The 57,671-nt window shown below is 53.7% G+C and carries 44 protein-coding genes and 2 pseudogenes (1 of these 46 running past the window's edge); 18 read left to right on the forward strand and 28 right to left on the reverse strand.

The window, feature by feature from the left end:
- On the reverse strand, positions 1–891 hold an 891-nt coding region (locus M1136_08125), incomplete at its 3' end, for a cache domain-containing protein (GenBank protein ID MCL5075600.1).
- 220 nt (positions 892–1,111) lie between these two features.
- On the opposite strand from M1136_08125, the gene M1136_08130 reads away from it, so the two are divergent.
- Together M1136_08130 and M1136_08135 are read left to right on the forward strand one after the other, a co-directional pair.
- Positions 1,112–1,477, forward strand: coding sequence for a response regulator (locus M1136_08130; protein ID MCL5075601.1), 366 nt, complete (start codon positions 1,112–1,114; stop codon positions 1,475–1,477).
- Positions 1,478–1,499: 22 nt separating this feature from the next.
- Positions 1,500–3,029, forward strand: a complete 1,530-nt coding sequence (locus M1136_08135) for a HAMP domain-containing histidine kinase (GenBank protein ID MCL5075602.1) — start codon at positions 1,500–1,502, stop codon at positions 3,027–3,029.
- Positions 3,030–3,126: 97 nt separating this feature from the next.
- Here the strand turns inward: M1136_08135 and M1136_08140 are convergent.
- Positions 3,127–4,845, reverse strand: a pseudogene (locus M1136_08140) (adenosylcobalamin-dependent ribonucleoside-diphosphate reductase).
- Between the two features lie 233 nt (positions 4,846–5,078).
- Between M1136_08140 and M1136_08145 the strand changes: the two are divergent.
- The 3 genes and pseudogenes from M1136_08145 to recO all read left to right on the forward strand — a co-directional run bounded on the left by M1136_08145 (position 5,079) and on the right by recO (position 11,226).
- Positions 5,079–6,455: pseudogene (locus tag M1136_08145) on the forward strand (RtcB family protein).
- Between the two features lie 187 nt (positions 6,456–6,642).
- On the forward strand, positions 6,643–10,389 hold the full coding sequence (gene gcvT, locus M1136_08150) for a glycine cleavage system aminomethyltransferase GcvT (GenBank protein MCL5075603.1): 3,747 nt from the start codon (positions 6,643–6,645) through the stop codon (positions 10,387–10,389).
- 18 nt (positions 10,390–10,407) lie between these two features.
- Entirely contained in the window at positions 10,408–11,226 is an 819-nt protein-coding gene (gene recO, locus M1136_08155; GenBank protein MCL5075604.1) for a DNA repair protein RecO, read from the forward strand.
- On the opposite strand, the gene M1136_08160 is transcribed toward recO, so the two are convergent.
- The 12 genes from M1136_08160 to M1136_08215 form a co-directional block, all read right to left on the reverse strand.
- A complete protein-coding gene (locus M1136_08160) occupies positions 11,223–12,569 on the reverse strand; it encodes an MFS transporter (GenBank protein ID MCL5075605.1) in 1,347 nt (448 codons plus the stop codon). The genes recO and M1136_08160 overlap by 4 nt on opposite strands.
- Before the next feature lie 10 nt (positions 12,570–12,579).
- Positions 12,580–12,768, reverse strand: a complete 189-nt coding sequence (locus tag M1136_08165) for a DUF951 domain-containing protein (protein MCL5075606.1) — start codon at positions 12,766–12,768, stop codon at positions 12,580–12,582.
- An 82-nt stretch (positions 12,769–12,850) separates the two neighbouring features.
- The gene (gene pyrF, locus M1136_08170) at positions 12,851–13,705 is read right to left on the reverse strand and encodes an orotidine-5'-phosphate decarboxylase (protein MCL5075607.1); all 855 of its coding nucleotides are present in this window, start codon (positions 13,703–13,705) and stop codon (positions 12,851–12,853) included.
- Positions 13,706–14,157: 452 nt separating this feature from the next.
- Positions 14,158–15,288, reverse strand: coding sequence for a polysulfide reductase NrfD (nrfD, locus tag M1136_08175; protein ID MCL5075608.1), 1,131 nt, complete (start codon positions 15,286–15,288; stop codon positions 14,158–14,160).
- The gene (locus M1136_08180; GenBank protein ID MCL5075609.1) at positions 15,285–15,947 is read right to left on the reverse strand and encodes a molecular chaperone TorD family protein; all 663 of its coding nucleotides are present in this window, start codon (positions 15,945–15,947) and stop codon (positions 15,285–15,287) included. The genes nrfD and M1136_08180 overlap by 4 nt, the downstream gene beginning before the upstream one ends.
- Positions 15,948–15,990: 43 nt before the next feature.
- Positions 15,991–18,795: a molybdopterin-dependent oxidoreductase gene (locus M1136_08185; GenBank protein MCL5075610.1), complete on the reverse strand. Its 2,805-nt coding sequence runs from the start codon at positions 18,793–18,795 to the stop codon at positions 15,991–15,993.
- A gap of 12 nt (positions 18,796–18,807) precedes the next feature.
- Complete coding sequence (locus tag M1136_08190; protein MCL5075611.1) at positions 18,808–19,716, reverse strand: 4Fe-4S dicluster domain-containing protein; 909 nt, start codon at positions 19,714–19,716, stop codon at positions 18,808–18,810.
- 289 nt (positions 19,717–20,005) lie between these two features.
- On the reverse strand, positions 20,006–20,650 hold the full coding sequence (locus M1136_08195; protein ID MCL5075612.1) for a response regulator transcription factor: 645 nt from the start codon (positions 20,648–20,650) through the stop codon (positions 20,006–20,008).
- Positions 20,651–20,652: 2 nt separating this feature from the next.
- A complete protein-coding gene (locus tag M1136_08200; GenBank protein ID MCL5075613.1) occupies positions 20,653–22,542 on the reverse strand; it encodes a HAMP domain-containing protein in 1,890 nt (629 codons plus the stop codon).
- Entirely contained in the window at positions 22,539–23,489 is a 951-nt protein-coding gene (locus M1136_08205) for a PhnD/SsuA/transferrin family substrate-binding protein (protein ID MCL5075614.1), read from the reverse strand. The genes M1136_08200 and M1136_08205 overlap by 4 nt, the downstream gene beginning before the upstream one ends.
- A gap of 3 nt (positions 23,490–23,492) precedes the next feature.
- Positions 23,493–25,124, reverse strand: coding sequence for a murein biosynthesis integral membrane protein MurJ (locus M1136_08210; protein ID MCL5075615.1), 1,632 nt, complete (start codon positions 25,122–25,124; stop codon positions 23,493–23,495).
- A gap of 2 nt (positions 25,125–25,126) precedes the next feature.
- Positions 25,127–26,362, reverse strand: a complete 1,236-nt coding sequence (locus M1136_08215) for a DNA replication/repair protein RecF (GenBank protein MCL5075616.1) — start codon at positions 26,360–26,362, stop codon at positions 25,127–25,129.
- 257 nt (positions 26,363–26,619) lie between these two features.
- On the opposite strand from M1136_08215, the gene M1136_08220 reads away from it, so the two are divergent.
- The 8 genes from M1136_08220 to M1136_08255 are packed head-to-tail and all read left to right on the forward strand — an operon-like array spanning position 26,620 to position 35,801.
- Positions 26,620–27,636 (forward strand): glycosyltransferase family 2 protein, encoded by a 1,017-nt coding sequence (locus M1136_08220; protein ID MCL5075617.1) that lies wholly within the window; start codon positions 26,620–26,622, stop codon positions 27,634–27,636.
- Positions 27,633–30,146, forward strand: coding sequence for a hypothetical protein (locus tag M1136_08225; GenBank protein MCL5075618.1), 2,514 nt, complete (start codon positions 27,633–27,635; stop codon positions 30,144–30,146). Before M1136_08220 ends, M1136_08225 begins: the two co-directional genes overlap by 4 nt.
- Before the next feature lie 41 nt (positions 30,147–30,187).
- Positions 30,188–31,240, forward strand: a complete 1,053-nt coding sequence (locus M1136_08230; GenBank protein MCL5075619.1) for a glycosyltransferase family 4 protein — start codon at positions 30,188–30,190, stop codon at positions 31,238–31,240.
- Entirely contained in the window at positions 31,230–32,114 is an 885-nt protein-coding gene (locus tag M1136_08235) for a glycosyltransferase (protein ID MCL5075620.1), read from the forward strand. Before M1136_08230 ends, M1136_08235 begins: the two co-directional genes overlap by 11 nt.
- Positions 32,115–32,122: 8 nt before the next feature.
- A complete protein-coding gene (locus M1136_08240; GenBank protein ID MCL5075621.1) occupies positions 32,123–33,058 on the forward strand; it encodes a glycosyltransferase family 2 protein in 936 nt (311 codons plus the stop codon).
- Positions 33,059–33,080: 22 nt separating this feature from the next.
- Positions 33,081–34,013, forward strand: coding sequence for a class I SAM-dependent methyltransferase (locus tag M1136_08245; GenBank protein MCL5075622.1), 933 nt, complete (start codon positions 33,081–33,083; stop codon positions 34,011–34,013).
- Positions 34,014–34,033: 20 nt separating this feature from the next.
- Positions 34,034–35,002, forward strand: a complete 969-nt coding sequence (locus M1136_08250) for a lysylphosphatidylglycerol synthase domain-containing protein (GenBank protein MCL5075623.1) — start codon at positions 34,034–34,036, stop codon at positions 35,000–35,002.
- A 25-nt stretch (positions 35,003–35,027) separates the two neighbouring features.
- The gene (locus M1136_08255; protein ID MCL5075624.1) at positions 35,028–35,801 is read left to right on the forward strand and encodes a sugar phosphate nucleotidyltransferase; all 774 of its coding nucleotides are present in this window, start codon (positions 35,028–35,030) and stop codon (positions 35,799–35,801) included.
- 236 nt (positions 35,802–36,037) lie between these two features.
- Here M1136_08255 and M1136_08260 read toward each other — a convergent pair whose 3' ends face one another.
- A complete protein-coding gene (locus tag M1136_08260) occupies positions 36,038–36,772 on the reverse strand; it encodes a metallophosphatase family protein (protein MCL5075625.1) in 735 nt (244 codons plus the stop codon).
- Between the two features lie 662 nt (positions 36,773–37,434).
- Between M1136_08260 and M1136_08265 the strand changes: the two genes are divergently transcribed.
- Together M1136_08265 and hemW are read left to right on the forward strand one after the other, a co-directional pair.
- On the forward strand, positions 37,435–41,388 hold the full coding sequence (locus tag M1136_08265; protein MCL5075626.1) for a hypothetical protein: 3,954 nt from the start codon (positions 37,435–37,437) through the stop codon (positions 41,386–41,388).
- A 45-nt stretch (positions 41,389–41,433) separates the two neighbouring features.
- On the forward strand, positions 41,434–42,606 hold the full coding sequence (gene hemW, locus M1136_08270; protein MCL5075627.1) for a radical SAM family heme chaperone HemW: 1,173 nt from the start codon (positions 41,434–41,436) through the stop codon (positions 42,604–42,606).
- Positions 42,607–42,637: 31 nt separating this feature from the next.
- Here hemW and M1136_08275 read toward each other — a convergent pair whose 3' ends face one another.
- The 4 genes from M1136_08275 to M1136_08290 form a co-directional block, all read right to left on the reverse strand.
- Positions 42,638–43,672, reverse strand: a complete 1,035-nt coding sequence (locus M1136_08275) for a polyprenyl synthetase family protein (protein MCL5075628.1) — start codon at positions 43,670–43,672, stop codon at positions 42,638–42,640.
- A 12-nt stretch (positions 43,673–43,684) separates the two neighbouring features.
- Complete coding sequence (dxs, locus tag M1136_08280) at positions 43,685–45,583, reverse strand: 1-deoxy-D-xylulose-5-phosphate synthase (protein MCL5075629.1); 1,899 nt, start codon at positions 45,581–45,583, stop codon at positions 43,685–43,687.
- 74 nt (positions 45,584–45,657) lie between these two features.
- Positions 45,658–45,981 carry a hypothetical protein gene (locus tag M1136_08285; GenBank protein ID MCL5075630.1) on the reverse strand — a complete coding sequence of 108 codons (324 nt, stop codon included), beginning with the start codon at positions 45,979–45,981 and terminating at the stop codon, positions 45,658–45,660.
- A 225-nt stretch (positions 45,982–46,206) separates the two neighbouring features.
- Positions 46,207–46,536, reverse strand: a complete 330-nt coding sequence (locus M1136_08290; GenBank protein MCL5075631.1) for a cyclic-di-AMP receptor — start codon at positions 46,534–46,536, stop codon at positions 46,207–46,209.
- Between the two features lie 184 nt (positions 46,537–46,720).
- Between M1136_08290 and M1136_08295 the strand changes: the two genes are divergently transcribed.
- The 3 genes from M1136_08295 to M1136_08305 all read left to right on the forward strand — a co-directional run bounded on the left by M1136_08295 (position 46,721) and on the right by M1136_08305 (position 48,786).
- A complete protein-coding gene (locus M1136_08295; GenBank protein MCL5075632.1) occupies positions 46,721–47,437 on the forward strand; it encodes a cytochrome c biogenesis protein CcdA in 717 nt (238 codons plus the stop codon).
- Between the two features lie 415 nt (positions 47,438–47,852).
- The gene (locus M1136_08300) at positions 47,853–48,461 is read left to right on the forward strand and encodes a polysaccharide deacetylase family protein (protein MCL5075633.1); all 609 of its coding nucleotides are present in this window, start codon (positions 47,853–47,855) and stop codon (positions 48,459–48,461) included.
- Positions 48,462–48,480: 19 nt separating this feature from the next.
- Complete coding sequence (locus M1136_08305; GenBank protein MCL5075634.1) at positions 48,481–48,786, forward strand: DUF167 domain-containing protein; 306 nt, start codon at positions 48,481–48,483, stop codon at positions 48,784–48,786.
- On the opposite strand, the gene M1136_08310 is transcribed toward M1136_08305, so the two are convergent.
- The 9 genes from M1136_08310 to ftsA all read right to left on the reverse strand — a co-directional run.
- Positions 48,730–48,993, reverse strand: coding sequence for a YggT family protein (locus M1136_08310; protein MCL5075635.1), 264 nt, complete (start codon positions 48,991–48,993; stop codon positions 48,730–48,732). The genes M1136_08305 and M1136_08310 overlap by 57 nt on opposite strands.
- 237 nt (positions 48,994–49,230) lie before the next feature.
- The gene (locus tag M1136_08315) at positions 49,231–49,947 is read right to left on the reverse strand and encodes a YggS family pyridoxal phosphate-dependent enzyme (protein ID MCL5075636.1); all 717 of its coding nucleotides are present in this window, start codon (positions 49,945–49,947) and stop codon (positions 49,231–49,233) included.
- A 29-nt stretch (positions 49,948–49,976) separates the two neighbouring features.
- Positions 49,977–50,786 (reverse strand): peptidoglycan editing factor PgeF, encoded by an 810-nt coding sequence (gene pgeF / locus M1136_08320; GenBank protein MCL5075637.1) that lies wholly within the window; start codon positions 50,784–50,786, stop codon positions 49,977–49,979.
- An 18-nt stretch (positions 50,787–50,804) separates the two neighbouring features.
- On the reverse strand, positions 50,805–52,550 hold the full coding sequence (locus tag M1136_08325) for a radical SAM protein (GenBank protein MCL5075638.1): 1,746 nt from the start codon (positions 52,548–52,550) through the stop codon (positions 50,805–50,807).
- A 55-nt stretch (positions 52,551–52,605) separates the two neighbouring features.
- Positions 52,606–53,175, reverse strand: a complete 570-nt coding sequence (gene dcd, locus M1136_08330) for a dCTP deaminase (protein ID MCL5075639.1) — start codon at positions 53,173–53,175, stop codon at positions 52,606–52,608.
- Positions 53,176–53,196: 21 nt separating this feature from the next.
- Complete coding sequence (locus M1136_08335; GenBank protein MCL5075640.1) at positions 53,197–55,434, reverse strand: vitamin B12-dependent ribonucleotide reductase; 2,238 nt, start codon at positions 55,432–55,434, stop codon at positions 53,197–53,199.
- Positions 55,435–55,455: 21 nt separating this feature from the next.
- Positions 55,456–55,947, reverse strand: coding sequence for a transcriptional regulator NrdR (nrdR, locus tag M1136_08340; GenBank protein ID MCL5075641.1), 492 nt, complete (start codon positions 55,945–55,947; stop codon positions 55,456–55,458).
- A 325-nt stretch (positions 55,948–56,272) separates the two neighbouring features.
- Positions 56,273–57,367, reverse strand: coding sequence for a cell division protein FtsZ (ftsZ, locus tag M1136_08345; GenBank protein MCL5075642.1), 1,095 nt, complete (start codon positions 57,365–57,367; stop codon positions 56,273–56,275).
- A 48-nt stretch (positions 57,368–57,415) separates the two neighbouring features.
- Positions 57,416–57,671, reverse strand: the 3' portion of a protein-coding gene (gene ftsA, locus M1136_08350) for a cell division protein FtsA (protein MCL5075643.1). 1,019 nt of this gene lie beyond the right edge of the window; the window shows 256 of its 1,275 coding nt (coding positions 1,020–1,275); the start codon falls outside the window, past its right edge; the stop codon is at positions 57,416–57,418.

The raw sequence follows: 57,671 nt of genomic DNA on the forward strand, positions 1-57,671 counted from the left end.
TAATAAGAGCACCCTCTGTTGCAGAGCGTCACTATAAGCAAATGCCTCCTCCCTTGATTGTCGTACGGCGACGCCCCATGGGGCAGAGGTGAGTGGAGCGAAGGCCAGTACCTCCTCTCGCCTTTCCGTAGCGGCGCCATTGCTATGGCAATTATGGCACATGCCCACGGCGGATCTGCTCTCTCCGACGAGGGTGGCGAAATACTGGCCGTGATCGTCAGTTTGGAAGAGGCGCTCCGGGCGGGTTGTACCCAGCACAACGCCGTTCTTATCTACAATCTCCGTGTACCCTGTCTGTCCAATCCCCAGTGGACTTAGGAGCTCTTTGAAGCCAGAGTCACTCAGATTAAGGGTGGCTAAGACCAAGCCACTGATCAAACCATTTCTATCTTTGGTGGGAACCAAGATAGCTATAGTTGGTGTCGGCGTATCGAGGACGAATGCCCTGGTAGTCACTGTAGTCCCCATCTGGAGCACCTTCGTGACACAATTAGAGGTGGAAAGGTCATAACCGATGAGGTTGGTGATATGGGGTTCGGTGCGAACGATTCGGCCGCTGTGGTTCAACATTGCCATATAGTAAGCGAAGCCACCCAGATGCTCATTCATCGCTCGCAGGGTATGCATAGTAAGCTGAGGATCATCCTCATCCGGGTTGATAGGTGCTTGTTCGGTCATAACTTGCAACATGCGGGCAGTCTGTTGCAAGCGGTCGTCTACCCGGCCGGCTGTCACCTGGGCTATCAGCAGACGCTCTTGCAAGGTTCTGGCCGTGCTTTCTCTGACAGCCTGCAATCCGAGCACGGTATAGCCGCTAAAGACCAACGCCAGGCCGATGGCCACAAGTAGCAAAATGCGCCCTAGCAAGCTGGTGGGAAGGGGAAATCGCATCGCTAATGCCTCTTGCCTAATGATACCACGTTGCTCTTGTTTACTCAATTATTCTAAACTCGTCATCCCTTGACCTGATGATGAGCGAACGGGCTATTGCCTAGACGTGGTATAATGATTATAGGACATGCCCCAGCAGAGAAGTGACCTGATAAGAGGCGAACGACGAGAGCCCTCAAATAGTCCTCTTTTCTATTATGCGCAAGGAGGTATGTGGCAGGTGAAAAAGGTCCTGATAGCCGATGATGAGCAACCTCTAAGGCTGCTTCTGCGCGCTACCCTGAGCAGCGATGCCTATCAGATCCTGGAGGCGGAGGACGGCAAAGAGACGCTAGCCCTGGCCCAAAAGGAACAACCGGATATCTTGTTATTAGATGTGTTGATGCCTGGGCTGGACGGCTTCGAGGTCTGTGAGAGGCTCAAGAAGGACCCGGCTACCGCTGGCATCACCGTCGTTATGCTTACGGCGAAGGGGCAAGAGACGGATAAGGAGCGGGGCAAACGGGTTGGTGCCGATTATTATCTGACCAAGCCATTCAGTCCCATACAGCTATTGCAATTGATGAACGATATCCTGGGAATCTAAAGAAGAGAGGCGAAAATAGGCTGTGCGGACGAGCATCCATACGAAGCTGGTCAGCGGTTTTCTGGTCATGGTGCTACCCCTTCTAGGGCTAGGCCTGGTAGCCTACATCGAAACGCAACGTCTCTATAAGGTAGCCAGCTACGTCACGGAGGAATACGTTACGGAGATACACCCGGTGATGACCCTCCAGGTTCTTCTGGGGCGTCTAGCCCTGCTCTCCCACGATTATGTACTTGATCGGGAGCCTGCTGTCAAAGAGGAATTTCGCCGCACTGCAGCTCAGGCAGAGATGCATTACAGCGATCTGGAGAAGGTAGAGATGGGCTACGCGGAGGAACGGATGCTGGTAGCAGGGAGTCGGGAATCATTTGTTGAGCTTACGCGCCGGTTCGATGACCTCACTGCTCTAAGCGACCCGATTCGAGACAGCCGCAGCCTGGCCTTGCTGAAGGAGATCGGTGCTCTGGCTGACACAGCGATAGCTGATCTGGCTCGATTCCATGAGATTGCCGGTAAAGAGATCAATGAGGCTATCGAGCAGGCCCAGGCGACGAAAACCTTAGCCGAAGGGGTTATCATCCTGAGCGTCCTGCTGTCCATCCTCGCGGCCACAGCTCTGGGGCATCTCCTGGCTGGTCGCATTGCCCGGCCCATTCGGCAGTTGAAACTTGGAGCTGAAGCCTTTCGCAGCGGCAATTTTGACTACAGGCTGCAGGTGCGGACTGGAGATGAGATAGGGGACTTGGCTGAAGCCTTCAAGGCTATGGCCGTTGAACTGAAAAATTCACACCAGGACTTGGAACAGAAAGTAGCGGAGAAGACGCGGGAGTTAACGGAGACGAGAGAGCGGCTACGGGCTCTTGGGCAACTGAAGTCCAGCTTCATAGACAACGTCTCACACGAGCTGCGTACGCCATTGACCATCCTCAGGGGCTACATAGAGCTGCTCCAGGCCCGCTTGCATCGCCTGAATAAAGAGGAGATACAAGCCTATGTGGCTGTTATGGCCGTAGGGGAGGCACGGCTCCGTCGCCAGGTAGAGTCTCTGCTCGATTTCACCTTACTGGATGAGGGGGTCAAGCTAGCCCTGGACCTACAGCCGCACGACCTGGCCACGCTGGTGAAAGAAGTTGTGGGAGACTACTCCGATCAGATAGAAACAAAGAAGATGGCTCTTACACTCGACATCCCGCCTCAGCTCTCTCTTCTGGCCGATGGGCGAAGATTGAGCACCGCTATAGGTTATCTCCTGGACAACGCCATCAAGTTCACATCTCCAGCGGGCCAGATAGTTATAAGGGCGCGTCAGGTAGAGACCAGCGTGGAGATCAGCGTGTCCGATAACGGCATCGGTATCCCCCCGGACCAGCTAGAGACCATCTTTCAGGGGTTTCATAAGATAGAGGGACAGGGTGTGGGAAGAGGCGGGATGGGCCTAGGCTTAGCCCTGGCTAAAAGGATCGTCGAGGCCCACAGTGGACAGATTAGAGCGGAGAGTCGCTTGGGACAAGGCAGCACTTTCACCATCTCGCTGCCAATCGCCCCTGCCTGAAACTGGCTGGGCCTCGGAGAGGGACGAGTCCAGTTTAGGCAGTTAGGGGCACCGTATGCACGCCCTCCCAGGTGCAGGATGGGCAGGAGCGCCTGATGCTTAAGACCTGCTCCTCCCTGCTACCATAGCGGTAAACAGTTACCCCTTTACAGCCCAGCTGATAGGCCAGGAGAAGGGCTTTACGAATATCCTCCACCGTAGCCTCGCTAGGAAAATTAATCGTTTTACTGATACTGTTATCGGTGTATCTCTGGAAGGCGGCCTGCATAGCGAGGTGCTGTTCTGGAGAGATATCGTGGGCTGTGACGAATAGTTGACGTACCCTTAGGGGGATAGCCTCGATCGTTCGAATGCGGCCTGCTTCGGCTACCAGCTGCATCAGTCCCTCGCTATAGAAACCCTCTTCTCGGGCTATTCGCTCAAAAAGGGGATCTATCTCAATTAGTTGCGTGCCCTCCAACACGCGGCGCACGTAGGCGACGGCAAAGAGAGGCTCAATGCCACTGGAACAGCCAGCGATGATGCTGATGCTTCCTGTGGGAGCGATGGTAGTCGTGGTGGCGTTCCGCAGCAGCGGTCCACCAGGGCGGTCGTAGATGCTTCCAGCAAAGTTCGGGAAAACGTCTCGCTGTTTTGCTATGGCCGCCGAGGCTTGTTTTGCTTCCTGGGAGATGAAATGCATCACCTTCTCGGCTGTGGCCCTCGCCTCTTCAGTGCCGTAGGGGATGCCCAGCAAGATAAGTAAGTCAGCGAAGCCCATCACTCCCAGACCAATCTTACGATTACCTTTGGTTCTCTCCTCAATGATGGGGAGGGGATATTTATTAACGTCGATGACGTTATCCAGGAAATGGACGGCGATGTGCACAACTCTTCTTAACTTTTCCCAATCGAGACGTGTTTCGTCCCTGTGGCGGCGAACCATGCGGGAGAGATCGATGGAGCCCAACACGCAGGATTCGTAAGGTAAAAGCCCCATCTCCCCACATGGGTTCGTGCTCTCGATGGTCCCCAACCGCGGCGTGGGGTTAGCCCTGTTCAATGCATCCAGAAAAAGTACCCCTGGCTCGCCATTTCCCCAGGCCATTTCGGCAATGAGATCAAACACCTTTCTGGCCCTTAATTTGCCTACAGACCGTTTGCTCCGTGGATTGATCAGCTCGTACTCCTGGTCAGCCTCTACGGCCTGCATAAAGGCATCGGTGATGCCTACCGACAGGTTAAAGGTATTCAATTTGGTCCGATCCTTCTTGACGGTGATGAAGTTGAGGATATCAGGATGATCCACCCGCAGCACCCCCATATTGGCTCCCCGCCGGGTGCCTCCCGCCTTGATGACCTGCGTGGTGGCATCGTAGACCTGAAGGAAGGAAAGTGGGCCACTGGCAATGCCCATAGTTGAACGAACAGTATCACCTCTTGGCCTCAGGCGGGAAAAGGAGTAGCCGACCCCTCCACCGCTTTGCTGAATGAGGGCCGCATTCTTGAGGGTTTCAAAGATGCTCTTCAGGGAATCCTCAATGGGGAGCACGAAGCAAGCGGCCAGCTGCCCCAAATCTGTTCCAGCGTTCATCAGAGTGGGTGAGTTGGGAAGGAACTGAAGACTGGACATAACTGCATAGAATTCTGCCTCAATACGTTCTACATCGGCCTGGTGACTGTAGAGGCGGTCGGCTGAGGCGATGGCTTGAGCCACGCGCTGAAACATCCCTTCAGGCGTTTCTATCACGTGCCCTTGTTCATCTTTTCGCAAATATCTTCGACGCAAGATGACCCAAGCATTAGCGGACAACTCTGGGCCACGGGCTATCGTCATGCTTTTCACACTGTTCTCCGAAATTCGCCTGAAGCAATTCTATTGTACTTTTAAGCATTGGCTTAAGCAACTGACTCTGCAAGGATAGCAGCACAAAACCAAAAGAAAATGCTAAAATAGGTTATAGCTGGCATAGTGGGGGTGATTCTATGGATACGGAGGCGGCCTCGGCTGTGAGGCAAAGACTGGTTCCAGCGGGCAAGAATCGCTATATCTTGCCCAAGAGTGGCCGGATGGCCGTGGAGGCGATCGTTTATCTCAATGACACCCTTTATGGCCATTTCCGTGAAGTCGATTCCTTACAGCAATTGGCTGATGCAGCCACCTTGCCGGGGGTGTTCAAGTATATCGTCGGCATGCCTGACATCCACACTGGCTTCGGTCTACCAATCGGCGGGGTCATGGCCACTGATGCCTCCGAGGGTGTCGTTTCGGCCGGTGCCGTGGGCATGGACATAAACTGAGGTGTAAGGCTTCTCGGTACGTGTCTACCGAGCCGCAAGATAGATAAGGGCACCCTGCGCGCTCTGATGCGGGCCATCGAGCGACGCGTACCACCCGGCGTGGGACGAAAGAGCACCCACGATGAGCTGCGGCGGGTGAGCTTCGCTGAGATCGTTCAGAAAGGGGCCCGGAAGCTGATTTCTATGGGCTATGGCTGGATGGAGGATGCCGAAAGCATAGAGGAGTACGGTTGTCTGGCTGGCGCCGACTTGGATAAGGTCAGTCAGACAGCCATCTCGCGCAGCCATCAGCTGGCCACGATTGGGGGAGGTAATCACTTCGTTGAGCTGCAAGAGATCGTAGAGGTCTATGACCAGCAGCTGGCGAAAGCATGGGGACTGGAGCAAGGAAATCTGGCGGTGATGTTACATTCGGGTAGTCGAGGCTTTGGACATCAGATCTGTACCGACTACAGCAAGATTATGGCCCAGGCCGCTGCGAAATATGATATCGAGCTACCAAGCCGGGGGCTGGCGGCGGCCCCAATTCATTCTAAAGAAGGACAGGATTACCTGGCAGCAATGGCCTGTGCGGTGAATTTCGCCTTTTGCAATCGACAGCTGATGGCCCACGATGTGCGGCTAGCTTTCGGGGAGGTATTCAAAGAAGACCCCCGCGCCTTAGGACTATGGCTCGTTTACGACGTCGCCCATAACATCGCCAAGTTCGAGGAGCACTTCGGCCGAAAGGTGCTGGTTCATCGTAAAGGGGCGACACGTGCTCTTCCCCCCGGACATCCTTATAATCCTAAGAGATATATGGCCACCGGTCACCCCGTCATCATTCCTGGCAGTATGGGGACCTCTTCCTATGTCTTGGTAGGCGCCGAGGCGACGCAGGAGACCTTCTATTCGGTGAACCACGGGGCTGGGCGTGTTCTCTCTCGCACGGCGGCTAAGAAGGTGATCTCCAAAGACGAGTTCCAGCGCAGCATGGGCGATATTTTATACAATGCTGGCGATTTCAGGGAGATATTAGAGGAGGCCCCTCAGGCCTACAAGAACATTGATGATGTGGTAGAATCCCTGGCAGAGATAGGTCTCACGAAAAAAGTGGTGAGACTGCGACCGCTGGCCGTCATCAAAGGACAAGGCGAAGAGGCGTAAGGCTTGACATTGCCCTCTTTTTTGTCTGTAATATGTCTGCTTGTCAGATAGCAGATAAGTTCATAATTGATTTTCCCCTATAGCCAATGCTACAATATTATTGAGAATTACCACTGTTTGGCCATCAAACGCGGCCAAAATATAGTAAATACTTTTTAGGAGAATATAACGCTGAGGTAGAAGGAGAATGCTGAAGACATCGATAGAGGCACTTCTAGAAGAAGATCGGGATTATGCGAGCCTTCTTTTCAAGGAGGACCTTTCTGAAATAGATTCAGACACAGATCTGCTTATCGCTTTTGAAGAAGAGCGGCAGAAGCAGAGACTGATCATGATTCCCTCCGAGAGCATCGCCCCAAAGGCTGTCAGGCAGGCCTTGGGTTCGGTATTCACCAACATCTACGCTGAGGGTTGGCCTTGTCTGAAGATGACGCGAGACGAAATAGACCAGCTCCTGGAGTACGAACACCAACTGGCCCATCATCGCCGCTACGCTGATAGGCGATTCTATAGAGGCTGCGAATACGTCAACCTCATCGAAGCCCTAGCCCAAAAGAGGGTGGCCGAGTTGTTTGCCACCACTAAAGACCCTGACGCCAAAGTTAAAGTTGGGGCTGAGGAAATTTTGGCCAACGTGCAACCCCTCTCTGGAGCAGCGGCCAATAACGCTGTCTACGAAGCCCTCTTGCAACCTGGTGATACCGTTATGGGGATGTCCTTAACCCATGGCGGACACCTCACCCATGGCAGTGAATATAACCGGTCGGGCAAGTACTACAAGATTGTACCCTATGGTGTGAGTAGAAGAACAGGCAGGCTTGACTATGAGGAGATCCGGAAATTGGCCTTGGAGGCCAAGCCAAGGCTGATCATCGCTGGAGCAAGTGCTTATCCTTGGGATATTGATTGGGAGGAACTGCGCCAGATCGCTGACGCTATCCCCGATCGAGCGTTTCTGATGGCTGATATAGCCCATCCAGCTGGGCTAGTAGTGGCCAGAAAATTCCCGAATCCCATTGGCTATGCCGATGTCATCACCTTTACTACCCACAAGACCATGATCGGACCTCGCGGTGCGGTAATTCTAGCCACCGTTGAGGAGATCGCCCAGAAGATAGATCGGGCCGTTTTCCCTGGGGAGCAGGGTGGTCCCCATATCAATAATATTGCAGCTATGGCCGTAGCCTTCAAGATAGCGCAAACACAGAAGTTCAAGAGACTGCAAGAGAGGATCGTGGCCAACGCTCAAACCTTGGCCACCACCCTCCAGGGGTTGGGGCTTCGCTTGGCCTATGGGGGAACAAATACTCATATGCTGCTAATCGATCTGAATGGCATTGAGACGCCAGGCTTTCCTCTGAAAGGCGATATCGCTTCACGCATCCTGGACATGTGTGGCATTGTCTGTAATAAAAATACCATCCCTGGCGATACTACCGCTGCTACCTCTAGTGCCATTCGTCTGGGAACGGTCTGGCTTACACAACGCGGTCTGCGCGAGGAACAGATGGAGCAGGTGGCTGAGCTCATTCATCGTGTATTAACTAACATCCACCCCTTCCGCTATATAGGGGCCAGTGGCGATCTGGGAAGAGGGAAGATTGAGCTTCCGATAATGGAGGAGGTCAGGGGTGAGGTCGCTAGCATCGTGGAGGAGACAGAACGAGAGATCACTCAAGTGACTGAGCATCAGCCTCGTCATCTGGTTCCCGAAGAGCCTCTCAAGAGAACCATCCTCTTTGCTGAACATCAGAAGCGAGGAGCAAAGATGCAACCGTATTGGGGTTGGCTGATGCCTCTTCATTACGGGAATCCGGAGGGGGAGCTCGAGGCGGCCAGGACTTCGGCAGCCCTTTTCGATTTGAACGATGCCGGATTACTCTTGATTAATGGTGAAAGGGCGAAGTTCTTCCTACAGGGAGTGGCCACTAGTAACGTGATCAGGCTAGAGATCGGGCAATGCCAGCCCTCCCTGCTTCTGAACAGAGACGGCAGCGTCATAGATGATGTTTTAATCCTACGTTTGAACCCCGACAAGGAGGGACGTGACCGCTATTTGATGATGACCAATGCTGCGAACACTGAAGGGGTGAAGACCTGGTTACGGGCCTTGTCTGATGGTTGTATCCTTTTTGATGACGTTGATCTATATAGAAAGATCGATGGCCCGGTGGTGATTGAAGATCTGCGACAGAGCGCCGATGAGGAATGGCGGCGGATAGCGCTGTCGTTACACGGACCCAAGAGCATGGATGTCCTCCACCAGGTTGATTCGGCCGTGCCTGATATCGGTGGTTTCCGTTTTCTTGAAACGGAAATCAAGGGTGTGGAGGCGATCATTGTTCGAAATGGCTATACTAATAAGGATGTGAGACTGGATATCTTCGTCCGCCCAGATGATGCCCCTAAACTCTGGGGCCTGCTCTTAAGTGATGGGGCAGGGGTTCAGCCAGCTGGGATCATGGCCAGGGATCGTCTTCATTCAGAGGTGGGGCTACCCTCGTATGATGGGGCGAAGGTGGGCATCATCTCCCTACTTAAGGCCGGTCACGATCACCGCCTTGACCTATCCAAGCCTTATTTCATTGGGCAAAGGGCCATTATGACCGATACTGACCTTCCCGCTAGAGGTGTAAGAGCTCCATCAAGAAAGAGCCGCTTTACCTACAGCGACGAGGGGGGTGAACCAAAGCCCACCTGCCTCTATGAGGAACATCTGAAATTGACCAGCAAGCGGAATATAGTCACCTTTGCCGGTTGGCTTATGCCGGTCTGGTACACCAGTATCAGCGAGGAGCATAGGGCGGTGAGGGAGACGGCGGCCCTTTTTGACATTTCTCATATGGGCGTACTGGATATCCAGGGCGAAAACGCCACCAGGTTTTTGGATCTCGTCACCACTAATTATGTCCCCACGCTTGGGGTTGGACAGTCTCATTACTCCTATATCCTTGATCCAGAGGGCAAGGTTATGGATGATGTCTTTATCTATCGCTTATCGCGGGACGGATACATGATGGTGGTCAACGCTGTAAATGCCGGAAAAATAAAGGCCTGGTTGGATGCGGTCAACTCCAGACAATACCTAATCGACGCCGCTGACCTGAACAAGGAGATTGAGGCCGTTGTTACAATAAAGGATTTGAAGGACCACCGCTGGGGAAAGGAGTGCCGGATAGATATGGGTTTGCAAGGGCCCAACTCCTTAGCTATATTACAGCAATGCCTTGCCCATGTGGAGACTCAAAAAAGGCTGAGAAAACTCAGGAGGTCCGAGCTCATGCAAACCCAGATCGCCGGAATAGAGGTAATCATATCCCGAACTGGTTATACCGGTGAAGAGATGGGCTACGAGCTCTACGTAAATCCGGCTGAGGCACCCACGCTTTGGAACCTGCTTCTGGAGAAGGGAAGAGACTATGGGTTGAAGCCAGCCGGTCTTGGGGCACGGGATTCGACCAGAACAGAGGCTGGTTTCCCCTTATATGGGCATGAGCTTGCTGGCAAATACGATATCTCCCCAACGGAAGCCGGATATGGGGCTTTCGTCAAGTTGCACAAGCCCTTCTTCATCGGTAAGAAGCCTTTTATGGATAAGGAGGCCAGGCGGAAACAAGAAGTTGTTCGTTTCCAGATGAACGCTAAAGGCATCCGCATGGTCAAGCCTGGGGACCCCGTGGTTAATAGGAAGGGTGAATGCATTGGGGCTGTCACCAGCTGTGTGTCGATTGAGGGAATCCAAATTGGGCTGGCCTTTGTAGATCGAAATTACACCGCTGAGGGGACGAGAATAGGGATATTCGTCTTACCGAGAGAGGAGGCTGTCTCGGTTGAGAAAACTAAAAGGGACTTGGTCCCTGGTGACAGGGTATTGCTCCATGAGGAGGCCACAGTTATCAGCCGCTTTATGATGCCTAAAGCCACCTTCTCTTAACGATTTTGAGTCCGTTCAATGGCCAAACCACATGTCTATCGAACGGAGGGCATTGTCCTGAGACACATCGATCTCGGGGAAGCCGATAGGATCGTCACCCTATATACCCCTTACCTGGGTAAGGTGAGGGCCGTGGCCAAGGGTACGCGCCGCACCACCAGTAAGCTAGCCGGACATCTCGAACTTTTTACCCACAGCCAGCTGCTCATGGCTAAGGGACGCAACCTGGATATCATCACCCAAGGACAGACAATAAACTCATTCCTCGCCCTCCGAGGCGATCTTCTACGGACGACCCACGCCCATTATGTGGCCGAGCTCCTGGATAGGTTTACTGAGGAACATATCGAAAATTATCCCCTCTTTACATTGACCGTTCACACCTATGATCGACTGGCGAGCGAGCGCGTCCCTGAATTGGCTGTGCGCTTTTTTGAGATGCAGCTCCTGGGTTATCTGGGTTACCGCCCCGAACTCCACTATTGTGTCCACTGCCGAGAACAGGTTGGACCGACCAGCTGTTTCTTCAGCCCTTCGGCTGGGGGAATACTTTGCTTAAGATGCGGACAGGATGAACCGACAGCCAGGAGATTGAGCCTTAATGGCTTCAAGGTACTCCGCCTTTTGCAAAAAGGGGATTATAATCTCGTCAGTCGGCTGCGCCTAAGAGAAAACCTGCACCGAGAAGTGGAGGACCTTATGCGTGGCTATGTTCAACATGTCCTTGAGCGAGAGGTCAGATCGGTTAGCTTCCTAAATGTCCTCCGCAGCGATCCCCTGTTTGCGCGCTCCGCCGCAGGTGAGGAGGCAGGGAACGACACAGAGCAGCCTATCTAGTGACGACTGGTGGGGATACCAACCTCCATCGTCCCCAGCATCAGCCGACGGACCTCACGGATGCTCAGCACAGCGATGGCTAAGACTACTAGTCCCACGAAGGCGATCACTTTGTTGATGCCAAAGAGGTCAGCCAGGCTACCTAAGAAGAGTAGTGGTAACACTGAGGCAAGATTGCCCAACATTATCTGTACGGCAAAGATACGTCCCCGCGTTGAAGCCGGTGCTCTTTCCATCAGGATCGTCTGGGAGGGGATAGTAGTCAAGGCGAAGGCGTATCCTAGAATAAAGGAGATGATCATCACCGCTGGCACCAGTCCGCTCAGGGAGGGACGCAGGGACAATCCAAGGCGTACGATCAATTCCTGTAGAGCGAAATGTCGGCCGATCCAGTAAAGGCTGGCCATCAAGAACAGGGAAGAACCCATCCCTATCAATCCCCCATTCACCAAGAGCGATTTACCAAACTTATCAGCCAGTCTACCCATCATCATTGTCCCCAACAGCACCCCAACCCCGGCTGGAGCGAAGATGTAAACAGCATCGTCAGCGCGGATATTCAACACAGCCACAACGTAGCGTGGGGTGAGCATAGCCAATACGAGCATCAGACAAGCAGCCAGGGTTAGGTGTACCATAGCTAGAGCAGTTCGGCGATCGGCGGTAATAAATTGCCAACCCTCACGAATCTCCATCCATACTTTACTTACTAAAGTTCCTCCTTGCAGCCCTGAAAATCTTCGGTGCGGATCCTCCTCTTTGGGTAGCAGAGACACAAGAAGGGTAGCCACCACATAGATGAGGCTAGAGATGATAAAGAGACTCTGGGCACCAAAGAACTTGATCAAAGGTGGGGCTAAGACGACGAACCCCACCACCTGCGAGGCAGTGAAGGTAAGGTTGAAAAGAGAGTTAGCTGTAATCAGCTGTCTTTTAGACACCAGCAGAGGGATAGTCGCGGCCTCTGCCGGGGCAAAGAATTGACTTATGGAACAGAAGAGGAGGTTGATCAGGTAGACAGGGACGAGAGAATAGCCATAAAGAAGGTAGCCTAAAGCAACGATGGCGCGCAGCAGGTTAGTCGTGAGCAAAACCATCTTCTTGCGCATACGATCGACGAAGACACCAGCGATCATGCCTAACGCTATCGAGGGGATGATTGAGGAGAGGATGGCAATGCTGAGCTGCATACTGGAACGACTTTGATCCTCGACTACTACTATCAGGCCAAACCAGATAGCGTTTTGAGCCGTTTGGGTGATCGCTTGAGCGAGCCAGAGGAAGAGGAAATGGCGGTTGCGCAGCACCGACGTGGTGCCTATTTCTGGATTGTGTTGTGACATCACTCCTTGCCTATCCTCGAGAGACAAATTCTTTTACTCGCCTCTCAAAGGTGCGGCGAGGCAATAGAACGCGATGATTACACTTAAGGCACTTAAGACCAATATCGGCGCCAAGTCTTACCACTCGCCACTCGTAGCCGCCACAGGGATGGGGCTTTCTTAAGCGCACCACATCGTCAAGCCCAACTTCGAGGACCATTCACTACTACTCCCTAATCACCATTTCAGCCCATTATATCATAGCCAATATTGGCCGAGGGGAATCCACCCTTGGGTTCTTCCTATTCAAGTTCTCGCTGATGAACCTGGCGGAAACGGTTGATCTCCTCACGTAGACTTAAGGCTACCCTTCTAGCTGCCAGGGCGAAATCGCTCTCAACCGAAGCATACAGAACCTGACGCGAGGAGCTTATGATGGCTAATTCTCCGTGCTCATCGCTACCATAGCGGACAGAGGCCTCCAAATCACCCTTTTGGGCTCCAATACCCGGGATGAGGATGGGCAAGGTGGGAGCTATTTCGCGCACCCGCTTCAACTCCATCGGATAGGTTGCCCCGACCACCAGACCACAATTGCCATAGATGTTCCACTTGACCACACGCTCAGCGATTATCTCATAAAGGCGCTGCGCCCGTCGGGAATCCGTGTCCGTAACGAAGAGATCCTGAAAGTCTGTTGCCCCCGGATTTGACGTCTTGCACAAGACAAGGACCCCTTTTTCCTTATAGTCCAGGAAGGGTTGTAAGGAATCATGTCCCAGGTAAGGGTTCACCGTGAGCGCATCGAAACCGAAGACCTCCAGGATGCTCCGGGCATAGCTTCTGGCGCTGGAGCCGATGTCATTGCGCTTAGCATCGGCGATGGTGGGAATCTCAGCGGGGATATAGCGCAATGTCCGTTGTAGTGCCTCCAGACCAGAAATACCCAGGGCCTCGTAGAAGGCCAGATTTGGTTTATAAGCACAAACGACATCCACCGTAGCATCAATGATGGCCTTGTTGAAGGTGAAGACAGGGTCTTCGTGAGCGAGTACCCCCTTAGGAAGCAAATCGAGATCGACATCCAGTCCAACGCAAAGCCAACTCTTATTCTTCCGCGAAAGCTGGAGTAGCTTATCGACAAAGGCGACCATCATTCCCTCCTTTTAATTCTGTGTGTCCCTGGAAGGAATAGCTAGCGATCATCCCAGTCGCGAATAGAGTAATCTGAGATTGCACCGTAAGAGCAAGTGCTAATAATGGCTGGGGCTAGCCAGACGGAGCTCGTCCAGCTAGGATAGGAACTCTACCAAACGTTCTATAGATTCGCGCCGGGAGGTAGCACCATGATACAGTTTGGCGAGTGCGTTTGCAACCTCTGGGGCTATCCCGATGGCTTGGGCTGCTTGGTTATGCTAGGAGCTAAGCAGCTATGGCTGAGGGGAGGGGAAAAGGCAAGGGCTTCCACCAGGCGATGATCCCTGTCGCCAGGCTGATTTATTACCTATCAGAGGAAGATTCTGATGGGCATCTCCTCTATCAACCTTGCGCTTGATGCCACCGATCTGCAGACGACGGCCAGGCACATTGTGACAGGGGTGAAGGTTTTCTATACCGCCTTGAATTTCGGCAGTACCCAACGGTGCCCGGCCAAAAAGGCGAGTGCAGCCAGCCCCACGATCCACACGGCCAACAACCATTCTGTCAGAGTAGGGAAATATTCGTAAGTCAATCCTGGTCCCGTGTAAGCCAGCCGCAGCGCGTCGAACTCGGGCACGGTCATTGCCGGAAAGACGATGTTAGAACGCGCCACCGCAAAGCCCAGGAGTATCAACATTCCCGCCCAACCCGCAAGCGCGGGTTGTCGGCCCCACCGGGGCACCACCAAAATGATCAGTGGAATCAGTGTCCCTAGGCCTATTTGCAGAATCCAGAACGCCCACCAGTAGGGGCCAAAAAGCACCATATTGACCGCCGCGACGTTCTCGGGCACACCGCCGTACAGACTCTGTGAATAGTCTGCCCACAGAAAGTAGAGTTTGACGATTTGCAGTGCGATCGTCGCCAGGGCCAGGATGCCCAGCAGTTGGTCACGCCGTGGTACCGCCTGCTCGTCCACAAGTTCGAGGATAACCAGCATCAACGCCGCGCCGGAGGCGACCGAGAATACTGGAAACTGAGCAGGGAACAGGCCGACGTGCCAGAACAGCCGGCTGGCTTCAACGCCGAGCAGCGCGCCTACTGCGCCACTCAGGTACAGCGCGAGCGGGATGCCGAGCCACATCAGCACCTTGAGCCAGCGGTCGAACCCGCCACGCCATCGCAAGACCAGCGCGACGAGGATCAGTAAGCCGAACAGTGTATAGCCCCACACGATTTGCGCCATCACTGAGCTGGGGCTGGGGCTCAAGTACACATTCCAGATTCGACTCATCCACCCCAGGTCGAGCCAGATTTGCAGTAGCCCCGCGCCCAGCGCGACTAACGCAGCGAACAGGGCGGCCGGCGCGACACCGGCGAAGATGCGAATTCCCAACGGAATATCGAGGGCAGCAATCAGGAATATCCCCGCTGCCAGCCCGACAAAGAACAGATACATCGCCACCCACAAGCCCCACGGCACGTACGAACCGTAGGCTGTGTTCAGATGTCCAGTCGTCAAACGTTGGAACAGCCCGATGCTGCCAACCGCGAATGCGACAACACTGAGTCCCCACAATATCTTAGTATTGATTTTCATGCTGTAACCTCCGTATCGATAGGATGTTTCTGGACCTCCAGAATTTCACGCAACCATGCGGCGTCGGATTCCAGCAATGCGCAGGTCAGGTTAGCCAGGCCGATAAAGAATGGGTGAGCTGTCGCGGACACGACCGTCGATCCGAACCGTGGCACCCACGTCAAGAGATGTTCGCGCAGAAACGTGGCCGAACCTGCCAGTGCGCGCGGGGATTCGCCGTCATGCGCTGCTATCTCGTATGCTAGATACGCCATAAAGCCGAGTTCCAGCGCGAGATGATCCGGCGGAACGCGTCCGTCGTCCCGCGGACGCACATTCCAGGCGAGATAGGCGCGGCGGGCCGCGAGAGCAGCGGGACCCATCAATTGCCTTTCGTTCAAGTAGAACGAGGCATAGGCGGGCGCAGCGGGTTGCCCAGGCCCTTCAAACAGCCGTGTTGCCTCGACGTTCAACGTCTCCACAAACATGGCGCGCTCAGGCGCCGCCGCAATGCGCGCTTGCATCACCACGAGCGCGTCGAACAGCGCAGTGGGCGCGTTCTCGACGCGGAGCGCCATTACCGCATCCAGCGCCGCGCTATCTAACGGGTAGGTATAGAGCCGCGCCAGCAAATCATACATTGCTGCACGCGCGTGCAGGAAATTCAATTCGCTCATCATCACTTCTCAGGTGGGACACACTTGAAGTGCATCACACCTCTGCCTATACCTTCTTCACCTTCACGAGCATATCCACATAGGCGGGCTGCCCCATAATCGGTGAGAGTGCAGCGGGATCCACCAGGGCATTGTGGTTGATGGTCACATCCTTGAAGTAATAGTTCTTGCCCAGACCGGGGCTGAATCGCCCACCACTGCCGAATGCCACGCGCAAGGTGCCGGGGCGGATTGTTTCGACCGCGAGGATTTTACCCCGCGCCTTGTGACCCAACGGCGTCTCTAACTCCACTAAGTCGCCAGTCTTGAGTCCGAGTTTGTCTGCGTCGGCGCGGTTCATTTGAATCACGCCGATGGACCAGGTTCCCCGGGCCATTTTCACGCGTCGCCCGGTCGGCTTAGGCCCATCTGGGCCAACAAGGATTTCGTCGTATTCGATTTCGTCGTTGAGTGGATACCAGATATCCTCGACCACAAACCGTCCCAACCAGTCCACCATTTGTGTGCCGGACATCGCGTGGTGGATGCGGCCAGAGATGAGTTGGAACGGATAATCGTTCTTGTACTTGGTAAAGGCTGGGTTAGTATACGGGTTCCACAACGTCTCAAACCAGTAGAAGGTGCTGGGGTAACGCGTCCAGCCGAGCGCGGCAATGCCGGGTGGCACGTTGCCGCTCTCCTCGATCAGTTTGTTGTATTTGGCGTATTGCCCAAAACGCTTCTCGCCTACCTTCCAATCCCACTTGAACTCGATTTTATTGGAACTGGTCTTAAGGATACCACCGCCTTCGTAGCGATACCACGACATTGGCCAGACCGCAACGCCGTGGTGTTCGCGCAGCCATTTCACCGTCACCGGCTCGCCCTTAATCTCTTTCTTAGCGTCGTCGATCTTGACGCGCCCTGCTTCCAGGCTGTCCGGAGCGCCGATGAGCTTGTATCCTTTAGGCAAGTTGGGGTAGGGGAGAGGTGTGCCGATGTTTGGTTTACCCGGCGCGCCCGCGAGCGCTTCGGTCCAGAACTCTTCTTCGCTCTTGTATTTTTCCCAGAAATCGCTTCCCTTGATATCCGGGTCGCCCCGGTCCACCAGCGCCTTGGCGAGTAGCAGCATAATGTCGAATGGCGTCTTGGACTCGAACTGCTTCTCGATGACAAAATCGCGCAGCCAGATCATCGGATGCGAAGGGTACACGTCTGATAGGCTCATCCGCTCGAGATACGACGCTTCGGGGAGCACTACATCGGCGTAAAGTCCGTGTTCGAGGAACGGCGTGTCAATGTAGACCGACAGTTCGACTTTGTAGTTGCCCTTGTCGTCTTTCACCGTCAGCGCTTCGGTCCACTTATGCGTATTCGAGCCGGTAATGACTGAATTGCCAGTGCGCAGAATGTATGCCTTGATGGGATATTTGTGACCACGGAACGGCCCCTGCTTCAGCGTCACGCCTTCCAGGAAGCGGCGTGGATAATCGCCCACCACGTCGTCCCACGCGGCCGGCCAGTCGCCAAGGCCGTCCATGTGCAATTCTTCCTGCTTGCCTTCGACTTCCTTGTCGTTCACTGTACGCTTGACCTTGCGCGAGAGGAATTGCTTGCCCGTGGCGCTGCCACCCTTGTCCGATTTGACGATCTCGGTGTCAATCCCGCCGCCGGGCGCGTCAAAATTGCCGGTGATGACATTGAGCGCGGTGCCAAGGATGGAGGCAACGTAACCGTTGTAGTGATGGCCGATCCCGTTCATCCCCCAAACCAGTGCGGCAGGTTTACTGATGCCGAAGGTATGCGCGAGTTCGACGATGCGTTCGGCGGGGATGTCGGTGCGCTGGGCCACCCATTCAATGGTAAAGTAGTCCAAGCCGTTGATGGGGTCTTTTTTGTTCCACCATGCTTTGAACGCGGCGACAAATTCATCCCACCCTTCGCTGTACTCTTTGAACGACCAGTCAATATAGCGGCGGAATGGATCCTTGGGGTTGTCGTTTTCGAGAATGTAGCGCAGTATAGCAGCGAACAAATCAGCATCCGTGCCCGTGCGAATGGGGATCCACTGGTCGGCCTTGCTGGCGGTGTTCGACAGCGCAGGGTCAATCACAATGATCTTGGCTCCTGCTGCCTTCGCGCCCACGGTGCCGCGCGATTCGTAATTGATGCGCGTGGCGGTAAAGGGATTCCAGCCGGCGTAGATAATCAACTTAGTGCGGTAGGTGTAATCGTTCTTGAGTGTGCCGTCCACCTGCCGCAAGAGAACCGGGCGCATCACGTCTGGCTCGACGCGCTTGCCGCCAAACATCAACTTGGGTCCGTGGCGACGCGGGGTGTCACAAATTGCGCCATGTTCAGTGCAGTGAGGCGTGCCGAAGGCGAAGAAAAGACGCCAGTAACAATCGCGGTCGGTCACGTCGCCCGCGTCCATGATGACGGACTCCGGGCCGTACTGCTTCTTGATGGCGGTCAGTTTGTCGGCGATATAGGCGATGGCTTCATCCCAACTAACGCGCTTGAATTTGCCTTCGCCGCGTTCGCCGACGCGGATCATCGGATACTTAATGCGATTGGGGTTGTACACCATTTGCAAACCGGCTGCGCCTTTGGCACATACTGTGCCGGCATTATACGGCACGTAAGGGTTGCCGTAGATTGCAGAGGCGACGCCGTTGACCACGTTGACCGCGAGGCCACATTCGGCGGGACACATCACATCGGCAGTGTATCTCACTTGGGGCGTTTCCGCCAAGAGGCGCGCCGCTTCTGTGCTGCTCAGGCGTTCAAACAACCCCACGCCAGTCACTGCGCCTGCCGCCAGGCCACTGATTTTTAGAAAATCACGTCGCGAAATTTTTTTATTATTCATTGTTGTCACCTGCTATACCAGATAGTACAACTTGGGTTCCGTGCCGAGTTCCTCTTTCAGACGCATCACGTTCGGCTGGCCGATAAGACTGCTCACCAAACTCTGCGCGTCGTTAGCATCGCCAAAGAACGTGGCACGCCCCATACAACTCAGAACACACGCCGGTAACTCGCCGCGCTCGATGCGGTGAATGCAGAAATGGCACTTGCGAGCGTTGCCAACTGGTGAGGCATGGCGCGTACGCACCCGCGGGGTTTTGTACTCTTGTGCGGCGACCTTTTCGTAGGGTTGGGGATCGCCCCCTTCAAAGTCACTGTAGAAATAGCCAGCGTCGAAGGTGCGCGCGCTGTACGGGCACGCGGTCAAGCAGTACCGGCAGCCGATGCAGCGCTCATAGTCGATCACGATGATACCGTCCACCCGTTTATAGGTCGCATTGACGGGGCATACATCAGTGCAGGGTGGGTTCTTGCACTGCATACAGGGACGGGGAATAAAACGGCGTGAGACGTTAGGATAGGTTCCGCGGGTTTCAGTCATCACAGGGCGATACACGATGCCAGGCGGGAGTTTGTTTTCCGTCACACACGCGATCGCACAGCCTTGGCAGCCAACGCATTTCCGCAAGTCAATTGCCATAGACCAGCGGCGTTGATTGACCGGCTTGAGCAGCGCGCGGCGCAAGTCCTGCATCATGCGCAAAATCGGATCTTCACCTGCGACGGCTGGCGGCAGATCAGGCAGTGGCACGAGGTCTGGTGCTTGGGCAGGGGGCTTGGCTTGAACCGGCGTCACACCACCGAGCACTGCCGGCGCGACCAAGCCCGCGAAAACACCACTGGCGAATTTGACCAGAAAATCACGCCGTGGCTCCTCCGTGTCCAGCGTCCCAAGGGCAGTCGTCTCCGGGATGTTCGTCATTTGCTCCTCCTTTCGATAATATGGAGCAATGGAATGGATCTAGAAATCTTCCTCTGAATACGCTACTGGAGATAGGCAGCGAAAACAACTGGGAAAAACCAGGGGAAGTGGACTAGGGATTTCCCTAGTTGTTACGGCGTTGAGGGTGCCGCTTCAACCGTTGCGCATCACTTACGTATGCTGGAAGAGGTGGAGCTAATCACGGCCTGGCAAGAAGGGAAGTTTATCCTGCATGTGTTCAACGTGGATTTGGTAACGAGGCACTGCGTGTTCAGATAACCAAGTCCGGTCAAGGGATCAACCCGCGCTGCACCGCATAGCGGATGAGATCGGCCCGGGTGGCGAAGCCCAGTTTGCGTAGAATGTTCGCGCGATGAAAATCCACAGTCTTGACGCTGATGAATAAGGCTTCGGCGATTTGCTGGTACGTCTGGCCCTGCGCAAGAAGCACCAGCACTTCACGTTCGCGGTCTGAAAGGGTCTCGTACGGATCAGCTGGGCTGGCGCCACGGCGGACGTCGTCGACGACGATGCCGGCGACAGAGGGATCCAGAAACATTCCGCCGGCATGAACGACGCGGATCGCGTTCAGCAATTCGTCCCCCTCGGCACGTTTAAGGACGTAGCCGGACGCGCCGACGCGCAAGGCGGGGAGAATGTATTCCTTGTTCTCGTGTTGGGTCAGAATGAGGACACGGGTGTGCGGACTGGTCTCGCAGATCTGCCGCGTCGCCGCGAGTCCGTCTAACCTCGGCATACCAATATCCATCAGCACGACATCAGGCTGGAGTTCGCGCGCTCGCGCCAGCGTTTGCAGTCCATCGCCTGCCTCACCCACCACCTGCATATCGGGCTGCATTTCCAAAAGGGCGCGGATCCCCGCGCGCAAGACGGCGTGATCGTCAGCAAGCAGAATTTTGATTTTGTTCGGCATATCTATCTTTTCACCAGGATCTCCACGTGCACCCGTGTGCCTTGCCCTACACGGCTCTCGACGCCCCACCGTCCGCCGAGCAACTCGGCGCGCTCGCGCATTCCCAGCAAACCTAGGCCGCGCTCGCTCTCGCCCTGCACCGCGAAAACTTGAGTGACTTCAAACCCGATTCCATCATCCGCGATTTCTAGCCTGACGCCTTCCGGCCCCAAGTCCAGGACGATGTGAACGTGGCGCGCACTAGCGTGTTTGATCACATTAGTCAGCGCTTCTTGTGCGATGCGAAACAGCGCAGTCTCGATGTCTGCGGGCAAGCGCCGTTCGGGACCGCGCAGGTCGAACGTGACGGCAATTCCGTTTGCCTGGATACGACTTTCGGCAAACCAGCGCAGTGCGGGAATCAACCCCAAATCGTCCAGGACGCTCGGACGCAAGTCGTAGATGGTGGTCTGCAATTCACGGACGCTGTCTGCGGCCGCGCTTCTCAAGCGCGCAACCACCTCGCCCGCTCGTGCCGCGTCCCTTTCCAGTATGGCTTCGGCGGTTTTCAATCCGAACACGAGCGCATTGAGCGATTGCCCGGTTTGATCGTGCAGTTCCCGCGCGATGCGTTTCCGTTCTTCTTCCTGAGCGCGAATGACTTTGGCAAGCAACTCGGCCCGTACGCGTTCTTTAGCTTCGAGCTCCTCCCACAGCTGCGCATTCTCCAACGCAACCCCCATCTGGCGTCCCACGGCTTCCAGCAGCAGCATTTCTTCTTCGCCAATCTGCTCTGGGTCTGCGCTTGCGACACTCAACACTCCCAGAATTTTTCCTTTGGCCCTTACGGGCACGGTGGCGTGACAGCGCAGTGGCTGACCGTCTAGCCCCACACCCCCTTGCGCCGCGCATTTCTCTCCCAAGCTCTGAATCATCATCGGCTCGCCATGGCGCAGCACCTGACCACACAGACAATCGGGAAAGCCGCCGGGTAGGGCGTGGTGCGTGACTGGCGCCGGTAATCCTACGCACGTCACCAGACGCGGCGGGCCACCATTGGTCAAAAAGACCCAACCAGTGGAGAGTTCCAACGCGGCGAGTGACTGTGTCAAGGCGCGTTCCAGGGCTTGTTGCACATCCAGCGGGCCACTCGTGGCAGTCGCCACCGCGTTTAGCGCGGCCAGTTCGCGGTTGCGGCGGCGCATCGCGGTAATTGTCGTATGCAGGTCGCGTGCCATCTGGTTGAATGCGCGCGCCAGATCACCGATTTCGTCACGCCGCGCCGTGTCTATCGTTTTGTCCAAGTGTCCTTGCCCCAAACGCAAGGCGTGCGCGGTCAAGCCTTCCAGCGGACGTGTGATGCGGCGTCCCAGCCCCAACGCCGCGACGCTGCCGACGAGAACGCCGAGGAACGTCAAGCCGGCAATGATCAGCGTCACCTGATTGACCAAGCGGACAATCTCTTGCTCGCTAAACCCAAGATGTAGCTCCGCATCAAGTCCATCGAGTATGCGCCATGCCACATCGCGCACTGGACCACGTTCGGTATCCAGCAGGCGCAGGCTGGCGCGTTGGTCGAAGGGCAAGCGGTTAGCGGTCAACAGGTCGGCTGGGAAACCAGTGGGCAAAGTGTGAATCACTCGCGTTTCGCTGGGGTAGATGACGTAGGCAAATATAAGATTCGGATTGTTAGCAGTGAGATCATCCAACGTATTTTGCACGACAAACCAATTGCCGTCGAGGAGTGCATTCGCCACACTCTCCCCCGTCACCTGGGCAAGCGAGAGACCTTTATCGCTGGACTCGCGACGCAGCGCGTTCTGCACGACGGTGTGGATGGAGATCATCGTCAAAAGTCCCATCACTACGATAATCGCGGTTGTGGTCAAAATGATGCGCGTGCTGAATTTCATTTGAGTAGCCCAAACCGCTCGGACCATACTTGTAGTTCCGCGTAGTCGCTGTGCTGCGCGCCGATAAACCCGCGCGGCATTTCTGTGCGCTCCCAATGATACAACCCCGCGCTGTCTTTGCCTAGTGGATCAAACGCTAACAACGCCCGGCGTACCGCATCCACGATATGGGGGTCAACACCTGGGCCAACCATGATGCCGCTCGATGGATAGTCCATTGAGAGCATGAATATCCGCACCAGGCCACGGTTCGCTAGACTCAACGCGAGGGTATCCTGCATGCCGCCCGCATCATAGCGTCCACTGATGACCGCGTTCGCGACTCCCACGTGCGAGCCTGTGTACTCGTAAGCAGCCAGGTCGCCCAGTTGAATGCCAGCCTGATCAAGCAGGATGCGCGGGATCAAATGCCCTTGCGTGGAATTTGCCGCGCCGAACGCAAAAGTTCGCCCGCGCAAATTGGCCAGCGTTTGAATCGGACTGGTAGGACGCGTGATAATCGCGGCACGATACACGCCACGTCCGTCGGCATTGAGACCGCGCACCAGTGGCTGCGCGCCGTATCGAGTATGCGCTTGCAGATAACTTAGGGTACCGACGATGGCGAATTGAATTGTCCCGCGTCCCAGGTCGTCCACGACGTTACCTTCTTTGGGTGTTGGGTGCAATTTGAAGCGATAGGTAGTCGTACGTTCGAGATAACGCAGGAGCGGGATGTACATTTTCACATCCTCTTTCGGCTCCAAACGCCGGTCAAAACCGATGTAAAGCGTGCCATCACCGATCGAACGCAGGCGCGCCAAATCGTTCGCGTCTGCCGCGCGCGCCAGGTTAACCTGGGTGGACGACTCGCGGATGTCACACCCTGCCAGGCCAAGGGCTATCGCAATAACACTAAGCCACAAAACGATTCGCGTTAAGATACTCCACCCCATTTCAAGTATCATCCTCTAGGCCAAACCCAGTAAGCGGGACCGCAAAGCTCGCCAGAAGAGCCTGGCCTCTTCGACACGTAATAACCAGATCGCTACAAGGTAGGTTAGGACCCCCATGGCGATCGCTAACACAACGTACTCTATCTGTCCCCCAATCGTTTGGGGGTTAGCTAGCCTGCCTAAAGCCGGAGCAAGCGGGTAGTACACCACAGGCATGCACAGGGCAGCCAGACCTGATTTAAGCACTGTGCTGGTCAACCCATACCCCTTAAGCCCAGCGACGATGCGCCAGAGCAAGGCGAAGAGCACCACCGCGTGCAGCGAGTTTTGGAGTGTATTAGCTAGAACTAGCCCAGGCATGCCCAGGGGACCGATGAGGCTGAGTCCAGCAACTAAGTATACAATGACACCCAGCAGACCGACGAGCATCGGTGTAAGAGTATTCTTACGGGCATAGAAGGCGAAGATAAGTAATTGATCGATGGCTACAAAAGGCAATTGCGGGGCATAGCAGAGGAAGGCGAGGGCTGTTAGTCGTGTCCCCTCCGCGTTGAAGGCCCCATGTTCGAACAGGAGGCGGATGAGAGGCAAACGCAGCATGACTAAACCGATGGTAGCCGGCAGAATGGCCAGAAGAGCCAGCTTCATTCCAAAGACAAGCGTCTCCTTGTAAGAGTCCAAGGACGAATCGCCGGTACTATTCTGACTGATTAGCGCCTCCCGACGTTCAGTTACGATGATCCCGTTCACGGACATTTGCGCCGCTGTGCTGAAGCGTGACAGAGTAGGCAAGATGGCGAAGGCGGTGGCTGTCGCCACCAACCCAAGAGGGAATTGAACTAACGTCGTCGCAAAGCGCATCACGGCCATACTTTCCTCGCCTGTGCGGGAAGCGAGGTTGCGGTCAATGATTACCCCGATTTGGGAAATTATTAAACCAAGGGCCACGGGCCCATACAGGCTGACTATCCTCTTCACCCCAGGATGACGCAGGTTAAGAGAAAAGGAAAAACGAAACCCCCGCAGTCCGGGCAATTGGAGGATGATTTGCAGGATCGCTCCAGCCAATACACCAATGGCTAAGGCTGCTATACCAAACATGGGGGCAAGAGCAACAGCCAAAACGATGACGCCGAGGTTGAATGCGGCGACACAAAAGGCGGGATAAATAAACATCTGCCGCGCATAAAGGATAGCCGTGGTCACGCCCGATAGACCAAGAAAGATCACGGAGGGTAAGACGATACGGATCAGGCGGAGTGCTTCTGCTTGTGTTGCTTGATCTAGCCCGATGGCCAAGAGCCAAACCAATTGGGGAGCTAGAACGATCATGCTCACTGTAGCTATCCCCAGGATGAGTAGGGCGAAGTTCAGGATGATGCTGGCCACACGCCAGAGCTCATCCTTATCCTCCTGCTCAGCATAATCGCTGAAAACGGGGATGAGGGCCGCACTGATAGCTCCACCGATCAGCAGGTCATAGATCATGGTTGGCACAGTCAAAGCAGCCACAAAGGCAGAAGTAAGGCCGCTTGCGCCGAAGAGGATAGCGATAACCTGCTCCCGCACCAGGCCGAGGATTCGGCTAACCACATTGCCGAACATTATCAGCCCAGCGGCCGTAACAATCCTCCTCTTGGTTGTCATAATTATAGAGCTATCCTCTCCACTATCCCCTGCTCGACTCGAAAAAGAGCAGCTTGATCCAGGAACTCCGGGGTGAAATGGTGCAAATCGGTGGTGGTGATGATCACCTGTTGCTCGGGGCCGATGATGGCTAAAACATGATTTCTTCTCGCCTCATCCAGCTCTGACATCACATCGTCCAGCAGCAAAATCGGCTCTTCATCAGTCATACTGCGCATAAAGCGGGTCTCAGCTAATTTCAGCGATAAGGCTATCGTGCGTTGCTGTCCTCGTGAGCCATAGATGTTCATGTCCCTCTCGTTGACCAGGAAGACAAGATCATCGCGATGTGGTCCCAAGAGGGACAATCCGTAGGCGATCTCCTTTGTTTGTAAAGAGTCTAGCTGCTGCTTGAATGCCTCACGTAGTCGGCCTAGATCCTCGCCCAGGTCACTATCACTGTTTGAATCGACCATCCCCCGCGACTGAATCTCATCTCCAGACCATTCCAGGCTGGACCGATATTGTATGCTCAGACTCTCGCCATCAGCCAGCTGTCGATGAATGGTATGAGCTAAGGAATTCAGACTAGCCACGGCGGCCAACCGCTGCCAGATCAGGTATGACCCGGCGTTTACCAATTCCTGATCCCAAAAGAGCAATTGCTCTGGTCGGCCATGACGCTCGCGAATCTGCCGGAGAAGATAATTGCGTTGTAATAAGACCTTACTATAGTGAGCCAAGGTTCGAACGTAGCGTGGGTCAACCTGCGAGATGGTCACATCGAGATATCTGCGCCGCATATGTGGTGCACCCTGAATAAGATCAATATCCTGTGGTGAGAACATAACCACATTGACCTCCCCAATGATGTCAATGGCGCGCTTGGTCACATTATTAACTTTTATGCGTTTGACGGTTGTTCTGAGCGGAGATATCAGCGCCGGGCCCAGGCCTGGTTCCTCCCTGGGAACTTCCTCTTTAATGAGAATCTCTATATTTAACACGATATGTCCTCGTCGTACACGGGCAATGAGGCGAGCGAAAGCAGTCCCTTCGGTATTGGCCAACCAGTTAACCAGCTCTCGATCTGAACCGGCTCGGAATGACTTTGTCGTGGCCAGGAAGTAGATCGCCTCCAAGAGATTGCTTTTCCCTTGAGCATTGCCCCCCAGCACGACTGTAACACGTGGTGGCAGCTCCAGATCTAAACGCGCATAGTTTCGAAAGTTGGTCAGCGAAAGATAGTTACAATACACTTAAGGTGACTCAATCTTACAGCGTGTAGGAAAACCGAAATGTACCTTCCTTGGCCAAGCAAACACTGTAGCGATTATAACAATCACCCAGGGGGAGGGCAAGGAAAAGAGAGGCCCGAGGTTTAGGTCTAGCGACTAAGTTTCGGGTACGGTTGTCGCTGGAGTGCTCCTGTGTTATATTGTGGTAGCCCCGCTGTAACTTCTGCAGAGATTTCACTCGAAGTTAAGATGATAAATGGTCTTTCGGGGAAAATAGAGTGAGCGAGAAGGTTACTGTAATCGTCGTCAACTGGAATGGAAGGGATTATCTCGAGACATGCCTCTCTTCAGTGTTAAGACAAAGCTACCCCAACTTTGAGATACTTCTTATCGATAATGCCTCAACCGATGGCTCGCTGGATCTGATAGAAGAGAGATTTCCTCAGGTGGGGGTGATCAGAAACAGGGTGAACTTAGGTTTTGCAGCGGCCAATAACATTGGTATCCAGCAAAGCAGTAGTGATTACATAGCTACGTTAAACAATGACACGAAAGCCGAGGAGACCTGGCTGGCAGAGCTGGTCAAAGCTGCCAGAACAGGTCCCGATATTGGCATGTGCGCCTCCAAGATGCTTTTTATGCACCAGCCGGCGATCATCAACTCGGCTGGCATCGCCCTGGACCGGGCAGGTATCGCCTGGGATAATCGTGGTGGAGAAGAGGATACACCGGACGATAGCAAGCCATATGAGGTGTTTGGTCCTTGCGCCGGGGCCGCCCTTTATCGCCGCGAGATGCTGATGGGGATCGGCTTATTTGACGAAGATTTCTTCGCCTACCTTGAGGATGTCGATCTGGCTTGGCGGGCGCGCCTGGCCGGCTGGCGCTGCCTGTATGTCCCGACCGCCAAAGTCTACCACATCCATTCAGCCACAGCCCGCGAAGGATCATCGTTGAAGACTTACCTATTAGGACGCAATAAGATTTGGACGATAATTAAGAACTATCCCTCACCTCATTTTTGGCTTTTCTGGCCAATTATCGTGGGTTACGATTTTGGTTCCGTGCTTTTTGCCTTGTTCTCCCGAAGAGATATTCGCCCTTTACAGGGCAGGTTGTCTGCTCTGACTCGCTTTGCTCCTATGTGGCGGAAGCGGAGAGTGGTGCAGCGGAATAGAAAAATATCCCCCACAGCAATGTGGCATTTGATGTATCCTCTGGAAAGGCCAGACAGGGTATTCAAGAGATATGGTCACCTTCGAGGCTATGAGAAACCGGAAGGGGACGGCCGGTGAAGCGTATCACCGTCAGGGCTCTGCTCATACTACTACCTTTACTCTTACTTACGATCACCAGTTGTATTAGTATGACTGACAATAAACAAGGTAGCGCGGCGCGTCCTGTCGGAGAAATCTATGGTTCGCAGCAAGTTGGACAGAGTTTCGTTTCTCATTACGCCGGTCTTAGCCATATTGACGTTCTTTTAGCCACTTACGCCAGACAGAATACCGAGGAGGTCTCCTTCCACCTCAAACATAAGCCCTCTGACCCCAAAGATCTGATCACCATCACGGTTAACGCCTCGGCTATCCAAGACAACGCCTTCCACTCCTTCGGTTTCCCTCCTCAGCCTGATTCGGCTGGTAAGTCCTATTTCTTCTATTTAAAGTCACTTCGTTCGAGACCAGGGGATGCTATCACCGTTTGGTACGACCCAGTGGATGTTTATGGCGAGGGCAGTCGTTACCTGAACGGTGAGCCGACCAGCGGTGATCTGGCCTTCGCCACTTACTACGAATATAGCCCTATGAGGGCCCTGGCCGACGTTTGGCATGGTCTGAGTGATAACTGGGAGCTATCTTTATCGGCTTTCCTCCTTTTCGTTCTGCCTGGTTATGCCCTCCTTTCTTTATTGTCTTTGTACCAGAGGGATATTATTGAGCGATTTATCATCTCAATAGGACTAAGTGTGGCCCTTATCCCCCTGCTATTGTTTATGGCCACGATGGCTGGGGCGAAGCTGAACAAAGATTGGCTCCTGGGGCTTATAGCTGCGAGCACGATCGTGGTTGCCGGACATCATCTAGCGAACCTGCGGCTACGGCCAAAACCTACCTCGGCCACGAGGGGGATGGCCCTCGAATCCGAGATGAGCATAGAAAGCAACAAGGCCCACGAGCTCCCCTCAATGTCCAGGGAAGAACTGATCATATCTTATTCAGTTTTGGGGGTCATTTTTCTGGTCTCTATGGTTGTTAGATTGCTTGTCGTGCGCCATCTTATGACCCCCATGTGGGGAGATTCATATCATCACACCATGATCGCCCGTCTCATTGTTGACAAAGGCAGCGTGCCAGACTCTTATTTACCGTATGCCCCGTTGTTCTCGTTTACCTATCATTTCGGCTTTCACGCTGTAGTAGCTTTCTTCCACTGGCTCAGTGACCGGCCCCTAACTGAGATGGTGATTCTGGTAGGGCAAATTCTGAATGGATTTGCGGTGTTGGGATCTTATCTACTTGCGGTCAAGCTGACGGGAGACAAGCGTGCTGGTCTGGTAGCCGCATTGATCACTGGAACAATTTCATTGATGCCGGCGTACTACGTGAACTGGGGGCGCTACCCGCAGCTGGCAGGACAGGTGATCCTCCCCTTTGCCCTTGTGAGTGTGATGGAGGCTGTCGAGTGGCCAGGGCGAGACTGGCGTCGTTTAGGTTTGGCTGCCGTTTTTCTAGCTGGTTTGACCCTTACTCATTATCGCGTGCTTCTGTTCTCGGTGGCCTTTATTTGGCTTTATTTGCTCTGGGTGACGTGGATCCGCCGAAGGCGGATGAAGGATAAGCGCTCTCTCTGCGAACCGTGGATCAGGGGGATGATCATGGCCATAGCAGCTATCGTGCTTGTGGCTCCCTGGTTGGCGAATATTCTGATTAATTTTCTGCCGAAGTTCGTCTCCTCCCTGGCGATAGCGGCTAAGACAAGTCCAGCCTTCTTGGCCGAGTATAATGCCATCGGCGATCTCTGGTTTTTCGTTAGTCCCTATCTGCTTTGTCTAGCTATCGTTGGCGCTCTGCTGTCCATTTTCCTCAGACAAAGTAGGGTTATCCTAATCATCCTCTGGGTTATCCTTCTTTTTCTTATGGCTAATCCGGGTTACTTGAGATTGCCAGGCACAGGGGCGATAAACAACTTCACTATCCTCATCGCCCTATACTTGCCAATTTCCATCCTCATCGGCTTCCTCGCCGGTCGGGCTATAGAGGCCATCACTATCCGTCTACCGCGCCTTCGGCACCTGTTGGCTCTCGCTCTGATCATCGTTGCGCTCCTAGGGGCTAAGAATATGCTTAGTCTTCTCGATCCGAGCTATGCCCTGGTACTGGGTCCAGATGAGAAGGCGATGGAATGGATCAGGAGTAACACTCCAGTAAAGGCGAAATTTTTAGTAAATTCCTTCTTCGCCCGTGGTGGGGCAGTAGTGGTGGGTTCCGATGCTGGATGGTGGATTCCCTTACTGGCTGATAGGCAGAACACAGTGCCCCCTGATCGGTATACTGCAGAAAAGAAGGAGAGTCGCCATGAGTCCCAAGTAGCCGCCTTGGCTAAAGCGACAGAGGGCCCTTTAGATTCCGCTGATTCCCTGAGCCTTTTCCAGAGACAAGGTATAACGCATGTTTATATCGGCGCACGTGGGGGAATCATTAAGCCAGAGGAGTTGCTTAGCAGCCCACATTATCGTTTAATCTACCACGATGACGGCGTTTGGATCTTTAAGATAGAGTACGGGACGAAAGTGGACAAATGATTCTTTTTATTACACGCAAATATCCACCATCGGTGGGAGGAATGCAAGAACTGAGCTATCACTTGACCACTGAGATAGGGAAGGTTCGCCAGAGCAAGGTCATCGCCTGGGGGGGATCCCAGCTCTTCTTACCCCCCTTCCTAATTTATGCTCTGGCCAGGAGCATTCCCCCCCTGCTGAATAGGAGGATAACTCTTCTCCATCTGGGCGATGTTATACTGGCACCGTTAGGATTGATCCTCAAGCGCATGTTCAGGGTACCAGTGGTAGCTAACGTGCACGGACTGGACCTTGTCTACCCTCATCCCCTCTACCAAACACTCATGCCCTATTTCTTAACCCGACTGGACAAGTTGGTCTGTATCAGCCATCATACCAAAAATGAATGCCTCAAACGCGGCATCCCTGATGAGCAGTGTGTGGTCATCCCTGTTGGGGTGGACATCAACGAATTCGCTATGTCTAAGGAAACGGCTAGACGGACAGTGGAGAGAATCATCAGACGGCCATTAAAAGGGGTAAAGGTGTTGCTCACCGTAGGAAGGTTGGTCAAACGAAAGGGGATAAGCCACTTTGTGACGCATATCTTGCCTGGCATAGTAGCCAGACGGATGGATGTAATCTACCTTATAGCTGGTGAGGGGCCGGAACAGGCCCAAATAATTAAGGAAATCGATACGCATAACCTGCATTCGCATGTTTTCCTGCTGGGGAAGGTAGATGAGTGTACGCTGCCTGCCTTGTATGCGGCGGCCGATCTCTTTGTTATGCCGAATATATCCATCGCTGGTGATACCGAGGGCTTTGGTATCGTGGCCTTGGAGGCTTGCGCGGCCGGCTTAGGCGTGGTAGCTTCCAGGTTGGAGGGCATTCAGGAAGTTATCGAACCTGGCAAAAATGGCCTCCTGTTAGACCCGACCGACATAGCTGGCTATGTGGACACTATCCTGAATCTCCTGGCAGATGACGCTGGTTGCCAACACTTGGGGCTAAAGGCAAGAGCATACGTAGAACGGCGATTCAACTGGCCTGGCATTGCCGAGCAATATTTGCAGGTCTTTGACGAAATCAGGAACAAGAATAATGGCCGCTGAAGTATCAGTCATCATCCCCAATCTGCATTCGCCTATCGTTGACAGGACCATTAGATCTGTCGAGAGCCAGGCAACGGATAACTTTGAGATAATCGTTGTGGGGCTTGACCGTCATGGCTTGATCAACACAAACAATCATATAACCTTCGTTTCAACAGGGCGGTCGGTATATCCCAGTGTGGCGCGAAACATTGGCCTGGACCGAGCGGTAGGGCAATATGTGATATTCCTGGATGCGGACTGCGTCGCTGCACCGGGATGGCTGGACGCATTATTGTTCCATTTACGGCAGGAACCGTGCGCTGTCAGCGGGTCAATGCATCTTACCAAGGATAACTTCTGGATCCTCTGCGACAACATCGCTACTTTCCATGAGTACCTTTCCAATTTGCCTCGTGGTACACGCCCTTACCTACCCAGTTTTAGTCTGGCCATACATCGGGAAGCGTTGCTAGCAGTCGGAGGTTTTGATGAATCCCTACCCACTGCCGAGGACCTGGACCTGAGCATCAGGATAGCCAGCGCAGGATATAAGCTCTACTTTGAGCCCACCGCCGTCGTTTACCATTATCCGGAGCGACGCTCAGCGATATCCGTCTTCGCCCATTCATCTGTTAGCGGACAGAACTCGATGCGTGTTAGACTAAAGTATGGCCCCATCTTTCGCATGCCGTCTATCGTCCAAAACCCCCTGGGGCTACTCGCCCTTTCTCCAGTCGTGGCGGCCTACGTGACGCTGAAAATATTCCTTGGTGATCCTCATCTTTGGATTTACTGGTACACCTCACCAATCATCTTTTTGTCAAAAATAGCCTGGTGCCTGAGTGCTAGCAGAGCCCTGGCCGATCGGCAGGCGATGCAATCAAGGAGGTGATCGGTGAAGTGATACGGGGTATGCCCCTGGTCTACGTCATTATTCTGACCTGGAATCACAAAGAGGATATGCTTGAATGTGTCGATTCCGCTCTTCAGCTGGATTATCCACGCTTCAACGTGCTCGTCGTTGACAACGGCTCTACCGATGGTGGCCCAGCTCTTCTAAGGGAAAAGTTCCCCGCAGTGGAACTCATTCTTAACGAGGATAATCTGGGCATCGCCCGTGGCTATAACGTGGGCATTCGACGAGCCCTGGAGTGTGGTGCCGATTACGTTTTTATACTTAATAATGACACTATTCTAGACAGATATTTACTAGCCAATATGGTACAAGTAGGAGAGGAGATGCCTGAGGCTGGGATACTTATGCCGAAGATATACTACTATGGCGGTCAGGAAAGGATTTGGTCCGCTGGCGCCAGGCGACGTCTCTTTCCGCCTGGTATTGTGTTCCTTGGACTCAATGCCCTCGATGGACCAAGGTATGCCTCGCTGCGCGAGATTGCCTATGCCCCTAGCTGTGGACTTCTGGTGAGAAGGCGAGTGTTTGAAAGGGTTGGTGGTTTTGACCCTGGCTATTTTATGTACTACGACGACTGGGATTTTTGCGAGCGGGTACGGCAAGCCAACCATAAAATAATCTATGTGCCTCAGGCGAAGATGTGGCATAAAGTTTCCCTTAGCACGCAGAGGGGAAGGCAACCGGCGAGATGGTGGTATGTTATGGGTCAAAGTAGCGTTCGCTTCCATTTAAGGCACCGGGGGTTGGTTGAATTGGGATTCAATACCCTTTGGGTCGTTCTGCGTGAGCTGGCCAAACGTAATTTCAAAGGAGCTCTATCCTATCTGGCTGGAATCGGAAGAGGATTATTCTCATCCCAGGGCAGGCATATAGCAGAGGAGCAATCTTTATTTGTCGGCGAGACGAAGGACGATTCTTGATCTCTTAGGATGAGATGCAGAGATGGAAAACGTAAACTGCAATTTATGTGGCTCAGCAGAAAGAGAGCCGTTTTGCTCTGGACGGGATAGATTATACAGGTTAGAGGGCGATTTTGAATTAGTCAGGTGTCCGCATTGTCACCTCATCTATCTTAACCCGCGACCATGTAGAGATGAGATAGAGAGGTACTATCCGCCAGACAGTTATAAAGAGTACCTAAGTGATTCGGATAGACAGAATTGGTTCCTGCGACTCAATCGCTGTTACGGGATGAAGAAACGTTGTCGGGCAGTGCTAAAGATGAAAAGAGAAGGTAGACTCCTGGATGTTGGCTGCGCTACCGGCGATTTCTTGGCTGCTATGCGCAGACACGGGGGTTGGGAGGTCTGCGGGGTAGAATTGAATGCTGAGGCTGCCGCTTATGCCAGGCAGCATTTTGGATTACCGGTGTTTGCGGGACAGCTGGAAGAGGCTGGTTTTCCAGCAGCACATTTTGACGTGGTCACCTTGTGGAATGTACTCGAACATCTACCCGACCCCACAGGCAGCTTGAAGGAGATAGAGCGTGTCTTAAAAGAAGATGGGCTGCTTCTGCTCACGATACCGAACCTGGACAGCGTTGATAGCCGACTCTTTGGCCCGTATTGGGCCCTTCTGGAGATACCACGGCATCTGTACTTGTTTCCATCAGATGCCCTTGAGAGAATGTTGACCGAGGCGGGCTTCAAGATTGTAAAAAGGGAGTGCTTTTTTGGGGGTTGGTATTCATTCATCACCAGCCTTCAATTTCTATTCGAGGAGAAGACAAGACGCATGGGTTCTGGTAAGAATATTTGGGCTGATCGCCCTCTCTCACAAGGTCTGCGATTTCTACTGCAGCCATATTTCTTCCTGGCAGATAGATTTTTGAAGGGACCATTACTCACCCTATCTTGTCGTAGGATGCAGGCTTGAGGCCAGAGTGGGGAGGCATTTTGCTCAAAAATACTCAACAAAGAGTTATTACAGCCTTATTGGTCGCCCTGACCTTCGTATTCCTGGGATACAGCTTATATCAGAGCTGGCACGAGCTGTCCAGGTACGAATGGGCAGTGAATTACCTTTACTTATCATTCTCGTTTCTGCTCTATCCAATTACCTTTCTCCTGCTTGCCTGGGGATGGAGCTCGATCATCAGGGGATTAGGAGCAGCTTGTGGCTTCTGGTTGAACCTGCAGATTTATGCTCAGGCAGCCTTGGCTAAGCGGATACCAGGTACACTCTGGTACGTAGCCGGGCGGGTGTATCTATATAACCAACAAGGAGTGCATCGTTCGGTCACTTTGATGGGTACTTTCATCGAAATAGCCCTAATCATTTTGTCAGGGGCATCGCTCAGTCTTCTGACCATCCCATTTTATTTTGAAACCGTAAATAACCAAATAGGCTTCTTTATGGTCTTGCCCCTGTTGTCCGTACTCATTCTCGCTTCCCCAAAAATAGTGAGCGCTATGGGACGCTTTTTTTGGAGAATGGACAGAGGACAGAGTGCCAGCTTGCCAGAGATGAAAATCGCTGATATCTTAGGATGTCTATTAATCTACATTGTGACTTGGGTTCTTGGCGGAGTGGTGCTGTATTGTTTAACTAAGGCCATTTACCCCCTGGAGGTACAACAATTGCCGCAGATTATCAGCGTTTGGGTAGTGGCGGGGACGATCAGCTCAGTAGTACTTTTTGCTCCGAGTGGCTTAGGTGTTAGGGAGATCAGCCTATCCCTCCTCTTGAGCCGCTATTTACCCTTATCCATTGCCATAGTCGTGGCCCTGTTATTTAGGGTCTTGCTGACACTTGGCGAGGTGGGCAGTGTTCTCTCCTCGCTGGCACTCACACATTACATTGCTAAGAGGAGAGGAGATCACTCTCTAATAGCCACCGAAGGGGGTCCTCTAGACAATCACTAGATGTTTCTAAGGAGGAGCGGTAGAGATGACTAGGGTCGTGGGTTTGATCCCAGCAGCTGGACAAGGCACGCGGTTAGCGCCATTTCCCTGGTACAAAGAGCTGTTCCCCATCGGCTATCAAGATATGTTAGTCAATGGGTGTATGCAGCGAAGGCCCAAAGTTGTAGGCCAATATTTGATTGATAACATGATTAGAGCCGGGGTGAGGAAGATTTTCTTCATCCTGGGCGAAGGTAAACATGACATTATGCGCTATTATGGCAATGGGCAACGATTTGGCATTGACATCGCCTATCTCTTTCAAGAACAGCTGACCGGCCTGCCAGCGGCTCTTGACCTGGCTAGAAATTGGCTAACAGATGAGACAGTCATTTTCGGGATGCCTGATACAATCATCCAGCCAGCGAATGCCTTCATCCAGCTGTTGGATGCTCATGAACACGGTACTGCCGCAGTGACCCTGGGCGTGTTCAAGACGAATACACCAGCCAAGTTCGGCATGGTTGAGATTGCCCCTGATGGTATGGCGGTTGGCTTTGTGGACAAACCAGCCCACACCTCCTTGAAGTATATGTGGGGCGTTGGTTGCTGGTCCCGTGCCTTTACCGAGCTTATGGGGGCCTTTTTGACTGAAAATCCCTACCAGGGCAAGGAAATTATCTTAAGCGATGTCTTTCAGCGGGTCGTAGAAAGCGGTTTACGGATACAAACAGTGCGCTTCGATGAGGGGATTTATATCGATGTCGGCACACCGGAGGGGCTAAATCAGGCCATCGAAGAGTTTGGGTCAACCATGTAAATGAGATCATCCAACAACGGGGGTTCCCAGGGGGTGCAGCCTTTCTGCGGGCCTGCCCACCGCAGGCAGGGGTTTGGGGTACCCCAAACCTTCGTTCCCCTTTCCAGCTGGAGAGGGAGTAGTCCAGAAGGGGGGCAAGCCCCCTTCTGGGAGGGTCCTAGGGCTCCGCCCTAGTTATAATCCCCCCTTCTCCCGCAAGGCGGGAGAAGGGGGTAGGGGAGATGAGGGCTTTTTCCCTATAAACCAAAGGAGAGGCGGGCCGCCAGACGAGGCGGTAATCCTAGAAGTCTCATTTTCTCCTGCGTCTTGCGCGTATCATAATATACACGGCGAAATCGGAGCATTCTACGCTCCACGTCGAGGATGGCATAACTGGCCGCAGGATTGCCATCGCGTGGTTGCCCAACACTTCCGGGATTAATGATAAGCTGCGTCCGGGTTAAGTCTAACCGTCCACTGATAGGCAGATCAATCATCTGGCATTCCCCGTTCTTGTCCTCATCTCCATAAGAGAAGACCAGGGGAATATGGGAATGCCCAATCAGACAATGCTTGGTGTGGAAATAACGAAGATTGGCGTTGGCCTGTTCCTCATCCAACAAATACTCCCAAATAGGGTCGCGTGGGCTGCCATGAACCAGGGTCGATTCCTCTCTTTCGAGTGTCACTGGAAGATTGCGCAGATATTCCTTATTCTTCATGGTGAGCTGCTGGCCAGTCCAGAGGCAGGCCGCAGCGGCATCAGGATTGAAATAGACTGTCTCCACAAGTCCGACAGCTGCCCAATCATGGTTACCGGCCACAGCTATATGCGGGTAGCGGCGAATCATGTCGATACACTCGTTGGGATCCGGACCGTAGCCCACAATATCGCCGAGACACCAGATCTCCTCAAAATTGCCCGCATCGGCGAGTACAGCTTCCAAGGCCGCCAGATTGCTATGGATATCCGAGATTATAGCGATTCGCATTCCTTCTCCATTGGGCCGGTTGGAATCCCCGCCAGTATAGCATAAGGTTCCCCCTCCAGCCAACCAGAGGAGGAGAACGTCGAACAACGGGGGTTCCAAGGGGGCGCAATCCCTTTGGCAGGGGTCTTTCGGATATGCCCCAGAACACAAAAAGCCCATAGGGTTTCCCCTATAAAACGGGGAGTGCAGGGGCGAAGCCCTCCTGACGGGGGTCACAGGGGGTGTCCCCCCTATTTCAACAAAAAGCCCGCAGGGCTACCTTGAACCCCCTGGAAGGGGGTTGGGGGGAGGTATTCACTCTCGAGCAAACCCCTTGACAACTCTCCCCTCTGCTTATATAATTCAAGCAATGGGCGAACGGGCACCCTATCACCCATCCCTTAGGAGGGTCTTGTGGGAAGGACAACCTGGCCGTTGACCTTCAACCCCCTCATAAGCAGCAAGGGCGTTTCCCCTAGCGATCTATCTCTCCAACCTGGCCTTATCCCTCTCCCTTCGAAAGGAGAGCGCTGGCCATCCGCACTGGCGATGGGTCGTGCCCCATAGGGGCCGTAAACGGCAGCGTCAGCACGGGCAACTACCTGCCACCGGTCCACTTCTCCTACTACGAGGGCCTAGACGCCTACGGCAGCGGGCTCCATGGCAAGCTGCACCTCAAGAGCGTGACCAACGACCTATTGGGGGGCACGATCACCTATGCCTATGAGCGCTACACGCCCATGAACCCAGCGGGGCTGAAGTACCGCTACCGCGTCTTGAAGCAGACGAATAGCGGCGGGGCGGGCACCAGCGATGTAGTGCGCGATTTCAAGTACACCTGTGCCTGGCGGGATAACACTACAGGCGAGTTTCGCGGCCACGATTACGTCGCGGCGGTGGACAGCGCTGGCTACTGGCAGATCAGCAAGTTCTATACCGCCGCCGGGGCCAACGGCAAGTCGCAGGAGGACTGTAACTTCCTCAAGGGGAGGGCCTACAGGGAAGGCACCCTCAAGGATAATGAGGTCGCCTACGCTGTGAACAATTACGCCAGCGACCTGTCCGCCGCTGACTACGGCCGGGGTGGCTGGAGCTATGCGCCGGGCAAGTTCACCCTCAGCACGAGCGGGGTGCTGTACATCGGTCTTATCCGGGGCACGACCTACTACCCGATGGAGCATAGGGGCAAGCTCTACCACGCCCCACCCAACACGGTGATCACCAGGGTGGAGTTCGATTGGGAGAGCAACTACAATAACGCCCACTTCATCCTCGCCATGGACTACCCCGACCATCCGGAGGCCTGGGCCAGCGATCAGTTTGGCCCGCAAAGCGGCCACCAGGTGGTGGAGATAGCGGGTGGGGCCGATTGGGTGGCCTTCGGTCTCTTCACCAGAACCATCTTCGACCACTACGACTACACCTATCCCACCGATGAGTGGCACGGGCGCATCTCCAACTTAAAGATTTACTACCGCAGCGTGCTACAGTCCAGGGATAACACCTGGGACTACGTGACGACGCTGGGCGAGGCCCGGCACATCCGCCTGACGCGGCTGGACGAGACGCTGGACGGGAAGCCACGGCGCACCGACTACGCCTACGATACCTACGGCAACTGTACCAAGCGCGAGGAGTACGGGGAAGGGAGCAGTCGCTATCGGGCCTGGCGGGCGAGCTACTATGCCAACCAGGATGCCTGGATCGTGGAGAAAAAGCAGTGGGAGGAGGTGGTGGAGGATGTGAGTGGGGTGGAGACCCAGCGGCGCTTGACCCGCTACTACTACGATGGATTGGGCTGGGGGGTGGCCCCCAGCAAGGGGGACCTCACCAGGGTGCAGAGGGTCTATATGGGCGACGAGTCCAAGAACTCCTCTACGGACTACTGGTACGATGCCTACGGCAACCTGATCAGAGAGCAGGATGGGCGGGGCAACCAGACCAGCGCCACCTATGATGCTACCTACCACACTTTCCTGGCCACTATCACCAACGCTAAAAACCAGGTGGAGACAAGGGCCTATGACCCAGCCAGCGGCCGGCCCACCAGCGTCACCGACATCAACGGGCAGACGACCACCTACGAGTACGACGCCTTCAAGCGCCTGATCAAGGTGAGGAGGCCCGGCGATGGGTCGCCGGCCCCACCCACCATCGAATACGTTTACTTCCACAACCCGAGCCAGCCGCCACCACGCTTCACCATCACCACCAAGCGGCGGGAGTCGGGCAGCAGCGTCTATGAGACGAAGTCCTGGTACGATGGGCTGGGCCGCGTGGTGCAGAGTCGCCGCGAGAACGCCGCCGGGGCCAACCCCCTCGTCGTGGATACCAACTACGACGGGCGGGGGCTCCAGTCCAGCCAGTCGGTGCCCTACCCCTCGGCCAGCAACACCTGGGACTATACCACTCCTGACACAAGCCAGCCCAAGACCACCTACCTCTACGAGGGTCTGCGCCGCCCTCGTGAGGTGACCAACCCCGAGGGCACGACCAAGAAGTGCTACTATGTGGGGCGCACGACGGTTGTGGTGGATGAGAAGAACCATCGCCGCGACCTGATCAACGACCCCTTCGACCGGCTGGTGAAGGTGGAGGAGTACAGCGGCGCTGACCCCAATGTCACCCTCTACGCCACCACCACCTACAGCTACGATGTGCTCGACGACCTGGTTCAGGTGAGCGACCAGGCCGGCAACGTCACGAAGATGGGGTACAATCCCCTGGGGCAGAGGGTGAGGATGCACGACCCCGATAGGTGTGGCAGCAACAATCCGGCCGATGCCTCCTACTGGTGGAGCTACGAGTACGACCTGGCCGGCAACCTCACCAGCCAGACCGATGCCCGGGGGCAGACCATCACCTTCACCTATGATGAGTTGAACCGCCCCAAGCGCCGCTACTACCCTATGCGCTGGACGGTTAACGGGGTGGAGGAGAGCCACTGGGTGAGCGAGATCGTGGCTGGGGTGAGCAAACCCTCGGTCTACGATCTGATGGAGCTGCGCTCGGCCGTGGGCACGGCCCACGTCGCGGCGCAGCGGGGGGAGTTCGCCTTCAGTGACGCGGCCATCGTGGCCGGCCAGGGGGTGAAGGTGCGCGGCCTGCATTTCAACGAGCTGCGCTCAGCCATGCAGAACCTCTGGACGGTGGGCAATCTGGGGATCATCCCTGAGTTCAGTCGTGGTCCCATCGTCGCCCCGCCGACGGGCTATCGGCTGATCAGCGCCCAGGACCCCCAGGACCTGCGCAGCTGGCTGGAGGATTACGATGGGCGCACAAGCGTCCCTGACCTGCGGGCCAGGGTCTTCTACCGCTACGACGATTACACTGACAATGTGAATCGAGGCTACCCGAAGGGGCGGCGCACCGAGATGTGGGATGCCGCGGGTCATACCCGCTGGACATACGACGAGCGTGGCCGTATGCTTACGGAGGAGCACTGGACGGATGGGCAGCTCTATACCACCCAGTGGAGCTACGATGCCATGGATCGAGTGAAGACGCTGGTCTATCCTGATGGGGAGACGCTCACCTACACCTATGGGGAGCAGGCCCAGCTTGTAGCCATCGCCAGCAGCACGGGTGTAAGCTATCTAGCGAGCACCACCTACAACCAGCTGCTCAAGCCCAAGGTCTTGACCCTGGGCAGTGGGGCGACGACCACGTTTTCGTATTATGGTACTGGGCTGGACGCGGCGGGCGCCCCCTACGGGGCGCTCAAGGGCATCGCCACGAGCAAGGCCGGGTTGCCCACCATCCAGGAGCTGCAGCAGGCCTACGACAACCTGGGCAACCTGACAAGGTGGCAGGACCTGGCTGCTGGCGAGGACTTCACCTACGAATACGACGACCTGGACCGGCCGACCAAGAGGAAGGTCACCAACGGCGCCGACCTGGAAACCCTCGCCTATGACCAGATCGGCAACATCACCAGCCAGAACGGTTCCCTCTACACCTACGGGAACCCGCCCGTCCACGGGGTGAGCGCCTTTGCTGGTGTCGGCTACAGCTACGATGGCAACGGCAACATGGTCAGGAGTGGCAACTGGTACCTGAAGTACGATGCCGAGAACCGCCTGGTCAAGGTCTCAGGCGATGCCGCGGGCTACCAGTTCGTCGCCCGCTTCGCCTACGATGGGGATGGGGCGAGGGTGAAAAGGGTGGACGACTATGGTACTATCCACTACGTGGGGAGGCATTACCAGCGCAACGTGGGCAACGGGCAGGACACAAGCGAGAAGATAACCAAGTACTACTATGCCACCCTGGGGTCTTTAAATAGGCTGATTGCCCTGCGCCGGGATGGGGTGCTATACTATGTACATAGCGACCATCTGGGGGGCACGGTGAGGGTGAGTGACGCTGGGGGGAATATCGTGGACTCGATCACCTACACAGCCTATGGTCAGACCCGCTCCGGGGGCGCGAACTTGCCCACCGACCGAAGGTTCACCGGGCAGACGCTGGACCTATCCACGGGCTTGTACTGGTACTCCACCAGGCCATACAGTGCGCTGCTCGGCCGCTTCACCCAGCCCGATACCGTAGTTCCCGATTACCAGAACCCCCAGAGCCTGAACAGGTACGGCTATTGTCTGAATAACTCCTCGAGGCATAAGGTTTTACATAAATAAGCTATCGCTAACCTTACCGGTAAAGGTAACCAGAGGTCGGTGGGAATGTCCGAGAAACGCCTGGCGCTCTACATTCATATACCGTTTTGTCTTAAAAAGTGCACTTATTGTGATTTCAATTCCTATGTGGGATTGTGCGGGCTCAAAGAGGGGTACGTTGAAGCCTTACGCCGTGAAGTTTCCATCGTAGCCCAAATGCTCAGAACAGAACCGTATCAATCCCTCCTGCCAATGGGCACTATCTATTTTGGTGGTGGAACCCCCTCCCTTCTGGATACGCGACAGATTGCCCATATCTTGACGACGTGCCAAAGATTGCTCGGCTCGGCCGATGACATCGAAATCACCCTGGAGGCCAATCCAGGTACAATCAACCGGTCCTACCTTCATCGACTGAGATCTCTTGGCATCAATCGGCTCAGTCTGGGTATCCAAAGCTTCGATGATACGCTATTGCGATTACTAGGCCGAACGCATACAACTAGGGAAGCATTGCTGTCCTATGAGTTCAGTCGTTCAGCGGGTTTTGATAACGTAAACCTGGATCTGATCTATGGCCTCCCTGGACAGGATCTCTCCCGCTGGGAAGCGGATTTGCGCAGGGCTGTGTCCCTCGCCCCAGATCACCTATCGCTTTACTCTTTAACACTAGAGCCGGATACACCCCTTGGCTACGCGGTGCATAGCGGCCAAATCGCGTTGCCAGTGGATGACACAGTTGCGGAGATGTATGAGCTTGCAGAGCACCTGTTAGAGGAGTACGGTTATGAGCATTATGAGCTCTCTAACTGGGCCAGGCTTTGTCCAGATCATCCCAAGCGCTGTCGACACAACCTGGTGTATTGGTACAACGAACCATATGTGGGGCTGGGGGCAGGTGCTCATTCATGCCTCGGACGTCGCCGCTATTATAATGTGCTCTGGCCACCAGAATATGTCGAAAACATTCGACATAACCGGTCAGCGGTGGCCCATTTGGAGCATATAGATGTACGCTTAGAAATGACCGAAACGATCATTTTAGGGCTCAGGCTTAGCGAGGGCCTCAGCGTTGATCGTTTTGAGGAGCGATTTCACCAGCGATTGCAAGATATTTACGGCGAGGCGATTCAGCAAGCAGAGGGCTTGGGACTACTCAGCACAGAGCAAAACTATCTTAGATTAACAGCTAGAGGCAGGTTGCTCAGCAATGAAGTATTTGTATTATTCTTACTATAGATAGGATGACCTACACATTTTATCGGCACGCCTAATAGGTTCTAGATACTAGGAAGGCCGCTAGCTGCTTGAGCTGGTCTGCAGCCCAGCCCTGAGGGGCTGCTCTGTTCAGCTCAACTAAGGCTGCTTGATACCAGGCATTGGCTTCCTCCTCAGCATGGCGATGGGCCCCTAACCTCTCGAGGAGGGCGATCACTTTCGTAACATCATCACCACCTAGCGTATCCTTTTGATAGATCTCAAATAGTTGGTGGCGTTGCTCCTCTGTGCTCTTCTCTAAGGCATAAACTAGCGGGATGGTCTTTTTCTTATGGAGAATATCATCGCCCTTAGGTTTACCAGTGACCTTCTCATCACCCCAGATTCCCAGTAGATCATCCCTAATTTGGAAAGCGATGCCGATCTTTGTTCCGAAGAGGCGATAAAGCTCGGCCAGCGGTTCCTGTTTGCTGCCTATCAAGGCCCCCAACTTAGCGGCGCAGCCCAAGAGGGCAGCGGTCTTCTTTGCCGCCATTGAGATATAGGACTCACTGCTTATGTTCATCATTTCTTCGAAACTGATGTCTAAATATTGTCCTTCACAAAGCTGCAGGCAGGCTTGAGCAAGGTCTTGCGTCGCCTCCAAGACCAAGGTTGGTTCTACGCCACGTAACAAGAGCCGTCTCATCGCCAGAAAGGCCAGCGTGTACATAGTATCACCAGCCGTGATGCCATGAGGTACACCCCAAATACTCCACACGGTGGGTTGATGACGTCGCTCATGACTGGCATCCTGGATATCGTCATGAATCAGGGAGAAGTTGTGCACCAGTTCCAAAGCCACCGCCGCAGGTAGCACTTGGTGATAATCGCCCCCACTGGCCTCACAAGAAAGCAGGCAGAGTAATGGTCGAATCCGTTTGCCACCTTCGGTCTGCCGCGGCCGAAAATCCTTATCGACCCAACCTAAATGGTAATGGAGCATGCTGTAGAGCTGTCCTGCTTCCCCTGGGGATGGTATACAGGCAGCAATCTCTCTGTTTAGTTCTGACTCGTATTTGGCCAGGATACCTTGAAGACTCAGCATGCTAGGGTTTACTTATGTGCGGTGGCTGACGATGGCGATAGGGGTCAACCGTTGTAGATCAGGGAAGGCGTTCCTTACGGTCTGGGAGATGCCCTGGGGGGTCAGTCCGATCTTCTCGCGGAGCACATCTTGTGGGCCATGATCCACAAACTCATCGGGAATGCCTATTCTTTTGACAATGGTTTGGCTCAACAAGCCCCTCATCTCCAGGATCTCAAGGACACCACTACCAAACCCACCGGCCAAGGCATTCTCTTCGATGGTAACCAGGCGATGGAAACGTCTGGCCATATGTATGATCAGGTCCGTATCCAGTGGTTTAACAAAACGCATATTCACGACGGCGCAGGAAAGGCCATGACGTCCTAAGATGTCAGCCGCGGCTAAGGCTGGATAGACGGTCGAGCCAACGGCCAGGATAGCCAGATGATCCCCTTGACGGAGTATCTCCGCTCGTCCCCATGGTAGAAGCTTCATAGCATCATCGAGAGGAACACCAATGCCATCTCCCCGAGGATAGCGAATGGCCACTGGCCCAGCATAATTGAGTGCTGTCCAAAGCATATGCTGAAGCTCATTTTCATCCCTCGGCGTCATAATAGCCAGATTGGGAATAGCACGTAGATAAGACAGATCAAACGTTCCCTGGTGAGTACGACCATCATCCCCAACGATCCCTGCCCGATCAATGGCGAACACGACGGGCGTATCCTGCATACACACGTCGTGAATTATCTGATCGTAAGCCCGTTGCAAAAAGGTACTGTAAATGGCCACAATGGGCCTCATGCCTCTGCTGGCTAATCCCGCAGCGAAGGTGACCGCGTGTCCCTCTGCTATTCCAACATCGAAGAAGCGCTGGGGAAATTCCAGGGCAAAGCGGACTAATCCGGTACCCTCGGCCATGGCGGCTGTTATGGCCACTACCCTTGGATCGCCACGAGCAATCCTGGCGACAGTCTCACCGAAGATCTTGGTGTAGCTGGGAACATTGCTCTTTGGGCCACCGTTCGGTGGCACCCCGTGAAACCTCACCGAGTCTTTTTCCGCCGGATCGTATCCTCGCCCCTTCACGGTACAAACGTGCACGAAGGCTGGCCTTTGAAGCGTTTTCGCTCGCTGAAGGGTTTCTTGCAGTAATCCGATATTGTGTCCATCCACCGGGCCAATATAAGTGAAGCCGAGCTCTTCCCACATCATTGTAGGGATTAGTAGCCCTTTAAATTTGTTTTTTACTGCTTTTAAGGCATCAAGACTCTTCTTCCCAAAACGCCACCGCATCAGGGTATGTTCCAACCCACTCTTAGCCTGATAGTAGCGGGGATCAGTGCGAAGGCGACCCAAATATTTGGCCAAGGCGCCCACGTTCGGTGATATCGACATCTGGTTATCATTCAACACTACAATCAATCTGCTGGCGGAATGTCCGGCGTTATTCAACCCCTCGAAGGCCAGCCCACCTGTCAAGGCCCCGTCTCCAATGACGGCGATGACATAGCCGTCCTCCCCCAGGCGATCACGCGCTACAGCCATACCCAACGCAGCTGATACAGAAGTGCTCGCATGGCCAGTACCAAAGGCATCATGGGGACTCTCATTAGGCGTAGGGAAACCGCTGAGTCCGGAGAACTGTCTAATAGTATGAAACTTATCCTTGCGCCCAGTCAGCATTTTGTGCACGTAACACTGATGGCCAACGTCCCAAACGATTTTATCTTTTGGGCTATTGAAGACAGAGTGCAGAGCAAGGGTTAGCTCCACAACACCCAGGTTAGAAGCTAAATGCCCACCTGTCTGGAAAACTGTGCCGACTAGCTCCTCTCTTATTTCACGGGCAAGCCTCTCTATCTCTCCGGTGGTCAGACGCTTTAAATCAGCCGGTTCGTTTATACTATCCAGTAACCTGGCCATGAGATGGGCAGACCTCCTTGGAGGGCATGATTGCTGAAGAACGTCAGCATAGCATCCGGGCACGTATAATAGGACTACTCCTCTTCTTCCTCTTCTTCCTCAAAATACTCATCGCTATACAAGCCCAGGTCACGTCCCTGGTAGACGGATACAACAAAATCCTCACGGGTCACATCAGCAGACATCACCAGGTCATCATCGATCTTATCAACCAAGTCAGCGATCTCGTCCTCACCCATTTCGCGCTCAACGATCAGCGTACCATAGACTACGTTGGAGGCGAAATGCAGCTCAACACGGCCAAGGCGCTCTTCATCCTGCATTATCAGATATCCCTCAGAATGGGGGGTGCGATACTGGCGCAAATAGTGCAATTCTTCAAGGTTCCATTCTGGCATCCTGCTCCTCCTTGCCCTTAATTTGGGCGTATCTGGATTTTGACGCTTGAATTAGTAACGAGGATAAACTTTACCTCCGGGGATGATCGCTTTAGCTATTGGCCTGACATTTTGGGACATTCCTTAAATTAGCAAGGAAGGTGCTCACCTTTCCGTACAGTCACATTTTAGTCCGCCCGGTGCATAGTGTCAATGATTTTGGGCTTGATCCGGAACAAGTGAGGCTTAGACACGCTCGAAATATTCTATGTCTATAACGAAGATAATTGCTCCCCCAATTTTCACTTCGATGGGTGTTGGCACATAGCCTTCGACCGTAGTCAGGACTGGTGGGGGAGGGTAGAAAACCTCTGTGCGAGCGCGGCAGATCTCTCGAATTATATCGATCACATTTTCTATCTCCTCCGCCTCCACACTGACCAGAACGGTAGTATTCTTCTTACGCAGGAAGCCGCCTACGCTCCCAATGCCAGTTGCGGAATAGCGCTTGGACACGAGAGCATCAAGCACTTTGTGTGCGTCCTGTTCATGGACGATGGCCATAACCAGCTTCATCAGTCAAGCCTCTGTTTTGGGCCGGACCATCCATTACCTCCATTGATGCGAGCAAAGGCAATATATAACATAAATGAATCCTGCGCAAGTGCCCTTGACAGTTCCTTTCCCCCTCCACTACTATTTGTAAATAGTGGGTTGGACTTAATATCATAACCTGTTGTTGATTAGCGGAGGAATCTTTGTGACAACGGAACCCATCCTGCCAATAGCCATCGCTTTTGCTGCCGGCGTGCTCTCTTTTATCTCGCCCTGTTTTCTGCCGCTTGTACCTGTATATATTAGCTACCTGGCTGATTCAGCTCTCACCGATGAGCAGGGCTACAAAAGGATGGCAGCTGTCCTACATACCCTTCTATTTGCGGCCGGTTTTTCGCTCATCTTCATCAGTCTTGGTGCCTCGGTCAGTTTCCTTGGCTATCTCATATACGGTTATATACCGATCATCAGAAAAATAGGTGGGGTCATCCTAATCATCCTGGGGCTCCAAGTGGCCGGGCTATTACAGATTCCGGCGCTCTCCAAGGAGAAACGCCTCCATTTCGGACACGAATTATCCCATGGCTACCTGACTTCCTTTCTCCTGGGATCCGTCTTCGCCTTCAGCTGGACGCCCTGTGTTGGGCCGACGCTTGGGGCTATCCTGCTTCTGGCTGGTACACTACAGACAGTGTGGCAGGGTAGCACTCTGCTGGCCGTTTATTCCTTAGGACTGGCCTTCCCCTTTTTACTGGCTGCCCTGTGGCTAAGTGCCGCTGTCCGCTTGGTAGGCCAGTGGCGAAATCGGCTTCGCTTTATGCCTTTCGTAACAGGATTTTTTCTGATCGCTTTGGGACTGCTCATCCTCACCGACCAATTGTCATGGCTATCGTCGCTGATCAGCTTTGGAATTTCATTTTAGGCTATCTTGCCCCATTTGGTTCACAAGGTAAGTGATGAAGGATAATCAGATGTCACCAAAGGGCAGCTAAATGAGATTACGACTTTACACTATTAATTTCATCGTCATCTTGTGTATGACCCTATCCTTAGGTTTGGGATGCCGCACACTCTCAGGCTATCCTACAGCGATGCCAACAGCTCTCTCCACATCCACAAACAATATGCCTGTATCTGGAATTACAGAACCAACCGAGAGTTATCCAGGTCTACGGCCTCCTAGGGAAGCATCCATCCCGCAGTCTACTGCCACCCCACTTCCTAACTCCCCCACAACCCCGTCTCCGACCCCCTCGCCCGTGAGCACACCAATCCCACTGCCCACCGCAACAGCTACACTAAAGAGCGCGCCCGCAGCCGATGGCCTTCCTATACAAATGCCGACCGAGGCGAAGGTGATAGTCCGGGGTAATCCGAATTCCCCTTATGTAGCCCTCACCTTTGATCTCGGAGGTGCACCCGGCAGTACGGCTGTCGTCCTGGAAATACTACGCCAGAACAGTATTAAGTCCACCTTCTTCACCACAGGGGAATGGGCTGAGGCGAATCCAGCCCTCTTAAAACAAATTGTGGCTGATGGACACGAACTGGGAAACCATAGCTACTCTCACCCAAACTTCACTAAACTGAGCGAGGCACAGATGTTGAGCGAAATAAAGCGTACCGCGGAGGTGATACGGCGCCTCACCGGGATTAGCCCCAAGCCCTATTTTCGCCCCCCGTTCGGTGCCTACGATCAACGCCTTCTCAGACTACTATCCAGAGAGGGCTATCAGTGCATCTACTGGACGCTAGATTCCACTGACTGGCGCAATGATTCTACCACCCAGAGTGTGATCCAAAGAGTGGTCAACAATGTCAAAGGGGGTACCATCGTCATCAACCATGCCGCACTAGAAAAGACTGCTCAGGCCTTGCCTGAAATCATCAAGGGGATAAAGGCCAAGGGATATCGCTTCGGCACTCTCTCGCAAGTTTTAGAGTAAGGCTGCATACTACAAACAAATGGCGAAGCTCAAGATACGCCTACAACCCAACTCGTCGAGGAATAGCATAGAGCGCTTCGAGCAGGGGATCCTGAAAGTTAAGGTGACTGCGCCACCGATTGAGGGACGGGCAAACGAAGCCTTGATTGAGTTGCTGGCTAAGGCACTATGCCTCAGTCAGCCGGATATCGTGATTTTGCACGGTGCGAGGGGGCGAGATAAACTTATCAACGTGCCCATCCTGAGTGAGGAACAGCTCCTCGAGCGCTTAAAACCCAGTCAGCGAAGCGAGTATAAGACGGTGCAAAAACATGAGCAGGAATAGAGCAACGATAGGGGTGATGTCGATCATCCCTAGTGGTGGAATCACGCGCCGTAACGGAGCCAGGATTGGTTCTGTAACCTCATAGAGAAGACGCACTAGCGGGTTCTCCGGACCAATCCCAAACCAGGACAGAAGAGCCCTAGCCAGGATCGCTATAGTCAAAGCATTAAATAGGAGATCTATAAAATTGTAGAACCAGGTCGTCATTACCCTCACCCCCTTCAGCACATCGGCTAAATCTTTACCTCTATATCGGTGGCATCTCTATGGCAGCTAACCCCCAAGTCGTCTTCTCTTGGGATTTCCCCTCTCGACTACCCTCGATGGGAGAAGGGTAGCACCTGACTGGTGATACCCTCTAACTCAGGTAAAGAACCAGGCCCGTCGGGACTCCCGATTGTGTGCTTAAGATGACTGACATTGTAGTACGGCTGCCCCCTGATTTCAACGGGGCGATCCGAAGATGGCCCGTCCTAAGCGGACTAAGGTAGCACCTTCTTCGATAGCTACCTCAAAATCGTCGGTCATTCCCATAGAGAGATGGGACCACCTAAGCGCGGGGAAGGCTTGTCTCAACTCATCGCGCAGCTCACGGAGACGACGAAGGATAGGACGGGCATCTTCAGGATCAGCCACGATGGGAGCTATAGTCATTAACCCCCTAATCTGGATACCAGGCAAGCAGGCGATTTCAGATACGGCCGCTGGCACATCCTCCGCTGAAAACCCAAATTTAGTGGCCTCACCGGATATATTCACTTGCAGGAGGATAGGCACCATTAGTCCTAACTTCAGGGCGCAATCGCTGATAGCTGTGGCCAGCCTCAGGCTATCTACAGAGTGAATGAAGTCGAAGAGCTTTACGGCCGCTTTAGCTTTATTTGTTTGAAGGTGTCCGACCATATGCCAATGTATATCTGTCTGCGCGGTTGGACTGGTAGGAATCTGCGACCTCAAAAGGGTGACCTTCGCTTGAGCTTCTTGCACACGATTCTCCCCAAAGTGGCGCAGGCCGAGTTTGTAAGCCAACATGATCCGTTCGACATCGATGGCCTTGGTTACAGCGACGATAGTCACCTCATCTGGATCGCGACTCACCCTTTGGGCAGCCAGCGCCACTCGGCGGCGTACGTCCCGCAGGTTCTGCTCAATGTCCCACATAAGTCGATATCCCAATCCCACTGAAATAGTCAGTGCAACCCGATTATAGCCGCGAAGCGGCCGGTACGCCCACGCTCTCTTCGATGGGAGAAAAAATCCCCAACCCGACAGCTGGTGCAGATACGAGTCACTTCTAAGTGAGTCTCGTTGACCCCTGCTTCAAGAATAGCATGATGGTTGAGATTCCATAAATCCAAATGCCGTCTCCCATCAACCTGGTGGGCAACATCGTCAAGGTGGTCACCCCAGGCTCGGCTGACGAGCGCCATAACCTCATCGCCCACCTCATAACAGCAGGGACCAATGGATGGCCCAATCCCAATAATCAAGTCCGCTGGATCTGTGCCAAAGTCCTGAGTCATTTTCCCCACAACATGACGGGCGATCTGATTTACCGTACCTTTCCATCCGGCGTGAGCCAGGCCGACCGCTCTTTTGACCGGGTCATAGAACAGCAAAGGTACGCAGTCGGCGAAGGTGATCAGCAGAAAAAGACCTGGGCTATCGGTGATTAAGGCGTCACTTACTGGTATACCGGTCCCACCTCTCAGTGCGCCCTGTCCCTTATCGTTACTGCTGACTACGGCAACGTTACAGCTATGAGCCAGCTGAGGGACCACTATAGCCTCCGCTGGAATGTTGAGAGCCCGGCATAGAATAGCACGATTAGACACAACGTTATCTGTTGCGTCGCCTACGGAGAAGCTCATATTCAGGGACCTGTATATTCCATTACTGACGCCGCCGTGACGCGTGGAAATAGCGTGAATGATCTCCTTGTATCTCACTAAATTCTCAAACTGCAAATAGACCAGGTCACCCGCTTGGTGCCTAATCAAATTGGTCGTCTCCAATCACTAATTGTAGGCTGGAATCCGGGCGAAGTCGGGTGGGCAGACACCACATTTCCGGCATCCCCTTGCTGGACACGGATCTGTAACCAGTAGCCGTTCGCTTTCGACTAATTCGCGACGCAAAAATGCTTTGCTGACATTCACATCAATCGTTGACCAAGGCAACACTTCATTGTCTTGGCGCTGACGGGTGGTGTAGAACGATTGGTCAAGCCCGCTCTCCTTCATTGCTCTAACCCAGGCGGTGGTTGATACCTCGTGGATTGCAGACAAGGCCCTAGCCATACGCCGATCCCCTCGTGCCAGCGCTGCTTGAACGGTAGCCCAGGCCGGACTTTCCACCCTAATCACGATACCCTGTTGTCCCTTCAATCCCATCTTGATCAGGTGGATGCGCTCAGTCATCTCCTCGCTGGGAAGCATTGGTAGCCATTGGAAAGGCGTTTGGGCCTTCGGTACAAAAGGGGTGAGGTTCACTGTAAGATTAGGTGCGGCTCCCCCTTTTTCAATCCGCCTCTTTATGGCCAGGGTCAGTTTGGATACCTCCTTGACGTCTTCCTCTGTCTCTGTCGGCAAACCGACCATATAATATAGTTTCACTCTATCTATTTTATAGTGAGCGATCAGGTCAATAGCCCGTAAGACCTCATCGATGGAGATATTTTTGTTGATCAATCTCTGGAGACGCTCAGAGCCAGTTTCCGGTGCGATGGTGATTGTTCGTATGCCACTCTCTACTAAGGCGTTAAGAAGTTGTTCAGATTGCGGATCGATGCGCAGGGAGGCGACGGCCACTTTTGCTCCCAACCTACGCAACCCGGTGGACAGCTCACCAATGGCAGAATAATCGGAGATCGCAGCCCCTACCAGCCCTATGCGCCGACGATAGCGCATCCCATCTTTAGCTTGCTCTAAAAGGCGGGCGACGGATCGTTCGCGCATAGGGCGATAAGAATAACCGGCCAGGCAGAAACGGCAGCCCCGGCTACAGCCGCGGGCGATCTCTATCAGGTACATATCGCCCAGCTCCGTATCAGGCGTGAGCACCACCGAGGTGGTGGCGAAGTCGTCCAGATCTAAGGCCCATTGTCGCTGGACAGGCAGAGGAATCGCCCTGCGCTTCCGTTTTATTGAGGCTATAGAGCCATCAGTGGCATATTCAACCTCGTAAAATTTCGGGATATAAACGCCGGGAATCTTAGCCAGGGCCGCCAGTAATTCCTCTCTTCGGTCACTGATATGGTGCTCCAACTCAGATATAACACCCGGTAAGATCGCCTCGGCCTCCCCTATGATGAGCGCATCGAAAAAAGGGGCTAGTGGCTCTGGATTAGCGAAGACGCATGGTCCACCGGCCATTACTAATGGGTGAGCCTCAGTGCGCTCCTCAGCCAACAGGGGAATCTTAGCCCCCCTAAGAGATGAGATAACATTAAAGTAATCGAGTTCGAAAGATACGGAGAAGGCGATAACAGCAAACTCAGACAATTCACGCTGGCTCTCCAGCGAGAGAAGAGGTTCCTCCCGAGACGAAGGGTCGGAGGGATCATAAAAGGCACGCTCGCAAACGATATTGTCCTGACGATTAAGTAATCCGTGGACCGTTTGGAATCCCAAACTGGACATTCCAACATAATAAGAGTTTGGATAAACAAGGGCGATCGGTATCCGTCCGCCCCAGTCCTTGCTGATGGTTCCCACCTCTCGTGCGAGCCTACGCCTCGCCTTAGCAATGCGTTCCCAGCTCACCTCAGGCCTTAACTTGTCTATTATTCAAGTTCGAAGGCTACCTCCACGGCGATGCTTACTTATCTTCATAGTTGAGATAGAAACGACTAGGCGTTGGGCCCGTCTGCCCTTGATATTTACTCTGGAGGCCTTTGGAACCGTAAGGTTTCTCGACACTGGTGGTCATCCGAAAGAATGAAATCTGGCCGATCTTCATCTTATAGTAAAGCGTAATTGGCAGGTTAGCGACATTGCTGAGCTCAAGGGTCAAATTGCCGCACCAACCGGGATCCACATAACCAGCGGTTGAGTGGATCAAAAGTCCCAATCGGCCGAGGGAGCTTTTGCCCTCCAGCCTGGCAACCAGGTAAGTGGGGAGAGCTACATACTCAAATGTGCTGCCCAAAACGAATTCCCCGGGATGAAGGATGAATGGTACATCCTCTGGCACCTCGACCAGGTCTGTCAGATCATCCATATTCTTGCGAACATCAATATAGGGGTAACGCGAGTTTCGGAAAACACGGAACTTGTTGTCCAAATGAAGATCAATGCTGGATGGCTGAATAGACTTCGGGTCAAACGGCTCGATTATGATATGTCCCTTTCTAATCTCTTCCCTGATTGTTCTATCACTTAATACCATATGGATAGATCCCTTTCTAGTCTAACCGCACTTGGAATAACCACAGGACCGGCAGACGAAGCAGCCATCAACATACTCGATAAGACTGCTGCATTCCGGACACTCGCCCGCGATATTCCTGACCGTCACCGTGGTATTAGCCAGACTGGTATCCTGCTTATCACAGTCTCCGTTTTTTGAGTATTTCTCCAAAACTTTGCTGACGGCATCCGGACAAGACAGTATGACACTCCCTTCCCGCCAGGCTATAGAGGGACACCTGATACCCTTCAATTGCCTCACTATCGAGTCAGGATCTACCCCTGAACGCAGGGCGAGGGAGATCAAACGCGCCACAGCCTCTGCTTGGGCAGCAGCACAACCACCGGCCTTGCCCATTTGAGTGAAGACCTCACAAATGCCCTGATCGTCTGAATTCACGGTCACATAGAGATTGCCACAGCCTGTACTCACCTTCTCTGTGCTTCCTGTCGTTACAGTTGGTCGCGGTCGCGGTACTATTCTCGTCACAGCTGTCGCCTCCTTCTTTTTTACAGTTAGCACCTGTTTGTCTCGGCTGCGATCACGGTAAATGGTTATTCCCTTACAACCCTCCTGATAAGCCAGCAAATAAGCCCGGCGTACATCTTCCACGGTAGCGTCATGGGGGAAGTTAACCGTCTTTGAGACGGCATTATCGGTGTACTTCTGAAAAGCCGCTTGCATCCTCACATGCCATTCCGGGCTTACATCGTGAGCGGTGACGAAGATACGACGTACGTGGCTGGGAATCTCCGCCATATCTTGAATGGAACCTTTGTCGGCGATAGCTTCCATCAAAGATACACTGTAGAAACCCTCCTCCCGTGCTATCTTCTCAAAAGCGGGATTCACTTCCAATAGATGGTCGTTATCCAGGATATTACGAACGTAACTAAGGGCAAACAGGGGTTCGATCCCACTAGAGCAGTTGGCGATGATACTCAAGGTTCCGGTGGGGGCGATGGTGGTTATAGTGGCGTTGCGTAAGGATAAACCATCGGTTACATCGTAGATGCTACCCTGAAAATTTGGAAGGACACCACGCTCTTTAGCCAGTTCCACAGACACAAAGCGCGCCTTATCTCTGATGAAGCACATCAGATTTCTGGCAATCTCTAAATCTGCTTCAGAATCGTAAGGTATACCCAAAGCGATCAGCATATCAGCAAAGCCCATAACTCCGAGTCCGATTTTGCGATTTGCCTTAGTCATCTCGGCGATGATGGGCAATGGATAACGATTGACATCGATAACATTATCGAGGAAACGGACAGCTGTATTGATAGTCCTTTCCAGCTTGGCATAATCGATACTCGGCGTTCCATCCTTCTCGCAGACCATCTTGGCCAGATTGATGGATCCGAGGTTACAGGATTCGTAAGGTAACAGCGGTTGTTCACCGCAAGGATTCGTGCTCTCAATAGCTCCAATCTTAGGCGTAGGATTATCTTTGTTAATCCTATCTAGAAAGACTATACCTGGTTCGCCACTGCTCCAAGCCGTCTCGACGATCAAATTGAATACATTTCTAGCTGAAAGTTTTCCGACCGTCTGTCCGGTCCGGGGATTAATCAGATCGTAGTCGGCTCCCCTATCAACAGCTTCCATAAAAGCTTCGGAGATAGCTACAGACAGGTTGAAGTTGTTAAAGGCATCGCTCTCTTCTTTAGCCGTAATAAACTCCAAGATATCGGGATGGTCAACAGATAGAATGGCCATGTTTGCCCCACGTCGCGTGCCACCCTGTTTGACTGCATCGGTGGCTGCATTGAATACTTTCATAAAAGAAAGTGGCCCGCTGGCCACGCCACCCGTTGACCTGACCCTATCGCCCTTGGGGCGCAGCCGGCTGAAAGAGAAACCGGTGCCACCACCAGATTGATGAATAAGGGCGGTATTTTTGATGGTCTCGAAGATAGAAACCATAGAATCTTCGATAGGAAGCACGAAACAGGCCGACAATTGTTGGAGTTCTCGCCCGGCGTTCATCAAAGTAGGGGAGTTAGGCAAGAATTCTAGACTGGCCATCGCCTGGTAGAACTCCTCTTCCTTTTCAGCTACTCTTGCTTTAGCCTTAGGGTCGTAGATTAGCTCCGCGCTGGCGATGTTCTGAGCTACTCGTCGGAACATCTCTGCCGGCGTCTCAACTACCTGGCCCTGGTCATCCTTCTTCAAATATCTTCGTTCCAGAACGGTTAAGGCATTCTTGGTCAACTGAGGCTCGATAGCTTCTGGCATCTCGGCTCCCCTTTCACGGTCTCAGAGTTTCAACTCAAGCTGACGCTTATCCTCAAGCGCCCTTCTTTTCCACTCTCGAAGTTCTTCTATTTCGGCGATGAGGCTTTCCACGTCCGTAAATTGGCGGTAAACGGAAGCGAATCGTACATAAGCAACCTCATCCAGTTGCCGTAGGCGAGACATAACCATTTCCCCAATTACCTGGCTGGGAACCTCTGGCTGTCCCATCTTAAAAAGTTCCAGCTCGATCTCATCCACGAGCTGCTGCATCCGATCGACCGATATGGGACGCTTGGTGCAGGCCTTGCGGATACCCTCAAATAGCTTATGACTATCGAATTCTTCCCGCCGACCATCCTTCTTCACCACTAATAACCTGGCCTGTTCTACTCTTTCATAGGTAGTGAATCTAAGCCCGCACTTTAAGCACTCGCGCCGTCGTCTTATAGCCTGATCCAGCTCCCGCGAATCAACGACTTTTGAGTCACCATGCCCGCAGTATGGACACTGCATCTTCTGCCCCCAATTTATTCACAACCGCCCTGTAGTGAGGCCTCCAGGAATCGCCCACTCCTCCAGTACTATATATTGTATCCTAATATAAAATATAGCACAATATATTGTGAATGTCAAGAGCTTAATCTCTGAATTTTCTCTGAGAATTTTTTGTGTTGTCAATCACGAGGGGACAGGTTTTTAGAGCGCCAGCGACGCTGGCGCTCTAAAACAATGAAAAAGAGGCAGCTTAAAAGATGAGCACATACCCACGGGCATCTTTGAACCGCAGGTAGAGCTACCGCGCTTGTTGAGTCACCGTTTCTCGACTGCAAACAGCCCCTTAACGGCGCCGCAGGAAGGCGGGGATATCCAGGTCATCACTCTCGAAATTCGGCAGGGGTACCTCACGCAGTTTAGTAGGTGTTACCGGCTTTACTATGGACGGCTTACCATCAAAGCCTGTAGCGATCACCGTGATCTTTATCTCACCCTGCATCCGCTGATCAATCACTGCCCCAAAAATGATGTTGGCATCGGGATGGGCCGCTTTGGCAATGATATCGGCCGCTTCGGTCACCTCAAATAGGGTTAAGTCAGGTCCACCGGTGACATTGAAAAGCACGCCTTTAGCCCCTTCGATGGAGACCTCCAGGAGTGGACTAGCTATCGCTTCTTTGGCCGCATCAATAGCGCGCGCTTCACCTTCGGCCCGCCCGATAGCCATTAGAGCTGAGCCAGCTTGAGCCATAACTGATCTAACATCGGCAAAATCGAGATTGATAATGCCAGGTACAGTGATGAGTTCAGCGATGCCCTGGATTCCCTGGCGCAGCACATCATCGGCGATCCGGAAGGCCGATTCGAGCGAAGTCTTTCGCTCCACCACCTGAAGAAGCCGGTCGTTAGGGATAGTGATCAACGCATCAACCTTATCTTTCAGCTGGGCGATCCCCTCCTCGGCCACCAAACGCCGTCTGGCACCCTCGAAGCTGAATGGTTTGGTTACGACCGCTACAGTTAACGCGCCCTGCTCCTGGGCAACCTGAGCGATCACAGGAGCAGCACCGGTGCCGGTGCCCCCACCCATACCAGCACAGATAAACACCATATCGGCATCCTTCAGAGCCTCGAAGAGTAATTCGCTGGATTCCTCGGCTGCCTTGGCGCCGATAATCGGGTTGCCCCCTGCCCCCAAGCCCTTGGTCATCTTCTCGCCAATATGAACCTTACGGGCAGCCTCCGCTCTGGCCAGGGCCTGGGCGTCGGTGTTCACTGCGATAAACTCAATTCCCCGCATGTCTGCTTCTATCATGCGGTTCACAGCATTGCTTCCGCCACCCCCTATGCCAACCACCTTTATGCTTGCAAATAAGTCTGTGTCAACCTCTGTTGCCATCTCTCGCCGCCCCCTTTCAGCGTTTAACTCTGGAAACATCAACTTTGCCTCCACCAAATTTGTCCAGAAGCCCTGAAGTAAAGCGAATTAAGGTAAGAACGCCTTAAACCAATTCTTCACGCGCCCATACACGCTCACTCCCTCCTTAATTCTGCTCATCTGTTTAATGGCTGTTCCTCGACTATGGCCAAAGGAACGCACAGCAGATGGCTCATCACCGAATCGCGCTCCCCAAAGGAGCAGTCCTACACTTGTCGAGTACGCTGCGCTTGTCAGGGAATCGATCAGACCATGGATACCACTGGGTGTGCCGATGCGGACAGGTAACTGCAACATGTCCCGA

The organism is Chloroflexota bacterium (assembly GCA_023475225.1).
Taxonomy (GTDB): Bacteria; Chloroflexota; UBA6077; order FW602-bin22; family JAMCVK01; genus JAMCVK01.

Bases quoted from the DNA above. Each gene is read 5' to 3' on its own strand.
- gcvT (MCL5075603.1), top strand. From the start codon at position 6,643: ATGCTGAAGACATCGATAGAGGCACTTCTAGAAGAAGATCGGGATTAT.
- recO (MCL5075604.1), top strand. From the start codon at position 10,408: ATGGCCAAACCACATGTCTATCGAACGGAGGGCATTGTCCTGAGACAC.
- M1136_08160 (MCL5075605.1), bottom strand. From the start codon at position 12,569: ATGTCACAACACAATCCAGAAATAGGCACCACGTCGGTGCTGCGCAAC.
- M1136_08165 (MCL5075606.1), bottom strand. From the start codon at position 12,768: ATGGTCCTCGAAGTTGGGCTTGACGATGTGGTGCGCTTAAGAAAGCCC.
- pyrF (MCL5075607.1), bottom strand. From the start codon at position 13,705: ATGATGGTCGCCTTTGTCGATAAGCTACTCCAGCTTTCGCGGAAGAAT.
- nrfD (MCL5075608.1), bottom strand. From the start codon at position 15,288: ATGAAAATCAATACTAAGATATTGTGGGGACTCAGTGTTGTCGCATTC.
- M1136_08180 (MCL5075609.1), bottom strand. From the start codon at position 15,947: ATGATGAGCGAATTGAATTTCCTGCACGCGCGTGCAGCAATGTATGAT.
- M1136_08185 (MCL5075610.1), bottom strand. From the start codon at position 18,795: ATGAATAATAAAAAAATTTCGCGACGTGATTTTCTAAAAATCAGTGGC.
- M1136_08190 (MCL5075611.1), bottom strand. From the start codon at position 19,716: ATGACGAACATCCCGGAGACGACTGCCCTTGGGACGCTGGACACGGAG.
- M1136_08195 (MCL5075612.1), bottom strand. From the start codon at position 20,650: ATGCCGAACAAAATCAAAATTCTGCTTGCTGACGATCACGCCGTCTTG.
- M1136_08200 (MCL5075613.1), bottom strand. From the start codon at position 22,542: ATGAAATTCAGCACGCGCATCATTTTGACCACAACCGCGATTATCGTA.
- M1136_08205 (MCL5075614.1), bottom strand. From the start codon at position 23,489: ATGATACTTGAAATGGGGTGGAGTATCTTAACGCGAATCGTTTTGTGG.
- M1136_08210 (MCL5075615.1), bottom strand. From the start codon at position 25,124: ATGACAACCAAGAGGAGGATTGTTACGGCCGCTGGGCTGATAATGTTC.
- M1136_08230 (MCL5075619.1), top strand. From the start codon at position 30,188: ATGCAAGAACTGAGCTATCACTTGACCACTGAGATAGGGAAGGTTCGC.
- M1136_08235 (MCL5075620.1), top strand. From the start codon at position 31,230: ATGGCCGCTGAAGTATCAGTCATCATCCCCAATCTGCATTCGCCTATC.
- M1136_08245 (MCL5075622.1), top strand. From the start codon at position 33,081: ATGGAAAACGTAAACTGCAATTTATGTGGCTCAGCAGAAAGAGAGCCG.
- M1136_08255 (MCL5075624.1), top strand. From the start codon at position 35,028: ATGACTAGGGTCGTGGGTTTGATCCCAGCAGCTGGACAAGGCACGCGG.
- M1136_08260 (MCL5075625.1), bottom strand. From the start codon at position 36,772: ATGCGAATCGCTATAATCTCGGATATCCATAGCAATCTGGCGGCCTTG.
- hemW (MCL5075627.1), top strand. From the start codon at position 41,434: ATGTCCGAGAAACGCCTGGCGCTCTACATTCATATACCGTTTTGTCTT.
- M1136_08275 (MCL5075628.1), bottom strand. From the start codon at position 43,672: ATGCTGAGTCTTCAAGGTATCCTGGCCAAATACGAGTCAGAACTAAAC.
- dxs (MCL5075629.1), bottom strand. From the start codon at position 45,583: ATGGCCAGGTTACTGGATAGTATAAACGAACCGGCTGATTTAAAGCGT.
- M1136_08285 (MCL5075630.1), bottom strand. From the start codon at position 45,981: ATGCCAGAATGGAACCTTGAAGAATTGCACTATTTGCGCCAGTATCGC.
- M1136_08290 (MCL5075631.1), bottom strand. From the start codon at position 46,536: ATGAAGCTGGTTATGGCCATCGTCCATGAACAGGACGCACACAAAGTG.
- M1136_08300 (MCL5075633.1), top strand. From the start codon at position 47,853: ATGCCGACCGAGGCGAAGGTGATAGTCCGGGGTAATCCGAATTCCCCT.
- M1136_08305 (MCL5075634.1), top strand. From the start codon at position 48,481: ATGGCGAAGCTCAAGATACGCCTACAACCCAACTCGTCGAGGAATAGC.
- M1136_08310 (MCL5075635.1), bottom strand. From the start codon at position 48,993: ATGACGACCTGGTTCTACAATTTTATAGATCTCCTATTTAATGCTTTG.
- M1136_08315 (MCL5075636.1), bottom strand. From the start codon at position 49,947: ATGTGGGACATTGAGCAGAACCTGCGGGACGTACGCCGCCGAGTGGCG.
- dcd (MCL5075639.1), bottom strand. From the start codon at position 53,175: ATGGTATTAAGTGATAGAACAATCAGGGAAGAGATTAGAAAGGGACAT.
- M1136_08335 (MCL5075640.1), bottom strand. From the start codon at position 55,434: ATGCCAGAAGCTATCGAGCCTCAGTTGACCAAGAATGCCTTAACCGTT.
- nrdR (MCL5075641.1), bottom strand. From the start codon at position 55,947: ATGCAGTGTCCATACTGCGGGCATGGTGACTCAAAAGTCGTTGATTCG.
- ftsZ (MCL5075642.1), bottom strand. From the start codon at position 57,367: ATGTTTCCAGAGTTAAACGCTGAAAGGGGGCGGCGAGAGATGGCAACA.